Origin of the sequence: Dactylosporangium aurantiacum, from assembly GCF_000716715.1 — a bacterium.
In the GTDB taxonomy this organism is placed as follows: domain Bacteria; phylum Actinomycetota; class Actinomycetes; order Mycobacteriales; family Micromonosporaceae; genus Dactylosporangium; species Dactylosporangium aurantiacum.
Map to the genome: position 1 here is coordinate 1 of NZ_JNYJ01000039.1, position 56,375 is coordinate 56,375.

Annotated in this window: 52 protein-coding genes and 3 pseudogenes; 29 read left to right on the forward strand and 26 right to left on the reverse strand. The window is 74.2% G+C overall.

What is annotated here, in order from left to right; genetic code table 11:
- Window positions 1-120: pseudogene (locus OP18_RS61115) on the forward strand (IS5 family transposase); the annotation flags it as partial.
- Between the two features lie 832 nt (window positions 121-952).
- Here OP18_RS61115 and zwf read toward each other — a convergent pair.
- Window positions 953-2,479 (reverse strand): glucose-6-phosphate dehydrogenase, encoded by a 1,527-nt coding sequence (zwf, locus tag OP18_RS36160; protein WP_052387850.1) that lies wholly within the window; start codon window positions 2,477-2,479, stop codon window positions 953-955.
- A gap of 299 nt (window positions 2,480-2,778) precedes the next feature.
- Here zwf and OP18_RS36165 point away from each other — a divergent pair, with 299 nt between their 5' ends.
- The gene (locus OP18_RS36165; RefSeq protein WP_033363663.1) at window positions 2,779-3,291 is read left to right on the forward strand and encodes a hypothetical protein; all 513 of its coding nucleotides are present in this window, start codon (window positions 2,779-2,781) and stop codon (window positions 3,289-3,291) included.
- Window positions 3,292-3,307: 16 nt separating this feature from the next.
- On the opposite strand, the gene OP18_RS36170 is transcribed toward OP18_RS36165, so the two are convergent.
- Entirely contained in the window at window positions 3,308-4,654 is a 1,347-nt protein-coding gene (locus OP18_RS36170) for an FAD-binding oxidoreductase (protein WP_033363664.1), read from the reverse strand.
- 62 nt (window positions 4,655-4,716) lie between these two features.
- Window positions 4,717-8,487, reverse strand: coding sequence for an ATP-binding protein (locus tag OP18_RS36175; RefSeq protein ID WP_063745686.1), 3,771 nt, complete (start codon window positions 8,485-8,487; stop codon window positions 4,717-4,719).
- A 160-nt stretch (window positions 8,488-8,647) separates the two neighbouring features.
- On the opposite strand from OP18_RS36175, the gene OP18_RS36180 reads away from it, so the two are divergent.
- From OP18_RS36180 to OP18_RS36195, 4 genes are all read left to right on the forward strand, one after another.
- Complete coding sequence (locus tag OP18_RS36180; protein WP_033363665.1) at window positions 8,648-9,016, forward strand: Mth938-like domain-containing protein; 369 nt, start codon at window positions 8,648-8,650, stop codon at window positions 9,014-9,016.
- Between the two features lie 39 nt (window positions 9,017-9,055).
- Window positions 9,056-9,577, forward strand: a complete 522-nt coding sequence (locus OP18_RS36185; protein ID WP_033363666.1) for a cytidylate kinase family protein — start codon at window positions 9,056-9,058, stop codon at window positions 9,575-9,577.
- 73 nt (window positions 9,578-9,650) lie between these two features.
- A complete protein-coding gene (locus OP18_RS36190) occupies window positions 9,651-10,757 on the forward strand; it encodes an LLM class flavin-dependent oxidoreductase (protein WP_033363667.1) in 1,107 nt (368 codons plus the stop codon).
- Window positions 10,754-11,380: an FMN reductase gene (locus OP18_RS36195; RefSeq protein WP_033363668.1), complete on the forward strand. Its 627-nt coding sequence runs from the start codon at window positions 10,754-10,756 to the stop codon at window positions 11,378-11,380. Before OP18_RS36190 ends, OP18_RS36195 begins: the two co-directional genes overlap by 4 nt.
- A 96-nt stretch (window positions 11,381-11,476) precedes the next feature.
- Here OP18_RS36195 and OP18_RS62680 read toward each other — a convergent pair.
- Window positions 11,477-11,653 (reverse strand): annotated as a pseudogene (locus tag OP18_RS62680) (ectoine synthase); the annotation flags it as partial.
- A gap of 79 nt (window positions 11,654-11,732) precedes the next feature.
- Between OP18_RS62680 and OP18_RS57920 the strand changes: the two are divergent.
- The 4 genes from OP18_RS57920 (at window position 11,733) to OP18_RS36210 (ending at window position 14,611) form a co-directional block, all read left to right on the forward strand.
- Window positions 11,733-11,879 (forward strand): hypothetical protein, encoded by a 147-nt coding sequence (locus OP18_RS57920; RefSeq protein WP_156090037.1) that lies wholly within the window; start codon window positions 11,733-11,735, stop codon window positions 11,877-11,879.
- Window positions 11,880-12,035: 156 nt separating this feature from the next.
- Entirely contained in the window at window positions 12,036-13,040 is a 1,005-nt protein-coding gene (locus tag OP18_RS36200; RefSeq protein WP_033363669.1) for an ABC transporter ATP-binding protein, read from the forward strand.
- Entirely contained in the window at window positions 13,037-13,822 is a 786-nt protein-coding gene (locus OP18_RS36205) for an ABC transporter permease (protein ID WP_033363670.1), read from the forward strand. The genes OP18_RS36200 and OP18_RS36205 overlap by 4 nt, the downstream gene beginning before the upstream one ends.
- 3 nt (window positions 13,823-13,825) lie before the next feature.
- On the forward strand, window positions 13,826-14,611 hold the full coding sequence (locus OP18_RS36210; protein ID WP_033363671.1) for an ABC transporter permease: 786 nt from the start codon (window positions 13,826-13,828) through the stop codon (window positions 14,609-14,611).
- Here the strand turns inward: OP18_RS36210 and OP18_RS36215 are convergent.
- Window positions 14,590-15,270, reverse strand: coding sequence for an NUDIX hydrolase (locus OP18_RS36215; RefSeq protein ID WP_033363672.1), 681 nt, complete (start codon window positions 15,268-15,270; stop codon window positions 14,590-14,592). The two genes, OP18_RS36210 and OP18_RS36215, sit on opposite strands and share 22 nt — an antisense overlap.
- A gap of 79 nt (window positions 15,271-15,349) precedes the next feature.
- On the opposite strand from OP18_RS36215, the gene OP18_RS62060 reads away from it, so the two are divergent.
- From OP18_RS62060 to OP18_RS36230, 3 genes are all read left to right on the forward strand, one after another.
- Complete coding sequence (locus OP18_RS62060; RefSeq protein ID WP_033363673.1) at window positions 15,350-16,447, forward strand: SPFH domain-containing protein; 1,098 nt, start codon at window positions 15,350-15,352, stop codon at window positions 16,445-16,447.
- Window positions 16,448-16,614: 167 nt separating this feature from the next.
- Window positions 16,615-17,505, forward strand: a complete 891-nt coding sequence (locus tag OP18_RS36225) for a hypothetical protein (RefSeq protein WP_211273774.1) — start codon at window positions 16,615-16,617, stop codon at window positions 17,503-17,505.
- A 26-nt stretch (window positions 17,506-17,531) separates the two neighbouring features.
- Window positions 17,532-18,578, forward strand: coding sequence for a hypothetical protein (locus OP18_RS36230; RefSeq protein WP_052387851.1), 1,047 nt, complete (start codon window positions 17,532-17,534; stop codon window positions 18,576-18,578).
- Window positions 18,579-19,160: 582 nt separating this feature from the next.
- On the opposite strand, the gene OP18_RS57925 is transcribed toward OP18_RS36230, so the two are convergent.
- The 3 genes from OP18_RS57925 to OP18_RS36245 form a co-directional block, all read right to left on the reverse strand.
- Window positions 19,161-19,346, reverse strand: coding sequence for a hypothetical protein (locus OP18_RS57925; RefSeq protein WP_156090038.1), 186 nt, complete (start codon window positions 19,344-19,346; stop codon window positions 19,161-19,163).
- A gap of 238 nt (window positions 19,347-19,584) precedes the next feature.
- Window positions 19,585-20,142 carry a dihydrofolate reductase family protein gene (locus tag OP18_RS53550; RefSeq protein WP_052387852.1) on the reverse strand — a complete coding sequence of 186 codons (558 nt, stop codon included), beginning with the start codon at window positions 20,140-20,142 and terminating at the stop codon, window positions 19,585-19,587.
- On the reverse strand, window positions 20,139-21,434 hold the full coding sequence (locus tag OP18_RS36245) for an FAD-binding oxidoreductase (protein WP_052387853.1): 1,296 nt from the start codon (window positions 21,432-21,434) through the stop codon (window positions 20,139-20,141). Before OP18_RS36245 ends, OP18_RS53550 begins: the two co-directional genes overlap by 4 nt.
- Window positions 21,435-21,480: 46 nt before the next feature.
- Here OP18_RS36245 and pdxR point away from each other — a divergent pair, with 46 nt between their 5' ends.
- Window positions 21,481-22,875 (forward strand): MocR-like pyridoxine biosynthesis transcription factor PdxR, encoded by a 1,395-nt coding sequence (gene pdxR, locus OP18_RS36250; RefSeq protein ID WP_033363677.1) that lies wholly within the window; start codon window positions 21,481-21,483, stop codon window positions 22,873-22,875.
- Between the two features lie 3 nt (window positions 22,876-22,878).
- Here pdxR and OP18_RS36255 read toward each other — a convergent pair whose 3' ends face one another.
- From OP18_RS36255 to OP18_RS36285, 7 genes are all read right to left on the reverse strand, one after another.
- Entirely contained in the window at window positions 22,879-23,919 is a 1,041-nt protein-coding gene (locus OP18_RS36255; RefSeq protein ID WP_033363678.1) for a LacI family DNA-binding transcriptional regulator, read from the reverse strand.
- A gap of 97 nt (window positions 23,920-24,016) precedes the next feature.
- Window positions 24,017-25,318: a DUF1996 domain-containing protein gene (locus OP18_RS53555; RefSeq protein ID WP_033363679.1), complete on the reverse strand. Its 1,302-nt coding sequence runs from the start codon at window positions 25,316-25,318 to the stop codon at window positions 24,017-24,019.
- Entirely contained in the window at window positions 25,315-27,507 is a 2,193-nt protein-coding gene (locus OP18_RS36265) for a discoidin domain-containing protein (RefSeq protein WP_211273775.1), read from the reverse strand. Before OP18_RS36265 ends, OP18_RS53555 begins: the two co-directional genes overlap by 4 nt.
- A 247-nt stretch (window positions 27,508-27,754) precedes the next feature.
- Window positions 27,755-28,297 (reverse strand): GNAT family N-acetyltransferase, encoded by a 543-nt coding sequence (locus tag OP18_RS36270; protein WP_033363681.1) that lies wholly within the window; start codon window positions 28,295-28,297, stop codon window positions 27,755-27,757.
- Window positions 28,294-29,154 carry a hypothetical protein gene (locus OP18_RS36275; RefSeq protein WP_033363682.1) on the reverse strand — a complete coding sequence of 287 codons (861 nt, stop codon included), beginning with the start codon at window positions 29,152-29,154 and terminating at the stop codon, window positions 28,294-28,296. The genes OP18_RS36270 and OP18_RS36275 overlap by 4 nt, the downstream gene beginning before the upstream one ends.
- The gene (locus tag OP18_RS36280; RefSeq protein WP_245635641.1) at window positions 29,151-29,651 is read right to left on the reverse strand and encodes a SigE family RNA polymerase sigma factor; all 501 of its coding nucleotides are present in this window, start codon (window positions 29,649-29,651) and stop codon (window positions 29,151-29,153) included. Before OP18_RS36280 ends, OP18_RS36275 begins: the two co-directional genes overlap by 4 nt.
- 48 nt (window positions 29,652-29,699) lie before the next feature.
- Window positions 29,700-30,065: a MerR family transcriptional regulator gene (locus OP18_RS36285; protein ID WP_033363684.1), complete on the reverse strand. Its 366-nt coding sequence runs from the start codon at window positions 30,063-30,065 to the stop codon at window positions 29,700-29,702.
- A 51-nt stretch (window positions 30,066-30,116) separates the two neighbouring features.
- On the opposite strand from OP18_RS36285, the gene OP18_RS36290 reads away from it, so the two are divergent.
- Entirely contained in the window at window positions 30,117-31,502 is a 1,386-nt protein-coding gene (locus OP18_RS36290; RefSeq protein WP_063745687.1) for an MFS transporter, read from the forward strand.
- A gap of 368 nt (window positions 31,503-31,870) precedes the next feature.
- Here the strand turns inward: OP18_RS36290 and OP18_RS51550 are convergent.
- From OP18_RS51550 to OP18_RS36320, 6 genes and pseudogenes are all read right to left on the reverse strand, one after another.
- A pseudogene (locus OP18_RS51550) lies at window positions 31,871-32,390 on the reverse strand (IS5 family transposase); the annotation flags it as partial.
- A 103-nt stretch (window positions 32,391-32,493) separates the two neighbouring features.
- Window positions 32,494-33,930 carry an NADP-dependent phosphogluconate dehydrogenase gene (gene gndA, locus OP18_RS36300; protein ID WP_033363685.1) on the reverse strand — a complete coding sequence of 479 codons (1,437 nt, stop codon included), beginning with the start codon at window positions 33,928-33,930 and terminating at the stop codon, window positions 32,494-32,496.
- A gap of 56 nt (window positions 33,931-33,986) precedes the next feature.
- Window positions 33,987-34,235 (reverse strand): PRC-barrel domain-containing protein, encoded by a 249-nt coding sequence (locus OP18_RS36305; RefSeq protein WP_033363686.1) that lies wholly within the window; start codon window positions 34,233-34,235, stop codon window positions 33,987-33,989.
- Window positions 34,222-34,596 carry a hypothetical protein gene (locus OP18_RS36310; protein WP_033363687.1) on the reverse strand — a complete coding sequence of 125 codons (375 nt, stop codon included), beginning with the start codon at window positions 34,594-34,596 and terminating at the stop codon, window positions 34,222-34,224. The genes OP18_RS36305 and OP18_RS36310 overlap by 14 nt, the downstream gene beginning before the upstream one ends.
- 2 nt (window positions 34,597-34,598) lie before the next feature.
- The gene (locus OP18_RS36315) at window positions 34,599-35,828 is read right to left on the reverse strand and encodes an NRAMP family divalent metal transporter (RefSeq protein WP_033363688.1); all 1,230 of its coding nucleotides are present in this window, start codon (window positions 35,826-35,828) and stop codon (window positions 34,599-34,601) included.
- A complete protein-coding gene (locus tag OP18_RS36320; RefSeq protein ID WP_156090040.1) occupies window positions 35,825-36,250 on the reverse strand; it encodes a hypothetical protein in 426 nt (141 codons plus the stop codon). The genes OP18_RS36315 and OP18_RS36320 overlap by 4 nt, the downstream gene beginning before the upstream one ends.
- A gap of 97 nt (window positions 36,251-36,347) precedes the next feature.
- Here OP18_RS36320 and OP18_RS36325 point away from each other — a divergent pair, with 97 nt between their 5' ends.
- From OP18_RS36325 to OP18_RS36335, 3 genes are all read left to right on the forward strand, one after another.
- Window positions 36,348-37,292: a sulfotransferase gene (locus tag OP18_RS36325; RefSeq protein WP_081971410.1), complete on the forward strand. Its 945-nt coding sequence runs from the start codon at window positions 36,348-36,350 to the stop codon at window positions 37,290-37,292.
- Window positions 37,293-37,350: 58 nt separating this feature from the next.
- Window positions 37,351-38,481, forward strand: coding sequence for an LCP family protein (locus OP18_RS36330; protein WP_033363690.1), 1,131 nt, complete (start codon window positions 37,351-37,353; stop codon window positions 38,479-38,481).
- Window positions 38,482-38,589: 108 nt separating this feature from the next.
- Complete coding sequence (locus tag OP18_RS36335) at window positions 38,590-39,903, forward strand: pectate lyase family protein (protein ID WP_033363691.1); 1,314 nt, start codon at window positions 38,590-38,592, stop codon at window positions 39,901-39,903.
- Between the two features lie 35 nt (window positions 39,904-39,938).
- Here OP18_RS36335 and OP18_RS36340 read toward each other — a convergent pair whose 3' ends face one another.
- The gene (locus OP18_RS36340) at window positions 39,939-40,736 is read right to left on the reverse strand and encodes a transglutaminase-like domain-containing protein (RefSeq protein ID WP_033363721.1); all 798 of its coding nucleotides are present in this window, start codon (window positions 40,734-40,736) and stop codon (window positions 39,939-39,941) included.
- Between the two features lie 201 nt (window positions 40,737-40,937).
- On the opposite strand from OP18_RS36340, the gene OP18_RS36345 reads away from it, so the two are divergent.
- From OP18_RS36345 to OP18_RS36360, 4 genes are all read left to right on the forward strand, one after another.
- Window positions 40,938-41,375, forward strand: a complete 438-nt coding sequence (locus OP18_RS36345; RefSeq protein WP_033363692.1) for a DUF3307 domain-containing protein — start codon at window positions 40,938-40,940, stop codon at window positions 41,373-41,375.
- A 90-nt stretch (window positions 41,376-41,465) separates the two neighbouring features.
- Entirely contained in the window at window positions 41,466-42,005 is a 540-nt protein-coding gene (locus tag OP18_RS36350; RefSeq protein ID WP_033363693.1) for a hypothetical protein, read from the forward strand.
- Window positions 42,002-42,424, forward strand: coding sequence for a thiol-disulfide oxidoreductase DCC family protein (locus tag OP18_RS36355; protein ID WP_081971411.1), 423 nt, complete (start codon window positions 42,002-42,004; stop codon window positions 42,422-42,424). Before OP18_RS36350 ends, OP18_RS36355 begins: the two co-directional genes overlap by 4 nt.
- Window positions 42,402-43,106: a TetR/AcrR family transcriptional regulator gene (locus OP18_RS36360; RefSeq protein WP_245635642.1), complete on the forward strand. Its 705-nt coding sequence runs from the start codon at window positions 42,402-42,404 to the stop codon at window positions 43,104-43,106. Before OP18_RS36355 ends, OP18_RS36360 begins: the two co-directional genes overlap by 23 nt.
- Before the next feature lie 83 nt (window positions 43,107-43,189).
- Here OP18_RS36360 and OP18_RS61125 read toward each other — a convergent pair whose 3' ends face one another.
- Window positions 43,190-43,408 (reverse strand): hypothetical protein, encoded by a 219-nt coding sequence (locus tag OP18_RS61125; RefSeq protein ID WP_245635645.1) that lies wholly within the window; start codon window positions 43,406-43,408, stop codon window positions 43,190-43,192.
- Here OP18_RS61125 and egtA point away from each other — a divergent pair.
- From egtA to egtD, 4 genes are read left to right on the forward strand one after another with little or no spacing between them, the layout of a single operon-like run.
- Entirely contained in the window at window positions 43,307-44,473 is a 1,167-nt protein-coding gene (egtA, locus tag OP18_RS36365; RefSeq protein WP_033363724.1) for an ergothioneine biosynthesis glutamate--cysteine ligase EgtA, read from the forward strand. The genes OP18_RS61125 and egtA overlap by 102 nt on opposite strands.
- Entirely contained in the window at window positions 44,454-45,845 is a 1,392-nt protein-coding gene (egtB, locus tag OP18_RS36370; protein ID WP_033363694.1) for an ergothioneine biosynthesis protein EgtB, read from the forward strand. Before egtA ends, egtB begins: the two co-directional genes overlap by 20 nt.
- Window positions 45,845-46,597, forward strand: coding sequence for an ergothioneine biosynthesis protein EgtC (egtC, locus tag OP18_RS36375; RefSeq protein WP_033363695.1), 753 nt, complete (start codon window positions 45,845-45,847; stop codon window positions 46,595-46,597). Before egtB ends, egtC begins: the two co-directional genes overlap by 1 nt.
- A gap of 2 nt (window positions 46,598-46,599) precedes the next feature.
- Window positions 46,600-47,571, forward strand: a complete 972-nt coding sequence (egtD, locus tag OP18_RS36380) for an L-histidine N(alpha)-methyltransferase (protein ID WP_033363725.1) — start codon at window positions 46,600-46,602, stop codon at window positions 47,569-47,571.
- A gap of 198 nt (window positions 47,572-47,769) precedes the next feature.
- On the opposite strand, the gene OP18_RS36385 is transcribed toward egtD, so the two are convergent.
- On the reverse strand, window positions 47,770-48,213 hold the full coding sequence (locus OP18_RS36385; protein WP_156090041.1) for a hypothetical protein: 444 nt from the start codon (window positions 48,211-48,213) through the stop codon (window positions 47,770-47,772).
- A gap of 206 nt (window positions 48,214-48,419) precedes the next feature.
- Between OP18_RS36385 and OP18_RS61135 the strand changes: the two genes are divergently transcribed.
- Both OP18_RS61135 and OP18_RS36395 read left to right on the forward strand, forming a co-directional pair.
- On the forward strand, window positions 48,420-50,885 hold the full coding sequence (locus OP18_RS61135) for a serine/threonine-protein kinase (RefSeq protein WP_052387856.1): 2,466 nt from the start codon (window positions 48,420-48,422) through the stop codon (window positions 50,883-50,885).
- Between the two features lie 15 nt (window positions 50,886-50,900).
- A complete protein-coding gene (locus OP18_RS36395) occupies window positions 50,901-51,329 on the forward strand; it encodes a hypothetical protein (RefSeq protein ID WP_033363697.1) in 429 nt (142 codons plus the stop codon).
- Between the two features lie 19 nt (window positions 51,330-51,348).
- Here OP18_RS36395 and OP18_RS36400 read toward each other — a convergent pair whose 3' ends face one another.
- Window positions 51,349-53,520, reverse strand: a complete 2,172-nt coding sequence (locus OP18_RS36400; RefSeq protein ID WP_033363698.1) for a glycoside hydrolase family 3 C-terminal domain-containing protein — start codon at window positions 53,518-53,520, stop codon at window positions 51,349-51,351.
- Between the two features lie 90 nt (window positions 53,521-53,610).
- Between OP18_RS36400 and OP18_RS36405 the strand changes: the two genes are divergently transcribed.
- Window positions 53,611-54,180 carry a TetR/AcrR family transcriptional regulator gene (locus OP18_RS36405; RefSeq protein WP_052387857.1) on the forward strand — a complete coding sequence of 190 codons (570 nt, stop codon included), beginning with the start codon at window positions 53,611-53,613 and terminating at the stop codon, window positions 54,178-54,180.
- A 45-nt stretch (window positions 54,181-54,225) separates the two neighbouring features.
- On the opposite strand, the gene OP18_RS36410 is transcribed toward OP18_RS36405, so the two are convergent.
- Window positions 54,226-55,935 (reverse strand): bis-aminopropyl spermidine synthase family protein, encoded by a 1,710-nt coding sequence (locus OP18_RS36410; protein WP_156090042.1) that lies wholly within the window; start codon window positions 55,933-55,935, stop codon window positions 54,226-54,228.
- Window positions 55,936-56,375 lie beyond the last annotated feature (440 nt).

The window sequence follows — 56,375 nt, forward strand, 5'->3', positions numbered from 1 at the left end:
GCCGTCGAGTGCGGCATCAACCGACTCAAACGCCACCGCGGCGTCGCCACCCGGTACGACAAACTCGCCGTACGCTTCCAAGCCGTCCTCACCATCGCCGTCATCGGCGAATGGCTCTGACCAGACTTACAAAACGCGCCCTAATGAGGCGGCCCGGCACGCGGACCCATGTGGCGCCCCGGCACGCGGACAGTCAGGCACGCCGGCATGTGGACCAGTCAGGCACACGGACACGCGAATCCTGCACAGGACCCGGGCACGCGGACCTCGCAGAGGCCCTCGTCAGATCGTGACGCGGGCCGGTCACACCTGCGGTCAGGCGAATCGATCCGACCACCCACCGCCGCGACGACCCGCCTGGAGCCGGCAACCTCAACCGCTCACACCACCTCGCCAAAGCCGCGCGGCACCCAGCCGCACCGACAGTCAGGCGAATCCCTCCACCACGATCGCCACCCGAGGCCACCAAGCCAGTGCGGCAGCGCCACGCCACCATCAACCAACCGCGCGAACCGCACCGGCCCAACCCCGGCACGCGCCCCCAGGCGCACCGTCCAGGCGAACACCCAGACCACCGCCACCGCGAAACCCGCCAAACCACCGCCGTGCCGCCACACCAGCATCAAACAACCGCACGGACCGATCCCGGCGCGCAACCCCGGCCAACCAACCAGGCGAACACCTCAAACCACGACCGCGCGACCGCGCCAAGTCACCACCGTCGTGCCGCGCCGACATCAAGCGACCCCCCGGCACACCACCCCCGGCACACCACCCCCGGCCGCACCGTCCAGGCGAACACCCAAACCACCGCCGTGGCGCCACACCGACGTCAGACAACCGCGCGGACCGACCCGGCACGGAGGAACGCCACACCGGCCGGCACGGAGGAACGCCTTCACACCGCCACGCCGCCCGAAGGCCTTGCGGGGCGGCGTGGGGCTCGGTTGGATCAGGCTACGGTGTTGCGCCAGGCGCGGCCGCTGCGTTCGATGAGGCGGTTCGCCTCCGTCGGGCCCCAGGAGGCGGCCTCGTACGTCGGGATGGGGCCGGTGTCCTCCGACCAGCGCTCCAGGATCGGGTCGACGATGCGCCAGCACTGCTCGACCTCGTCGGAGCGGATGAACAGGGTCGTGTCGCCGATGAGGGCGTCGAGCAGGAGGCGCTCGTAGGCCTCGGGGGACTCCTCGCGGAAGGTCTTGTCGTAGGAGAAGTCCATGCTCGCCGAGCGGACCCGGAACGAGTGGCCCGGGACCTTGGCGCCGAAGCGCAGGGCGATGCCCTCGTCGGGCTGGATGCGCAGGATGAGGGCGTCGGGCTGCAGCTCGGTCAGCTGCCGGTTGGGGATCGGCAGGTGCGGCGGGCGCTGGAACTGCAGGGCGACCTCGGTGACCCGGCTCGGCAGGCGCTTGCCGGTGCGCACGTAGAAGGGCACGCCCGCCCAGCGCCAGTTGTCGACGTCCAGGCGCAGCGCCGCGTAGGTCTCCGTGCGGGACAGGGGGTCGACGCCGGGCTCCTCGCGGTAACCGGGCATGAGCTCCTCGCGGGAGCCGCCGCGGGTGTACTGCCCACGCACGGCGATGTCGTCGATGGCGCGGCCGCTCGGCAGGCGGATCGCCTGCAGGAGCTTGACCTTCTCGTTGCGGACCGCCTCGGCGCTGAACGACGCGGGCGGCTCCATCAGGGCCAGGGCGAGGACCTGCAGCACATGGTTCTGCACGATGTCGCGCATCGCGCCGGCGTGCTCGTAGAAGCTGCCGCGGGTGCCGACGCCCAGGGTCTCCGCGACGGTGATCTGGACGTGGTCGACCCAGGTGCGGTCCCAGATCGGCTGGAAGATGGCGTTGGCGAAGCGCAGCGCCAGCACGTTCTGGACGGTGTCCTTGCCCAGGTAGTGGTCGATGCGGAAGACCTGCGACTCGTCGAACGCGGCGTGCACGGTGGCGTCGAGCTGCTTGGCGCTGCGCTCGTCGTGCCCGTACGGCTTCTCGATGACCAGCCGGGCGAAGGAGCCCTCGCGCGCCTGGTGCAGCCCGGCACCGGCCAGGCCGTTGATGACCAGGGGGAACGCCTCGGCGGGCGTGGACAGGTAGAAGATCCGGTTGCCGGAGGTGCCGCGCTGGTGGTCCAGCTCGTCGAGCACCGTCGCCAGGCGCTTGTACGTCTCCGGGTCGTCGTAGCCGCCGGAGATGTACCGCACGGCGCCGGCCAGCTGCGGCATGCCGGACAGCCCGCGGTCGCCGAGCACCGCGTGGATGAACTGGTCGTCGTCCATCTGCGTGCGGGCGACGCCGACGACGGCGAAGTGGTCGGTCAGCCGGTTGTGCCGGGCCAGGCTCTCGATCGCGGGGATCAGCTTGCGCCGGGTCAGGTCGCCCGAGGCGCCGAAGATGACGACGGTCGCCGGTGGGGCGTGCCGGTCGTCGGACTCCTGCGGGATGGTGACGTGCTCGCCGATCGTGCCGTTGTCGCTGGGCATGGATGCGCGCCTCTCCTCGGACTGCCGCCGTGACACTACGAGTCAACCGCCGCGCACAGCAACGATTCCAGAACGTGACCGGCGTCTCGCAGATCCCAATCTACGGCCAGGCAAGCGGTTTCACGGACCTCGCACCGGACGCCGCGTCCCACTGGACGGGACACAGGAAGCTCATCGGTCACACGGGCCACGAGCGGCACCGGGCGGGCGGCCGCGGTGGTGATGACGCGGCACAGTGGGTAACCTGGAGTGGTCAAGAGCATTCGGAGAGTAGTCGGGTCGCAGGACGGGGATACGCGATGACGATCACACCGGTAGCAGCCACCACCACCGGTCTCACCGCCACCCAGGTGGCGCCGCAGCGCCAGACGGACCTGGTGGACCAGCAGCGCCTCGACGACCAGCGGGCCCAGGACCGCCTCGCCGACCAGCGGGCCCAGGACCGGCTGCAGGACCAGCGGCTGCAGGACCAGCGGTCGCTGGACCGGCTCGACGACCAGCGGGCCCTGGACCGGCGCCGGCTCGACGAGCAGGACGCCATCCGCCAGGACGCGATCCGCCAGGACCGGCTGCGGGCCGACGACGCCCAGCGGCTCCGCGACGAGCAGCTGCGCGCCGAGCAGCAGCGGCTGCTGGACCAGCGGCGCCTCGAGGACCAGCAGCGCATCGCCGAGCAGCTGCGCCTGGAGGAGACGCTGCGGCAGCGCGCGGAGGAGAACCGGCTGCAGTTCGACCGCTCACGCGAGGCCGTCACCGCCCGCCTCGAGCAGACCAACGGCATGTTCAGCGGCCGCGTCGACGTCTACCTGTAAAACGCTTCCAACGGCGTCACAGCGGGTGGTTCGCCACGAACAGCCCGCCCGGGTCGACGGCCGCCCGGATCGCCCGCAGCCGCCGCACGGTCGCCGGCGGGAACGCCGCCTCGGCCGCGACGCGTTCCGCCGTGAGGTTGAGGTACCGCGACCCGGTCGCCCACGGCGCGAGCGCCGCGACCACCCGCCCGGCGTCCGCCGCCGCCCCGGCCGCCAGCTCCGGGGTCGCCGCGATCCCGGCCGACGACAGCGCGAACGCCCCGTCCAGCACCGGCAGGGCGCCCCCGCCGGCGGCGGGCCGGGCCAGCGCGCCGCCGAGCTGGCGCAGCTCCACCGGGACCGCCAGGGACGTGCCGGAGTCCGGGCCCGCGGCGGCGAGCAGCGCGTCGGCCGCGGCCGCCGGCAGATCGCCGAGCAGCGCCGAGCGTGACACGACCGGGGTCGGGCCCTCCGGGTCCAGGTGCAGCCGGGGCAGCGCCGCCGGCGGCAGCTCGGCGAACGTGTCGACCTCGGGCCGCAGCGCCCGCAGCGGCGCCACCAGGTCAGGGCCGGCCGGGCCGAGCACGGCGCCGTCGACGACGAGCAGCCGGCGACCCCGCAGCGCCGGCGGCACGTGCCGCAGCGGCGGCACCCGCAGCAGCCGCAGCGCGGTCGTCGCCGCGTCCGGCGCGGTCGCCGCCCACGCCAGCCACGCGGGCAGCACCCGGGGCGCGGCGCGCCAGTCCCAGGCGAGCAGGCCGGCGTACACGGAGACGATCGGGAACAGGTCGAACTCGACGGCGGTCACGACGCCGAAGTTGCCGCCGCCGCCGCGCAACGCCCAGAACAGGTCCGGTTCGCGGGTCGCGTCGGCCCGCAGCAGGGTCCCGCCGGCGGTGACGAGCTCGACCGCGGTGAGGGCGTTGGCCTGCAGGCCGTGGGTGCGGGCGTACCAGCCGACGCCGCCGCCGAGGGAGTACCCGACGACGCCCAGGTCCGGTGACGAGCCGTGCAGCGCGGCGAGCCCGTGCGGCGCGGCCAGCTCGACCACGTCCACCCACAGCGCGCCGGCCTCGGCGCGGGCGGTGCGCCCGGCCACGGTGACGCCGGTCATCGCCGGCGTGCGGAGCAGGACCACGTCGTCGAGCGGGCCGAGCGGCCCCGGGTTGTGGCCGGTGCCCTGGGCGGCGACCCGCAGCCCGGCCCGGGCGGCGGCACGGACCACGGAGGCGACCTCGTCGGCGTCCGCCGGGTACGCCACGGCCGCGGGACGCTGGTCGGCCGTGAGGTTCCACGGGGTCCGCGCGGTGTCGTACCCCGGGTCGCCGGGCAGGTGGACCGCGCCGCCGCACAGGCCGCGCAGTGAGGTCGCAACAGTGGTCATACCGGTACGGTGCCGCCGCGGCCTTGGGACGGACTTGCGGGCGACCTGAGAGGCCGGCCGGGTCAGACGTGCGCGCGCAGCTCGGCGAGGGTGGTGACGCCCAGTTTGCGGCGGATCGCGGCGAGGGTGTCCTGCACGGTGTGCGGGGTGAGGAACAGCGCCTGGGCGATGTCGCGGTCGTCGGCGCCGCCGACGGCCAGGGCCACGATGCGCCGCTCGCCGGTGGTCAGCGACGCCGACGGCTGCGCCGGCACCCGCTCGCCGAGGGCGCCGAGCGCGGCGGCGACCCGGGAGCGCAGCGGCACCGCCCCGCACGCCTCGGCCAGCCGCAGCGCCCCCCGCAGCGGCGCGGGGTCACGGTCGAGCTCGCCGAGCGCGCACAGCGCCCGCGCGTGTTCGAGCCGGGCGTGCGTACCGGCGAGCAGCTCCACCGCGGCGAGCAGCTCGGCGCGGTCCCGGCGCAGCTCCCCCACCTGCCGCAGGGCCCGCCCGACGCCGCGCGGCGCGCCCCACCGCCGCATGTCGGCCAGGTCCGAGCGGGCCAGCGCCACCGCCTCGTCGGTGCGGCCGAGCGCGGCGAGGGCCGCGGCGCGCAGCGAGCGCTCCTCGAACCACATCGGGTTGCCGTCGTGCTGCCGGCCGATCACGGCGAGGGCCTGCCCGGGGTGGCCCTCCGCCATCAGCAGCACGGCTTCGGCCTGGTTGAACAGGCGGGTGCCGTCGCCGACGCGGGGCCGGTCGTGCCGCTCGTCGACGAACGCCCGCGCCTCGGCCAGCTCGCCGCGGTCGACGAGGGCCCGGATGAGGAACGCCTCGCCGTAGGCGATGCCGAGCGTCGGGATGCCGCCCCAGCGCAGGTTCTGCTCGTTGGCCGCGACCAGCGACGTGCACGCCTCGGGCAGGTCGCCGCGCTGCCACTCCCGCCAGCCGCGCCACAGCTGGGCGGCCAGGACGGTGAACAGCGAGCCTCGGGTGTGGCCGAGCTTCAGCGCGTCGTCCCAGAGGGTGCCGGCGTCCTGCTCGGCGTCCTCCAGGATCACCCCGGCGATGGCCCAGAACAGCCCGGGGTCGCCGCGCAGCAGGACGTCGTCCTCGAGGGCGAACCGGGCCAGCCGTGCCGCCTCGTCCAGCTGGATGCCCTTGGCGAGCAGCTCCCAGCCGCGGCACACGGCGAGCATCCGGGCGCCGAGCCCGGCACCGGTGATCCGCGGCTCCTCGGCCGGGAACGACCACGGGTCGCCGCTGTACATGTACCCGGCGATGCGCTCGAGGGCCTGCAGCCCCTGCCGCTCGTCGACGAACTCGGCGGCGAGCCGCGCCGAGGCCCGCCGCGCGAACTCCGGCGCGTTGCCCTCCGGCCCGGTGAAGATCAGCGTGTGGGTGAGCATCCGGGACACCGCGGCGAAGGTGGCCGGGTCGGTGATCGGGTCGTCGTACGCGGCCCGCAGGTGCGCGATCGCCGCCGGGCCGTCGTTGAGCGTCTCCACCTGCCCCAGCTGCAGCAGCACCCCGGGGCGCCGCGCCGCCGCCGGCGGCTCGGCCACGGCCCGCCGCAGGTAGACCGCGGCCCCCTCGGGCGCGCCGCGGTGCAGCGCCCGGTCGGCCGCGGCCAGCAGCACGTCGACGACCCACTGGTCGGCGCGTTCGGGGATCTGCAGCAGGTGCGCGGCGATCTGCTCCGGCGCCGCCGACAGCCCGCCGAGGACCTTCGCCGCCCGCTCGTGCAGCAGCTGCCGCTCCCCCGGCGGCAGGTCCTGGTACACGGCGTCGCGCACGAGCGGGTGCACGAAGCCGATCGGGTACTCGTGCCGGACCACCTCGGCCCGGGCAAGCGCGGCGACGGCGGCCGCGGCGGCCGGCTCGTCGACCCCGGCGAGCGCGGCGATCGTGGGCAGGCCCGCGCCGTCGCCGAGGACCGCGATCGCCCGCGCGACGGCGGTGCTCGCCGCCGGCATCCGCCGCAGCCGGATGAGCACCATGCTGGACACGGCCCGGGACCCGATCGCGGTGACGGTGCCGGCGTGCGCGTCGGTGGGGCGCACGCCGTTGGCTTCCAGGGCGCGCAGCAGCTGCCGCACCAGCAGCGGGTTGCCCGACGTGGTCTGGTGGCAGGCGGCGACGAACCGCGGCTCGGCCCCGGCACCGAGCCGCTGCCGCACCAGGTCGACGACGCCCTCCGCGCTCAGCGGGCCGGGCCGCACCGGCGCCGCCGCCGGGTCCAGCTGCAGCTCCGCGAGCAGCGCGTCGTCCTCGTACTGCTCCCCGGTGCGCAGCGTCGCCGCCAGCAGCACCGGCAGCCCGTCGAGGCGGCGCACCAGGTACGCCAGGAACCGCAGCGACCCGGTGTCGCACCACTGCAGGTCGTCCACGACGATCGCGACGGGCCGGGTGGCGGCGACGTTGGCGGTGAGCCAGTAGAGCCCGTGCAGGGCCGCGAACGTGTGGTCGCCGCGCTCGCCGGTGTCGGTGCCGAGGTCGAACACGGACGCGGCCGACGCGGCGGCGCCGGCGAGCAGCCGCTCCCGCTCCGCCGGGTCGGTCAGCAGCGCCTCGAACAGCTGCCGCACCACCCCGAAGCCGAACTCCTTCTCCAGCTGGCTGCCCCGCGCGGTGAGCGTGAGCGCGCCGTGCCCGTCGGCGATGCGGCGCGCCTCGGTCAGCAGCCGGCTCTTGCCGATCCCGGCCGGCCCTTCGATCATCACCAGCCGCGGCACCCCGCCGAACGCGTCCGCCGCCGCGAGGCGCAGCTCCGCGACCTCCCGGTCCCGGTCGACGAGGTGCTCTTCGGGCGTTTTCCGCGTCGTCGGTACCGGCACCGGCGCGACCGGCGCCTGCGGCGCGGTGCCGGCCGGACCGGCGGCCGCCACCGGCGAGGGGTTCCCGCCGGACGTGCGGTCCGCTGCCTCCTGTCCACCGGCAGGGACACCGGCAGGGACACCGCCGGGGACACCGCCGGGGACACCGCCGGCGGGGTCCCGCGCCGCCTCCCGCGTCACGGCGACCGTCATGGGCCGCTCCACCGGCGGCCCCGTCTCCGCCGGCCGCTGCGGCGCGTCGAGGGTCGCCGACTGGGCCAGGACCTCCGCCTCCAGGGCCCGCAGCGCCGGCCCGGGGTCGACACCGAGCTGCTCCGACAGCGTCTGCCGGGCCCGGCGCAGCGCCGCGAGGGCGTCGCCCTGCCGGTGCGCCCGGTACAGCGCGAGCACCAGCAGCCGCCAGCGCCGCTCGCGCAGCGGCTCGGCCGCGACGAGCTGCTCCAGCTCCGGCACCAGCAGCGCGCTGTCGCCGAGCGCGAGCCGCGCCGCGAGCAGCTGCTCCCGGGCCACCTCGCGCAGCTCCGCCAGGCGCGCCACCTCGGCCTGCGCCCACGGCTCGTCGGCGTACTCCGCGTAGGCGGGGCCCTGCCAGAGCCGCAGCGCCGCGCCGAGCAGGTCGCGCTGCGCGCCGTGGTCGCCGGTGCCGAGCGCCGCGGTGACGGCCCGGTCGAAGCGCCACGCGTCGACCGCCTCCGGGTCCAGCGTCAGCGCGTACCCCGGCGGCCGCGACACGATCACGTTGCCGCGGGCCCGGGCCGTCGCGCCGGGCTCCAGCCGGCGGCGCAGGTGCGACACGTACGCCTGCAGCGCGCCGGCCGCGTTCGCCGGCGGGTGGCCGCCCCACACGCAGTCGATGAGCCGGTCGGTGGGCACGATGTCGCCCCGGTGCAGCACGAGCACCGCGAGCACGGCGCGCTGGCGCCGCCCGCCGAGGTCGACGAGCGCGCCGTCGACCGTGGCGGTCATGTCCCCGAGCACGCTGACCCACAGCCTGCCGGACGGCGGCGTGACCTGCACCGGCCCTCCCTGCGCGACGATCCGAGCGATCAAGGTACCGCGCCGGCGGGGCGCGGCTCCTCAGCCGTTCACCCGGAACCCGCACCGTCCGTGCGGACCGGCGGCACCGGCGGTACCGTGCGAGCGGGACCGGCTGGCAGCGGATCGGGAGGTTCAGGTCATGGGGGCACGATCGCCGCGGATCGTCGCGGTCAGCTGGGGCCGCATCGAGGTCGAGGACCTCGGCGTGGTGAAGGACCTGAAGGTGTGGCCGGGCGGCGGGCGGGCGTGGGACTGGGGCGAGACCGGCACCGGGCACACCCCCGGCATCCAGCTCGCCGACGCCGAGGAGCTGCTCGAGCACGGCGCGACGGTGGTCGTGCTGTCGCGCGGCATGGAGGAGCGGCTCGGCGTGCCGGACGCGACCGTCGAGGCCCTCGAGGCCCGGGGGGTCGAGGTGCACGTCGCCGAGACCCGCGAAGCCATCGACGTGTATAACAGTCTCGTGGGTTCGGTGGCGGTCGGCGGGTTGTTCCACAGCACCTGCTGACCGGGAGCGGCCCGACCTGAAGCGAGCGAGGACGGCAGCGTGCGCCGGGTGTCGGTGGTGGGCAACTCGGGGTCGGGCAAGACGACCCTGGGCCGGGCCCTGGCCGCCCGCCTCGGGGTGCCGTTCGTGGAGCTCGACGCCATCCACCACCTGGCCGGCTGGACGCCGATCGACGTCGACGAGTTCCGCAAGATCGTCGAGGAGCTGGCCGCCGGCGACGGCTGGGTGATCGACGGCGGTTACAGCGCCGTGCTGGATCTGGTGTGGGCGCGGGCGGACACCGTCGTCTGGTTCGACCTGCCGCGGCGCACCGTCGTGCGCCAGGTCCTGTGGCGCACGATCCGCCGCGGCGTGACCCGCCAGGTGCTGTGGAACGGCAACCGCGAGCGGCTGACCAGCCTGCTGCGGCTTGACCCGGAGCGGTCGCTGCTGCGCTGGGCGTGGACCCGGCACGAGGTCTACCGCGACCGGTACACGAAAGCCGCCGCCGACCGCCAGGACCTGGACTTCATCCGGATCCGCTCGCACCGGGACACGGCCCGGCTGCTGGCCGTGCGATAGTTCACTCGCGGAATGTTTGACTCAGCAGCTATGTTCTCCTGTGCGTCAGACCCAGGAGCTTGGAGCGTGTGCCATGCAGTTCGGAGTGTTCACCGTCGGTGACGTCACCCAGGACCCGACGACCGGACGGGTGCCGACGGACGCGGAGCGGGTCAAGGCGATGGTGACGATCGCGCTCAAGGCCGAGGAGGTCGGCCTGGACGTGTTCGCGCTGGGCGAGCACCACAACCCGCCGTTCGTGCCGTCGTCGCCGACCACCATGCTCGGCTGGATCGCGGCGCGGACCAGCCGGCTGCAGCTGTCGACCGCGACCACCCTCATCACCACCAACGACCCGGTGAAGATCGCCGAGGACTACGCGATGCTGCAGCACCTGGCCGACGGCCGGGTGGACCTCATGATGGGCCGCGGCAACACCGGTCCGGTGTACCCGTGGTTCGGCCAGGACATCCGCAACGGCATCGCGCTCGCGGTGGAGAACTACGCGCTGCTGCGCCGCCTGTGGCGCGAGGACGTGGTGGACTGGGAGGGCAACTTCCGCACCCCGCTGCAGGGCTTCACCGCCACCCCGCGCCCGCTGGACGGCGTGCCGCCGTTCGTGTGGCACGGCTCGATCCGCAGCCCCGAGATCGCCGAGCAGGCCGCGTACTACGGCGACGGCTTCTTCGCCAACCACATCTTCTGGCCCAAGGAGCACACTGCCCGCATGGTCGGGCTGTACCGGCAGCGCTTCGAGCACTACGGCCACGGCACCGCCGACCAGGCGATCGTCGGCCTCGGCGGGCAGGTGTTCATGCGCAGGAACTCGCAGGACGCCAAGCGGGAGTTCCGGCCGTACTTCGACAACGCCCCCGTCTACGGGCACGGCCCGTCGCTGGAGGACTTCACCGCGCAGACCCCGCTGACCGTGGGCAGCCCGCAGGAGGTCATCGACCGGACGCTGTCCTTCCGCGAGTACGTCGGTGACTACCAGCGCCAGCTGTTCCTGCTGGACCACGCGGGCCTGCCGCTGAAGACCGTCCTGGAGCAGCTGGACATCCTCGGCGAGGAGGTCGTGCCGGTGCTGCGCAAGGAGTTCGCGGTCGGCCGCCCCGCGCACGTGCCGGACGCCCCGACGCACGCTTCCCTGAAGGCCGCCGCCGCTTCCGCCGCCGCCGAGTCACCGAAGGTGGACGCATGAAACGCCTCGTCGTGATCGCCGCCGGGCTCAGCCAGCCCTCGTCGACCCGCCTGCTCGCCGACCGCCTCGCCGCGGCCGCGGCCCGCGAGATCGGCCCCGACACCGCGGTGCGGGTGGTGGAGCTGCGCGACCACGCGCACGAGATCACCGACCACCTGCTCACCGGCTTCCCCGCCCCGCCGCTCAAGGACGTCCTCGACGCGGTCGCGGCCGCCGACGGGCTGATCGCCGTGTCGCCGATCTTCAACGCCTCGTACAGCGGCCTGTTCAAGTCGTTCTTCGACGTCCTCGGCGACGACGTGCTCACCGACAAGCCGGTCCTGCTCGGCGCGACCGGCGGCACCGCCCGGCACTCCCTCGCCCTCGAGCACGCCCTGCGGCCGATGTTCACGTACCTGCACGCCGTGGTCGCCCCGACCGCCGTGTTCGCCGCCACCGAGGACTGGGCCACCGGCGGCGACGCCACCCTGCACCGGCGCATCGACCGCGCCGGCCGCGAACTGGCCGACCTCGTCGGCCGCCGGGCGGCGCCGGTCGTCGCCGACCCCTTCGCCCTGACCACCACGTTCGACGCCCTGCTGTCCGGCCAGGGCCGCGCGGTGACGAACGACCTGCGCCTCTGACCGCACCACCCGCCGCCGCGCAGCCCCACGCCGCCCCCGGCCCAGGGCCGCGCGGCGGCGGTCGTGACTGGACAGCGGCCGTGGCTGGGCGGTGCCGCCGATGCACGGGCACGCCTCCAGGTGCCGGCGGTACCGCGGCCGGGACCTCGTGCCGGGGCGCACCGTGGTGTGGCGGACGGTGAAGCCCATCCTGTCGGCCTCCAGCAGGTACCGGCGGCTCAGGCCGTTGCCCCAGTCGACCGTCTCGGCCCGGCTCGGGTCCCGGACGATCATGGTGTCACTCCCTCCGCGCCGCGGGCGGCGACGCTGGCCTGGGTGGTGCGGGCGATGAAGCGGTCGCGGCTACCGGCACATGCAGTGGTGGGGCCGGCCGACCAACGCGCCGACCGACGCGTACTACCGCTCGGTCGGCGCCGGGATCCCCTCCGTGCTCGGCGAGGACATCGCCGTCTACCGGCTCACCGGCGCACCCCTCGCGGATCTGGCCGCCCGGGCCTGAGCCGCTGGCCGCCCGGGCCTGAGCTGCTGGCCGCCCGGGCTTGAGCTGCTGGCCGCCCGGGCTTGAGCTGCTGGCCGCCAGGAACCGAGCTGCCGGCCGCCCGGCCCGCGGAAAACCGGTTAATACGGATCGCGAAGAAATACTAGGCTCGCGCCGATGGCACTTGTGGAGGCTCGAGAACTGACCAAGGTCTTCCGCAGGCCGGACAAGGATCCGGGGCTGCGGGGGGCCGTCAAACATCTCTTCACGCGGCGGTTCGTGGACAAGACCGCCGTCGACCACGTCGACCTGACGATCGAGGCCGGCGAGGCGGTCGCGTACGTGGGACCCAACGGCGCGGGCAAGTCCACGACGGTGAAGCTGCTCAGCGGCATCCTGGTGCCGACCTCGGGCGAGGTGCGCATCGACGGGCTGTCGCCGCAGCGGGACCGCATGGCCGTGTCGCACCGCATCGGGGTGCTGTTCGGGCAGCGGACCCAGCTGTGGTGGGACCTGCCGGTGTCGGAGTCCCTCGCCGTGCTGCGCGACGTGTACGGCGTCGACCACGGCACGTACCGGCGGCGGATGGCGAGGTTCGAGGACGTCCTGGAGCTCGGCGAGGTGCTGCCGGTCCTCGGCCGGAAGCTGTCGCTCGGGCAGCGCATGCGCGCCGACCTGGCCGCGGCGCTGCTGCACGCCCCGCCGGTGGTGTACCTGGACGAGCCGACGATCGGGCTGGACCTCGCGGTGAAGGACCGGGTGCGGGAGTTCTTCCGCACGGTCCGCGACGAGGGCACCACGGTCATGCTGACCAGCCACGACCTCGGCGACATCGAGGGGTTCTGCCGGCGGCTGGTCATCATCGACGAGGGCCGGATCATCTTCGACGGCGACCTGGAGGCGGTGAAGGACGCGTTCGCCCGGGAGCGGATCCTCAACGTGCAGACGGAGACGGCCGCCGTGCTCGACGACGTCCGCGCGGCGCTGCCGGGGGCGCAGGTCACCGCCGGGGAGACGCCGCTGCAGTTCTCGGTGCGCTTCGACCGGTTCACGATGACGGCCGGGCACGTCGTGACCGCGCTCGCGCCGCTGGCGAACCTCGTGGACTTCGGCGTCGACGAGCCGTCCATCGAGGACGTGATCCGGCGGGTGTACTCCGGTGAGCTGGTGCTCACGCCGTGAAGCCGTACCTCGCGCACGCCCGGGCCGCGGCGCTGAGCGCGCTGGCGTACCGGGCCAACTTCCTGCTGTCGGTGGGCGGGGTCGCGTTCCAGCTCATCGCGCTGCTGGCGGTGTGGAAGGTGCTGCTCGGCGACGGCCGGGTCGGCGGGTTCGACTGGCCGCAGATGCGCGCCTACCTGGTGGTCGGGTTCGCGTCGGCGACGCTGGTCGGCACGTTCGTGGACTTCCGCATGTCGCACCGGATCCGCTCCGGGCTGGTCTCGCTGGACCTGGTGAAGCCGGTGGACTACCAGCGGGCCCGGTTCGCCGAGACGGCCGGCGGGGTGTGGATCGAGGTCGTCGCCGTGGCGGCCGTCGTGGCGGTCACCGTCGCGGTCGGCGGCGCGCTGCGGACCCCGCCCGGGCCGATGCTCGCGCTGTTCGCCGCCAGCATGGTCCTGCTGGTGCCGTTGAAGTTCGCGGTGTCGTACCTGAGCACCATGGCCTGCTTCTGGACGGAGAACTACGTCGGGGTGATGTGGGCCAGGCAGGCGCTGACCAGCCTGCTGTCCGGGGCGCTGGTGCCGCTGGCGTTCTTCCCGGGCTGGCTGGCGACCGCGGCGCAGTGGTCGCCGTTCGCCGGGCTCACCTCGACCCCGGCGCTGATCTTCATCGGGCGGGCGTCCGGTACGCACGCGCTGCTGCTGGTCGCCACCCAGCTCGGCTGGGTGCTCGCCATGTGGTTCGGCGCCCGGCTGCTGTTCCGGCGCGGGCTGCGCCGGCTGACCGTGAACGGGGGTTGAGCGATGCGCACGGTCCGGCTCTACGTGCGGCTGCTCGGGGCGCACGTGCGCTCGCTGCTGGAGTACGAGAGCGACTTCTGGATCATGATGGTCGGCACGGTCATCATGCAGGTCGTCAACGTCGTGTTCCTCGCGGCGATCTTCGCGAAGGTCCCGCACATCAACGGCTGGTCGTTCTGGGCGGTCGTGGCGATGTTCGCGATGGTGGCGATCGCCGAGGGCGTCGGCTCGCTGTTCTTCGAGGGCATGTGGAACCTGGCCTGGCAGATCAACCAGGGCGACCTGGACTACATGATGGTCCGCCCGTACCCGGTGGTCCTGCAGGTCAGCAGCATGCAGATCGGCGTCAACGGGCTGTCCAACATCGTCACCGGCGGGCTCATGCTCGGCTTCGCGCTGGCGAACCTCGCCGTGGACTGGTCCGCCGGCAGGATCGTGGCCGGTGTCGTCGTGCTGCTGTCCGCGATCGCGATCAAGGTGGCGATCAACCTCGCCACGAACTCGGTGTCGTTCTGGATGCAGAGCCCCAGCCCGCTGTTCGCCTTCGCCGTGCACCAGGCCGGCGACCTCGCCCGGTTCCCGCTGTCGATCTACCCCCTGGCGTTGAAGGCGGCGCTGGGCTTCGCGCTGCCGTTCGCGTTCGTCAGCTTCTTCCCGGTCACGTTCCTGCTCGGCGGCGGCAGCGCATGGGTGGGCCTGCTGACCCCGCTCGTCGCCGCGTACTGCCTCACGGTCGCCTGGTTCGTCTTCTCGCGCGGACTGCGCCGTTACGAGAGTGCCGGCAACTGACCCCTGCGCAGCAGCGGCGGGTACAGCACCGGGGCCGCCCCGCGGGTGAACAGCTGCGCGGGGCGGCCCCGCTCGCCGGCGGTGGACCGGCCGGTCGCCTCGACGAAGCCGTCGGTGGAGGTCACCTTGCGGTGGAAGTTGCGCGGGTCGAGCCGGGTGTCCCAGACCGCTTCGTACACGCCGCGCAGCTCGGCGATCGTGAACTCCGGCGGGCAGAACGCCGCGGCGAGGGGCGTGTACTCCAGCTTCGCCCTGGCCCGCTCGATCCCGTCGGCGAGGATGCGGCCGTGGTCGAACGCGAGGTCCGGCAGCCGGGTGACCGGCACCCAGTCCGCGGCGGCGGCGTCGCTGCCGGCGCGCGGTGCCGGGGCGTCCGGCACGAGGGCCAGGTAGGCGATCGTGACGACCCGCCCGCGCGGGTCCCGGCCGGGCGCGCCGTAGCTGCCCAGCTGCTCCAGGTGCCCGGCGCCGCGCAGCCCGGTCTCCTCCACCAGCTCCCGCTCGGCGGCGGCGTCGAGGTCCTCGTCCGCGAGCACGAACCCTCCCGGTAGCGCGCTGTTCCCCTGGTACGGCGGGATCGCCCGGCGGATGAGCAGCGCGCACAGCGCACCGTCGCGGATCGTCAGCATCACCAGGTCGACGGTCACGGCGAATGTCATGTACTTATCACCACATTGACGAGAAAGGACGGGGACGGATATCGTCAGACTGACGATAACGCATCAGGTAGGAGCCACCATGGCCGACGTGACCACCCGTTTGTTCCTGCGCCACCTACGCGGCGCGCCGACCTCCTGGGTCCGCCACCACGTCAAGGGCAAGGTCCGCCACGAGGGCGTCGGCCAGTCGTTCTACTACCGGCCGCTGACCGCCGTGCTGTCCGAGGTGCCCGTCGACGACCGCGAGCTGCCGCTGCTGTTCCACGCCCGGACCGCCGACTTCGCCGACGTCACGGTGCAGGCGACGGTCACGTACCGGATCAGCGCCCCCGACGTCGCCGCGTCGCGCCTGGACTTCTCCGTCGACCCGCGGGCCGGCTCGTGGCGCGGCCAGCCCCTCGACCAGGTCGCCACCCTGCTCGCCGAGCTGGCCCAGCAGCCGGCCCTGGACCTGCTGGCGCGGCTGTCGCTGACCGACGCGCTGACCACCGGGATCGCCCCGGTCCGCGAGGCGGTGTCCCAGGCGCTCAGCGGCGACCCGCGGCTCACCGAGACCGGCGTCAGCGTGGTCAGCGCCCGGGTCGTGGCGATCCGCCCCGAGCCGGACCTGGAGCGGGCCCTGCAGACCCCGACCCGCGAGGCGGTGCAGCAGGACGCGGACCGCGCCACGTACGCGCGCCGCGCCCGCGCCGTCGAGCAGGAGCGCGCCATCGCCGAGAACGAACTGCAGAACAAGATCGAGCTGGCCCGCCGCGAGCAGCAGCTGGTCGAGCAGCACGGCGCCAACGCCCGCCGCAAGGCCGAGGTCGACGCGGCCGCGGCCCTCGTCGCGGCCCAGGCCGTCGCCGAGCGCGAGCAGGTCGCGGCGACCGCCGCCGCCGAACGCTCCAAGGTCACCGCGCTCGCCGACGCCGAGCGGGCCCGCCTCGCCGCGGCCGCCGAGGCCGACGCCGACCGGCTGCGCGCCGAGGCCCGCGCCGAGGGCGTGCGCGCCGTCGGGCTGGCCGAGGCGGAGGCGGAGACGGCGCGCCTGGCCGCGTACCGGGACCTTCCGCCCGGCGTCCTGCAGGCCCTGGCCCTGCGGGAGCTGGCGGGCAACCTGCCCGAGATCGGCCAGCTGACGGTCACCCCGGACGTGCTGACCGGGCTCGTCGACCGCCTCGGCGGCCGGTCGTGACCGGCGTGGCGAGCCGCACGGTGCTGGCCCGGCGGTGGTCGCTGGTGCACCGGGTGCTGCGGGTCCGGCGCCGCCGGGTCGTGCGCCGCCTGCGGTCCGCCGCCTGAGCCGTCCGTCGCCGTCGTCATCAAGGAGCGATCCGTCATGCGTAGATGGGCAGGGCCGTCGTGAGCACCCTGGCACCGCGGGTGGTGCTCGTGTCGCGGCGCAGCGAGCTCGACGAGCTGCTCGCCCGGCACGGCACCATGGCCGCCGCCGCGTACTTCCTCCGCCAGCGGGGCCGCGACCTGGACGAGGTCGCGGCCCGGCACGCCGCCCAGCAGGCCGCCCTCACCACCGCCGGCGCGGCCGTGCCCGCCGACTGGCGCCGCGGCCACCTCGACCGGGCCGACCTGTCGCGGTTCCTGTTCGCCCCGGAGGACGTCGTCGTCGCCGTCGGGCAGGACGGGCTCGTCGCCAACGTCGCCAAGTACCTCGACGGCCAGCCCGTCATCGGCGTCAACCCGGCCCCGGACCGGAACCCGGGGGTGCTCGTCCGCCATCCGCCGGACCGGCTGCGCCGGCTGCTGCGCGACCTGCCCGGCCTGCCCGTGCAGGAGCGCACGATGGTGTCCGCCGCCCTCGACGACGGCCAGGAGCTGCTCGGCCTCAACGAGATCTACTTCGGGCACGTCACCCACCAGTCGGCGCGCTACACACTGTCCACATCGGACGGCTCGCGGGAGCGCCACTCGTCGTCGGGCGTCGTCGTCGGTACGGGCACCGGCGCCACCGGCTGGTGCTCCTCCATCGCCCGGCAGCGCGCGGACGCCCCGTCACCACCGGCCCCGGGCGAGGCGGCCCTCACCTGGTTCGTCCGGGAGGCCTGGCCGTCACCGGCGACCGGGGTCACGCTGACCAGCGGCCGGCTCGACGGCGCGCAGACCCTGGAGCTGGCGAGCGAGGGCGAGGGCCTCGTCGTGTTCGCCGACGGCCTGGAGCCCGACCGCCTCGAACTGTCCTGGGGGCAGCGGGTCACCGTCGGCGTCGCCGCGCGAAAACTGCGTCTCGTCATGTGACCTGCGGTGTGACACCATGTCTGGCCATGATCCGTGAACGGCTCCACGACCACGCGGTGCTGCTGCACCGCCAGGGCAAGGACGACCCGCTGCCCGCAGGTGGCGAGCCGTACCCCGACGACCCGCGCCCCCGCACCGCGATCGGCCGCGACGCGCGGCGGGTCGGCGCGGACGTCGCCGCCATCCTCGACGCGCACTTCGCCTCGCCGGCCGCCGCGCCGCGGGCCCTCGTCGGCGCGTTCGACGAGGTGTACGTCCCGGTCCACGACAACGAGCACGTCGCCGCCGCGGCGCTGCGCGCGGGCCGCAAACGGGTCCGCCGCACGGGCCGGTGGCTGGTGCGTCACGGCGTCGACCGGCGCGAGGTGGCCGTCGGCCTGGCGCTGCTCGGCACCGAGGCGACGGCGTCGGACAAGGACATCGAGCTGATCCGCACGATCGGCCTGCTGTCCGCCGAGTTCGGCGCGCTCGCCGCCGAGTCGCTGCGCCACCGCGGCGACGCCGGCGTCGAGGCCCTGCTGTGGCTCGCCGAACGCACCCGCGGCTGGGGCCGCGTCCCCGTCATCGAGGCCCTCTGCGAGGTCGCCGTCCTGCCCGAGGTCCGGGCCTGGCTGCTGCGGCACGCCTGCGCCGGCGACGACCTCGACGCGGTCACCGCCGGCGCCGTCGCCACCGCCGCCCACCTGCACGCCGCGATCATCGCCGACGACGCCGACGACGAGCTCGTCGACCACACCGCCGCGCTGCTGCGCGCCATGGCCGACGGCACCGGCCAGGGCCTGACCCTCGCCGACTACCCGCCGGCCCGCTACGTGCTCGCCGCCCACGCCCGCCACCTGGCCCGCCAGAAGCCGACCTGGGCCCGGTACGCCGCGGCGGCCGTCATCGCCGACCGGATCGCCCGCCTGGAGCCCGAGCAGCTCGGCTGCACGAAGAAGCAGCGCGAGCGCCTCGTCGAACGCTACGAGAAGGTGCTCCGCCTGCGCCGCTGGCAGGCGACCGTGCCCCGCCGCAAGACCAAACCCAAGCGCAAGCGCGTCACCCGCCGCACCAGCCGCCGCTCGGCCCGCTGACGGTCCGCGAGGGTTTTCTGTCGTACCCCACTGGGATGATGACTGCCGTGGGCATTTGAGGGTGGGGTCCCGGTCCGACCGGCGCTTTCGGTCTCGGCGTCCGACGCGCGGGCCGGAATCCGTGACGACGGACCGCCTGCGCGCCGGCCGCGTGGTCACCGCCGGCCGCGTGGTCACCGCCGGCCGCGTGGTGTCCGGAAGCCAGCCCGGAGCGGTCCCGGGAGCAGCGCGCCGCGGCGGTCATCCGGGCGGACGAAGTTGGGCCGAGCAAGCGCGTCGCCGCGGGTCCACGCCGCCCGGCGACCCATCGGCACCGCGCCGGTGTGACACGGTCGCCGACCGTCTCGGTCGCGCCGGCCGCGCCGAGATCCGCGACGACGTCCGTGCCGAGGTCCGTGACGAGGTCCGTGACGAGGTCCGTGACGAGGTCCGTGCCGAGGTCCGTGCCGAGGTCCGTGCCGAGGTCCGTGGACCACAGCATGCTCGGCACGGCAGCCGGATACACCGGACCCGCTGACCGCGCTGCACGGCCCGGCCCGCCGGTAGATCCAGCCGCCCGGTGGCGGGCGCCTGAGCGGCCGGCTAGCGGCCGCGGGAGTGGCTCGACCGGGCCCGGAGCCAGCTGCGCGACAGTGTCGCCGCGATGCCGAACGCCGGCAGCACGGCGAAGAGCAGATGCGGTGGGGTCTTGTCCAACATGAACATCGCTGCGGCGAAGGCGGACCCGGCGCCGAGGAGCACCCACCACACGAGGTCCGCTCGCCTCATGGCGCGAGTGTAGGCGCGAGCGACCACCACGCCTCCTCGCCGTCACCGTTGCCGGCGCGGGCCGCCGCCGTCGACGCGGACCCCGTCGACACCGCGTCCCGGATGCGCCATACCGCGAACCCGGCCTTGAGACGGTCGAGCCCACCGGTGCGCCGATGCCTGCGCCGGCTACCGCGCGGCACCACGGCCACGTCAGGGTGCCGGGCACCGCCGGCTCGACGGCGGCGGCGGCGCGGGGTCAGGGGTGGTGCACGGCGTACCGGGTGACCTGGATGCCGCTCGGGAACGTGGTCGTCGACAGGTGCGACAGCGACAGCGGCACCGTGAACAGGGCCGGCCCCGAGGCGAGGACGAGCGGGTGGACGGCGAGGAGCAGCTCGTCGACGACCGGCCACAGCGGCGCCAGGGTCGCCGGGCCCGCGGAGAGGACGACGTCGCCGTCCAGGGCCGCCAGTTGCGGGGCGAGGTCGCCGCGCAGGACCGGGGCGGCGGCGAAGGTGGGGTCGTTGGTGAAGACCACTTTCCGCAGGCCGGACAGCAGGGTGCTGAACTCGACGTCGGCGGGGGTCAGGGTGTCCGCGCCGGGCGGGACCCGGCCGGCGGCGACCTCCTCCCACCAGGGGACGATCGCCTCGTAGTGGACGCGGCTCATGGCCCAGGTGCCGACGCCGCGGTAGCAGTCGTTGATGTGTGCCTGTTCCCGCTCGCCCCAGTCGAACGGCTGCCAGAACGTGCCGTCGGCGGTGGCGATGCGGTGGTCGAGGGTGGTCTGCATGTGCGCGACGATCCTGGTCATGACGGGTCCTTCGAGGGCGTGACGTTCTGGTTGAGGTGGAAGACGTTGCCGGGGTCGTAGCGGTCCTTCAGCGCGGTCAGCCGGGCCAGGTGCGCGGGCGGGTACGCGCGGCGCACCCCCGCCGGGCCCTCGTCCTCGAAGGCGCCGAGGGAGTTGACGTAGACGCCGCCGGCGTAGGGCTCCAGCAGGGCCGCCGCGGCCCGGGCCGCCGCACGGCGGGTGTCGTCCGACGCCGGGTCGGTCCACGACGTGCCGGCGCCGAACTCGAACATGGTGTCGCGGTGGCCGAACGCGGTCGCGTCGTGCGGCACGTCGGCGATCGCGCCGCCGTACCCCTGCAGGCCCGCGCCGCAGTGCTCACCGGCGGCGACGAAGGCGTCGACGGCCGCGTCGGGCAGCGACTTGAGGTAGTGCGAGCGGCCGTACCGGCGCAGCGCGTGCCGGCCCGAGCTGTCCTCGCGGCGCTGCAGCCGCAGGTACGACATGGGCCGCCGGGTCACCGAGCCGCCCTGGACGAACGCCGGCGAGTAGGACCCGGGGCCCACCCAGACGTAGCCGAGCGTGAGGGTGCCGGGGCCGCTGGACGCGGTGAAGGTCGCCTGCCGGGGCGCGGTCAGGTGCTCGTCGCGCCAGCGGCGCATCGCCGCGTGCCGGGCGGCGCCGGTGAACGTCGCCTCCACGACGAGCGCCGACGTGCCGGTGTCGTGCAGCGCGAACTCGAACCGGGTGACGACGCCGAAGTTGCCGCCGCCGCCCTTCAGCCCCCAGTAGAGGTCCGGTTGCGACCCGGCGTCGACGTGCAGCAGCTCGCCGTCGGCGATCACCAGGTCGTAGGACAGCACGTTGTCGCAGGCGAGGCCGTACCGGCGGGCGAGCCAGCCCATGCCGCCGCCGAGGGTGAGGCCGCCGACCCCGGTGTGGGAGACGTTGCCGGCGGTGGTGGCCAGGCCGTGCCGCTGGGCGGCGGCGTCGAGGGCGCCCAGCAGCGCGCCGCCCTGGACGGCCGCGCGGCGCCGCACCGGGTCGACGCGCACCCGGCCCATCGGGGTCAGGTCGATCATCAGGCCGCCGTCGGTGACACCGAACCCGGCCGCGCTGTGCCCGCCGCACCGCACCGACACCTCGAGGCCGCGGTCCCGGGCGGTGCGCACCGCGGCGGCCACGTCCCGGGCGGACCGGCACCGCACGATCATCGCCGGGCGGCGGTCGAACATCGCGTTCCACACCTGCCGGGCCTCGTCATAGCCGCGGTCGCCGGGCCGGAGCACCTGCGCGGTCGCTGTCGTCGTCATGCGTCGAGCTTCCCGCCCATTGGTCCTCGCGGTAAGGTCCGTTTTCGTGGCACGCGAGAGGACCAATCCGGAGCTGCTCGTCGCGCTCGACCCGGCCGGCGGGCCGCTGCACCGCCAGCTGGAGGCGGCGATCAGGGCCGGCATCCGCGGCGGCCGGCTCGTCGTGGGCAGCGCGCTGCCGTCCAGCCGGGCCCTCGCGGCGGCGCTGGGCGTCTCGCGTGGCGTGGTCGTCACCGCGTACGAGCAGCTGACCGCCGAGGGCTACCTGACCAGCCGCTCCGGGGGGTACACCACGATCGCCACGGGACCGGCGCCGGCGGTCGTGCCGGGGCCGGCGGCGGTGGCGCCGGCCCGGATCAGCTTCGGCTACGGGCGCACCGACGTGTCGCGGTTCCCCCGCGCGGCGTGGCTGCGCAGCGTCCGGCGGGTGCTGACGACCGCGCCCACCGACCGGCTCGGCTACACCAGCGGGCAGGGCACCCCCGAGCTGCGCGCCGCGCTCGCCGAGTACCTGAACCGGGTCCGCGGCACCGACGCCCGCCCTGACACGATCGTCGTCTGCGCCGGTTACGCCCAGGCGGCGAACCTGCTGATCCAGGTGCTCCACGCGGGCGGCGCGACCCGCCTCGCCGTGGAGGACCCGTCCGGCGAGGACGACGCCCGGCCCCTCGCCGTCGCCGCCGGCATGACCGTCACCGGCGTCCCCGTCGGCCCCGACGGCATCGACGTGACCGCCCTGGCCGCGGTGGACGCCGACGCGCTCGTGCTGACCCCGTCGCACCAGTGGCCGACCGGGGGTGTCCTGCCCGCCGCGGCCCGCGCCGCCGTCGTCCGGTGGGCCGCGGCCCGCGACGCGCTCGTCGTCGAGGACGACTACGACGCCGAGTACCGCTACGACCGGGCCGCCGTCGGCGCCATGCAGGGCCTCGCCCCGGACCGGGTCGCGTACGTCGGCTCGGCCAGCAAGACCCTCGCGCCCGGGCTGCGGCTCGGCTGGATGGTCCTGCCGGCGCACCTCGTCGCGCCCGTCGTCGCGGCGAAGGTCCTCGCCGACCGCGGCTCGCCGGCCCTCGACCAGCTGACCTTCGCCGACTTCCTCGGCAGCGGCGAGTTCGACCGGCACCTGCGGCGGATGCGTCCCCTGTACCGGCGCCGCCGCGACACCCTGCTGGCCGCCCTCGCCCGGCACCTGCCGCAGCTGCGGCCCGTCGGGATCGCGGCCGGCCAGCACCTCGTCGCGTGGCTGCCGCCGGGCCTGGCCGAGGAGGCGGTGGAGGCCGCCGCGCTGGCCGGGGGGCTCGCCGTGCACGGCGTCGGCCGGTTCCGCCTGGCGCCCGGCCCGCCGGGCCTGCTGTTCGGCTACGGCCACCTGTCCGAGGACGCCATCGAGGAGGGCGTCGCCATCCTCGCCGAGGCGCTCGACGGCCTCGATCGGCGGTGAGGCTCAGGCGGAGGCGCGCAGGATCAGCTCCGGGTTGAAGATGACCGAACGCGGCGAGCGGCCGGGCTCGCGGATGCGGGTGAGCAGCAGCTGCGCCATCTCCCCCGCCATCTCCTCGACCGGCTGGCGGACCGTGCTCAGCGGCGGGTGGCACTCCAGGGCGGCGGTGCTGTCGTCGAAACCGATGACCGCCACGTCGTCGGGGACCCGCCGACCCGCCTCCTGGAACACGCGCAGCGCGCCGTCGGCCATCAGGTCGTTGGCGACGAAGACGCCGTCGACCCCGGGGTGCTCGGCGAGCAGGGTGCGGGCGGCGCGCTCGCCGCCGCCGCGGGTGAAGTCGCCCTCGACGTAGGGGGCGTCGGCCTGGCCGTGCGCGGCGACGGCGGCCCGGAAGCCGGCGAGGCGGTCCTGGGCGGCGGGCATGTCGAGAGGGCCGGTGATGGTGGCGATGCGGCGGCGGCCGAGGCCGGCCAGGCGGTCGACGGCCAGGCGCACCCCGGCGCGCTGGTCGACGTCGACGAAGCTGGTGTGCACGGGGCGGCCGGGGCGGCACGACAGCACGCACGGCACGCCGAGGTCGACGAGCTGGCCGGGCAGCGGGTCGTCGACGTGGCTGGAGATGAGCAGGGCGCCGTCGACGTGGCCCTGGCGCAGGTAACGCAGCACGTGCTCGCGGGCGGGCGGGTCGGCCAGGAAGATGACCAGGTGGATGCCGAGCGGGCGGAGCACCTCCTGCGCGCCGGCGGTGACCCGGCCCAGGTACGGGTCCGTGAACGTGCGGGTGAGGAACGGCGTCTCGTACCCGCGGTTCTCCGGCTCCGACACCACCAGGGCGATCGAGTCGGTGCGGCGGGTGACGAGGGACCGGGCGGCGAGGTTCGGCACGTAGCCGGTGGCGGCGATCGCCCGCTCGACGGTGCGCCGCAGCTCCGGGTCGACGGTCTGCACCCCGTTGATCACGCGGGAGACCGTGGCGCGGGACACCCCGGCGTAGTTGGCGACCTGTTCCAGGGTCGGTGGTCGCGTGTCGCTGCCCGTCATGGTTCTCACGGTAGATCGTGCCCCCGCGCGGTGAGAAAAGGGAGCCGTGGATGGACGGCGGTCGAGGCACGTCCATCCACGGCCGGTTCCCAGGTGGTTACGCGCGCCCGTCGGCGCCGCACTTGACCTTCAGCCGGATGCAGTACGCGACCCGGCGGTCCATCTCGGCCTGCGGCCAGGCGTTGAAGAAGTCGCCGTGCATGGTGAACCCGGCACCCGAGCTGAGCCGGATGCGGGACGGGTCACCGTTGACCGGGTACCGCAGGACCTGGCGCAGCTTCGGCACCGGCACCGGGTGCGTCGCCGGGCAGGCCCCGTTGACCGGGTAGGCCATGTGGCTCTTGTGGTCGGCCGAGTCCAGGTCACGCCCGTTCCAGCACTGCGGGAAGTCCAGGTAGGACTCCAGCATCGAGTCGGCCGGGCAGTTGATGAAGTCCTTCCCCGCGCCGGCCTCGTTGTGGTGCAGGCAGGACCAGCGGGAGATGGTGGTCGCGTCGGGCGCGGTCGCCTTGGCGTTGCCGGCGACGATCCGCAGCCCGTACGGCAGCGACTGGGTCTGCTCGCGCACGGCGTCGCTGACCCCTTCACCGAGGTAGTAGAACGTGGTGATCACCGGCTCCTTCGCGACCCCGTCCTGGTACAGGGTCGGCACCCAGTACGAGGACTTGTCGACGGCCGGGTTGCAGTTGCTCGGGCCGTTGGCGAGGTCGTTGACCGTCGTGTTGCCGTTGGTGACGGTGCTGCCGAAGAAGCTGTGCATGTGCGACGCCCCCGGCAGCCCCGGGAAGACGATCGGGTCGTCCGGCAGCCGGTGGCTGAACGGGCAGTCGGCGAGGAACTCCGCGACCCGGACCGCGCCCGGCGGGATGGTGGTCGGGTTGCTGGTGGGGGTCGACCCGCCGGTCCCGAACACCTGGAACTCCCACAGCGACACGCCGTACTGCGTGGCCCGGCGGGTGGTGTTCAGCTTCACGTACCGGCCGGAGCCGGACACGTCGAGCGTCTGGACCCCGCCGGTGCTGTTCACCGTGGTGTTGATCGTCGTCCACGAGGCGCCGTCGGCCGACGTCTGGATGGTGAAGTCGCGGGCGTACGCGGCCTCCCAGTTCAGCACCACCTTGGTGATGGTGGCGGGCGCGCCCAGGTCGACCCGCAGCCACTGCGGGTCGCTGAACGCGCTCGACCACCGGGTGCCCCCGTTGCCGTCGACCGCGTTCGCGGCGGCGGCACCCCCGTTCTCCACCGAGGACGCCGTGACCGGCTTCCCCTGCGAGATCGGAATCTCGGCGGCGTCCGCCGAGAAAGCCCGCGTGGCGGCGTACGTACCGACCAGTGCGGTGAGCGCCAACCCGATCAGGGACTTCCTGACCAGGCCCCTCCCCAGGACCCGGGCGCTCACTTGTAGACCCGCACGTAGTCGACGTACATCCGGGACGGGAACGGCGTGGTCGCGTCGATCGGGCCCGGGAAGTCACCGCCGACCGCGAGGTTGAGGATCAGGTAGAACTGGTGGTCGTACACCCACGGGCCGCGGGTCGTCTCGACGGTGTCCTTGTTGGCGACCAGGATGATCTGGTTGTCGACGCGGAACGTCATGTGCTTGCTGTCCCACTCCGTCGAGTAGACGTGGTAGTCCAGCGACAGGTCGACCGTGGAGATCTTCTGGCCGTAGCCGCCACCGCCGTTGTAGGCCGGCGCGTGCAGGGTCGAGTAGACCTCGTTGGTGTTCTTGCCGAGGATCTCCATGATGTCGATCTCGCCGTTGTACGGCCAGGGGCGGCCGGTCAGGAAGTCGGTGCCCATCATCCAGAAGGCGGGCCACAGGCCGTTGCCCTTCGGGACCTTGATGCGGGCCTCGACGCGGCCGTACTGGGTGGAGAACTTGTTGCTGGTGTTGATCCGGCCCGAGGTGTAGTCGCGGCCGCCGAGGGTCTGCTTGCGGGCCTCGATGACCAGCGAGCCGCCCTGGATGGAGGTGTTCTCCAGGTTCGTGTAGTACTGGATCTCACCGTTCTGGCCGGTGCCCGGGTCGACCGTCCACTTGGACGTGTCGACGTTGGTGCCGGTGTTGAACTCGTCGGCCCAGACCAGGTTCGTGGCGGGGAACACCGGGTCGGCCGGGAACGCCGGCGGCTGGACCGGGTTGCCGCCGGTGCCGTACACCTTGAACTCCCACAGCGAGTAGCCGTAGCCGTTGGAGCGCTGGGTGCCGTACATCCGCACGTAGCGGCCGGTGCCGTTGACCGTCAGGGTCTCCCTGAAGCCCTTGCCGGTCGTGGTGGTGTAGATCGGCGTCCAGTTGACCGCGTCCGCCGACGTCTGGATCTGGTACGACACGGCGTACGCCGGGTCCCACTGCAGCACGACCTGCTTGATCTGCGCGGTCGCGCCGAGGTCGACGTAGATCCAGCCCGGGTCGACCCAGCCGTTCGTCGGGCTGGTCGCCCACCGGCTGGCGGGGTCGTTGTCGAACGCCTTGTCCGGGGTGCACGGGTTGCAGTTGCTGTCGTTCTGCGAGGTCGACGCGACGGCCGGCTTCTTGTACGACAGCAGGACGCTGGTGCCGGGCTGGCTCGGGCTCTGGCTCGGGCTCTGGCTCGGCTGGCTCGGGCTGCTGCTCGGCGTGTCGTTCGTGGTGGGCGGCGCGCCCGTCACGCGGACCTGGAACTCCCACAGCGAGTAGCCCCACTGGGTGGCCCGGGCGGTGCCGTTGAGCCGCACGTACCGGCCGGAGCCGGTGACCGTGAGCTCCTGCACGCCGCCGGTGCCGGTCGTGGTGCTGTAGATGTTCGTCCAGGTGGAGCCGTTGGTGGAGGTCTGGAGCTGGAACGCGGTCGCGTACGCCGTCTCCCAGTTCAGCGTCACGCCGCAGATGCTCTGGGTGGTGCCGAGGTCGACCTGGATCCACTGCGGGTCACCGGCGGCGCTGGACCAGCGGGTGCCGGTGTTGCCGTCGAACGCGGACGCGGCGGGCGTGCCGGCGTTCTCCGTCGAGGAGGCGGTGGCCGCCTTGCCCAGCGCGGCGTTGGTGGTGCCGCAGCCGGTGGGCGTGCTGCCGCCGTACACCTGGAACTCCCACAGCGAGACGCCGTACTGGGTGGCCCGGGCGGTCGTGTTGACCCGCACGTAGCGGCCCGAGCCGGTGACGGTCAGGCTCTGGATGCCGCCGGTGGAGGTCGTGGTGCTGTAGATGGTGGTCCAGGTGGAGCCGTTGCCGGAGGTCTGGATCTGGTACGCGGACGCGTAGGCCGCCTCCCAGTTCAGCGCGACCCGGGTGATGCTCTGCGTGGCGCCCAGGTCGACCTGGATCCACTGCGGGTCGCTGAAGGCGCTGGACCAGCGGGTCCCGGTGTTGCCGTCGGTGGCGTTGGAGGCGGGGGTGCCGGCGTTCTCCGTCGAGGACGCGGTGGTGGGCTTACCCTGCGACAGCAGGGTCTCCGCGGCGTCGGCGCGGGTCACGACCACGACGATGTAGGCGCACAGCATCGCGGCCACCGCGGTGGCGATGGCGCCGGCGCGCAGGGTGCGCCGGCCGGTCGTAAATCGTGAGAGACGTCGATGGCCGGGGGCGGGTGCCGACCAAGGCATAGGGAGCTCCATTCATGTCGCTCGGGTGACCAGTGTGTTGCGGAGGGATGAGAGAGCGCTCTCTCATCCGGTCACTGTGAACCCTTGCTCGAATCGTGTCAATGCTTCCACCCGAATGGGAGAGCGCTCTCCAAACATCGACTACCAGCAGCTCACGGCCGGTTGACGCTCCGTCGCGCAGTGACAAAGCCTGATGCGACCGGCGCGGGAGCGCTCTCCCCAGGTCAGCGCGCCGGGCGCCGCGGTGTTACGGACGGCGCATGATCCAGACCGGCAGCTCGTCACCGACGGTGAGGTGCTCGATCACGTCGAAGCCGACCCGGCGGTACACCTCGACGTTGCCCGGGTTGGAGGTCTCCAGCAGCGCGGGCAGCCCGTCGGCGGCGGCCCGCTCCAGCGCCGGCACCATGGCGGCCCGGGCCAGCCGCCGGCCGCGGTGCGCCGGATGGCACGCGAGCACCCCCAGGTACCAGCGCGGATGGGTCGGCATCACGGCGGCGACGGCGCGCTCGTACACGGCGAACCGGCCGGTCGGCTCGTGGCTGGACGGCGGCGCGTCGGGCCCATCCCACATGGCGACCGCGGCGCCGCCGTCGGCGACCCAGACGGTGCCGTGCCCGACCCTGGCGTCGAACAGCCCGCCGGCGATCGCCTCCGCCTCGCGCTGGAACGTGCTGTCGTCGGGGCAGAAGAACCGGAACGCGGGGTCGGCGGCGAACGCGGCGACGACGGTGGCGACCACCGCGGCACGGTGCGCGGGGGTCGCCACCTCGATGAGAGGTGTGGTCACGACCAGGTCATACCACGGATGATCTCGTCGAACGCCGAGTTTCCGACGCCCGCATCGACGGGCGCCATGGTGAAGCGGACCGTACCGTCGGCGGACCACCACCCGGCCCGCGGGCCGCCGGGGGCGCCGTAGACGTCGACCGTGCGGCCTCCGACGGTGACAGTGTGGTCGGCCGCGGTGAGCCGGGCACCGCCGTCCGGGTCCCAGCGGAAGGCCGACACCCCGAGGTCCGGGCCGCCGGGCCGGGTGAAGCGCAGCACCAGGATCGCGCCGCCGGCCCACACCGCGGGCAGCTCCGTCCAGCCGCCGGCGGCCAGGTCCGGCAGCTGCGTGTCGCGCACGACGACCCGCCGGCCGCCGGGGTCCCGGGCGTCCAGCACCGTCCGGTCGCCGACCGCCTGGGGCAGCACGAACGTGTGCGCGGCGGCCACCTCGTCGTCGCGGCAGCCGGTGTACGCCCCGGCGAGGAACACCGCGATGCCGTGCTCGCCCCAGTCGACCCGGTCGCCGGCCGGTTCCCGCGCGACGCACTTGCCGGGCAGCGGCGCGGCGTACACGGTGACGCGGGTGCCGGTCCGGTCGACGCGGGCGGTGTGCCACGGCACCCCCGTCACGACCGGGCCGGCCGGGCGGGGCGTCGACGCGGCCGGTCGCGGCGGCACCGGCGCCGGGTCCGGGCGGGCGACCGCCGCGCCGGCGAGGACCACCCCGGCCACGACCGCGGCGGCCGCCCATCCGGTGGCGCGGCGGCGGCGCACCCGGCGCCGGATCGCGGCCCGCGGCGGGGTCAGCAGCGGCGGCGGTACGGTGGCGAGCGCCCGCTCGAAGAGCTCGGTGACCCGCGTCTCGTCGCTCATCGCCGGGCCTCCTCGGTCAGCAGGGCCCGCAGCTGCGGGTCGTGGCGCAGGGCGGCGAGGGCCCGCGCGGTGTGCGACTTGACGGTCCCGACCCGCAGGCCGAGGACCCGCGCCGTGTCGGCCTCGGTGCAGTCGCCGTGGAAGCGCAGCATCAGCACCGCCCGCTGCTGGCGCGGCAGCCGGGCGAGGGCACCGGCGAGCAGATGGCGCAGCTCGACGCCCTCCAGCGCACCGTCGGCCGCCGCCCGCTCCGGCAGCCGCTCGGTCGGCAGCTCCCCCCGCCACCGCCGGCGCCACCAGCTCAGGTACGTGGTGGCCAGCATCGCGCGCAGGTACGCGTCGGGCGAGCCGTCACGGATGCGCGGCCAGCGGCCGTACGCGCGGGCCAGGACCGTCTGCACCAGGTCCTCGGCGCGGTGCCAGTCCTGGGTCAGCAGCCACGCCGCGCGCAGCAGCCGCGGCCACGCGGCGTTGACGTACGCCTCGAAGTCCTCCACCGGCACCCCTTCCCGGGCGGTCAACGACGCCGGCCCGGGAAATGGTTGTCACCGGCGGGCGGCCTCCACCTGGCGCAGGTACGCGGCGATCGCGTCACGGTTGCGGGCCAGGCACGCGATCCGGGCGTCCATCCGGTCGCGCTCCGCCTCCAGCAGCGCGACGAGCTCCTCGCTGGCGTCGGAGACGGTGATCGTGCACGGGTTGTCGGTGCACGGCAGGACCTCCCGGATGACCCTGGTCGGCAGGCCCGCGTCGAGCAGGCCACGGATCTGCTGCACCCGGTCGACGAGGTGCTCGGCGTAGTCGCGGTACCCGTTGGCGAGGCGCACCGGCGTGAGCAGCCCCTGCTCCTCGTAGTAGCGCAGCAGGCGGGCCGGGATACCCGTACGGCGCGACAACTCACCTATGCGCATGCTCACTCCCCCTTGACGTTCACACCAGTGTGAACCTCCGATGATCCGGGCATGCCGCTGCTCCTGCTGTCCCTGGCCCAGTTCCTGCTCGCCCTGGACTACTCCATCGTGTACGTGGCGCTGCCCGGCATCGCCGCCGACCTGGACCTGGACCTGGCCGCCGCCCAATGGGTGGTGAGCGCGTACGCGGTGCCGTTCGCCGGGTTCCTGCTGGTCGGCGGCCGGCTCGCGGACCGGGCCGGCGCGGGCCGGCTGTTCGTGGCCGCGGCCGCCGGGTTCGGCGTGGCGAGCGTCGCCGGCGGTCTCGCCGCCTCCGGCGGGGTGCTGCTCGGCGCCCGCTTCGCCCAGGGCGTGGCCGCGGCGCTGCTGCAGCCGGCGATCCTGGGCCTGCTCGGCACCATGTTCCCGGCCCGCTCCCGGGCGCTGTCGGTGTGGGGCGCCGTCGGCGCGTCCGGCCTCGCCGCGGGCGTCGTGCTCGGCGGCGTCCTGACCCGCGTCTCATGGCGGTGGACGTTCCTGGTCAACGTGCCGGTGACCGTGCTGTGCGCCGCCGGCGGCCTGCTGTGGCTGCGGGACCGGGCGGTCCACGGCGCCCGGGTGCCGCTGACCGGGTCGCTGCTCGGCACCGGCGCCGCGCTCGGTGCGGTGCTCGGCCTCACCCTCGGCGGCACCGCCGGCTGGACCGCCCCGGCGACCCTCGCCACGCTGCTGGCCACCGCCGCGTCCGCCACCGGCTTCGTGACCCACGAACGGCGCGCCGCCACCCCCTTGATCGAGCCGGCCCTGCGCGGCATCCGCAGCCTGCGGGTCGGCGTGGCGGCCACGGCGCTGTACATGGCCAGCGTCGGCGCCGAGTTCTACGTGGTGACCCTGCTGCTGCAGTCGGCGCGCGGCTACTCGCCGCTGCGGGCGGGCCTGGCGTTCCTGCCCCTGGCCGCCCTCGTCACCGTGGGCAGCGCCGTCACCGGCCGGGCGGTGCGCCGCTTCGGCAGCCCGGCGGTCCTGTCGGCCGGTTTCGCCCTGGCCGCCGCCGGTCTGGGCTGGCTGGCTCTGGCCGCCGGCGCCCCCTACGCCACCGGCCTGCTGCCGGGCCTGCTGGTCAGCGGCTTCGCCCACGGCATGGTCTACACCGCGATGTTCGTCCTCGGCGGCCGCGACGTCCCTCCACCCCACCAGTCCTCGGCCGGCGCGCTGCTCACCACGTCGCAGTACCTGTCCGGCGCCGTCACCGTCGCCGTGCTCACCCTCGTCCTCGCCGCCGGCTTCGGCTTCGGCGCCCTGTTCGCGGCGACGGCGGCCGCCGCCCTGACCGGCGCCGCCGTCACCGCCGGCCGGGGCCTGCTCGACCAGAAATGTCGTACCCGGCTGGTAGAACGGTTCCAGCACAGTTCAGAGGACCCGCCACCGCACCCCGCCCGGGCGGATGCGCAGGCGTGAGGCCACCGCGCCACGCCGACGCAGCAGTGCGCGCAGGGACGGCCGCCACGGGACCGGCCGCCGCGACGAGCACCCACCGCCCGGCACCCTGACCGCCAACCGCCGACCGACCGACCGCCGACCGACCGCCGACCTACCTGGTTGAGGACACCCAGTCGATCGGCCACGAAACCGGTCGCACCAGCGACGCGCGGAACCCCGCGGAATCCGGGGACCCACGCGACCACAACGAAGGGAGCCGTCTCCGGCGGAACGAAGGACGCCGTCCCGTGCGACTCGCGCGAGAAGGGTGGGGCCCTGTGCCGCCACAACGACACAGGACCCCAAGGAGTCACGACCGACCGGCGGCCACCGGCCGGCCCGGAGGATCGGACGACAGACCTCTCGCGAGGCTCGTCACCGCAACCCCCGGCCCTTTCCGATGCCGCGTGCCCGCGCGTGAGGCTGCCGCGCGCAGCGCAGGCAGTGCGAGCGCCAGCGAGCATGGGGGCTCCGGGGTGGGAACCCCTCCTGCTGCAAGCCGCCGTCACGGCGAGCGCCGGCAGCGTGCTGATGCGCCCGGACACTGGTGGAATCCACGCTGACGTCCCACCGGACCCGACCAGCGGTATCAGCGTGCGCCTGCAACGCGGTCAACACCGCCTGCCACGTCCCGTCCCGCTGCCACCGGCGGAACAACCAGTACAACGTCTGCCACGGCGCATACTCCGCCGGCACATCACGCCACGGCGCACCCACCCGGACCCGCCACCGGATCCCATCGATCAACTGCCGTCTGCTCCACTTCGGCGGCCGCCCACGCACCGACGCAGCAGGCAGCACCGCGGCCAGAACCGCCCACTGCGCGTCGCTGAGGTCATGCCGCCTCGCCACCGCTACGCTGGCCACGAGGTCTCCGGTGTATGAAGGTTTGCTTGGTCGCTAACCCACTTACCGGAGACCTCGCCACATCTCGATCAACGCCACACCGACGAACAGCCAGCCCGACGGCTTAGGCGCTGTACTCCTTCTTGTCGCCGGCCCACTGGGTGTGGAAGGTGCCGTCGCGGTCGGTGCGGCGGTACGTGTGGGCGCCGAAGTTGTCCCGCAGGCCCTGGATGAGCGCGGCCGGGAGGCGCTCGGCGCGCAGGCCGTCGAAGTAGGCCAGGGAGGACGAGAACGCCGGGGTGGGGATGCCGGCCTGGGCGGCGGCGACCACGACGCGGCGCCACGAGGGGACGCCGGCGTTGACGGCCTCGGCGAAGTACGGCGCGACCATGAGGCTCTTCAGCGACGGGTTCTCGTCGTACGCCTCGCGGATGCGGTTGAGGAACCGGGCGCGGATGATGCAGCCGCCGCGCCAGATGGTGGAGACGGCGCCGCGGTCGATGTTCCAGCCGAACTCGGCGCTGCCGGCCTCGATGTGGTCGAAGCCCTGGGCGTACGCGACGATCTTCGAGGCGTACAGGGCGAGCCGCACGTCCTCGATGAACTGGTCGCGGTCCTGCACGGTGAGGCCGCCCGAGGTGGACGGGAAGGCCTCGCGGGCGGCGGCGCGCTGCTCGGCGTGGCCGGACAGGGACCGAGCGAAGGTGGCCTCCGCGATGCCGGTGATCGGCACGCCGAGGTCCAGGGCGCTCTGCACGGTCCAGCGGCCGGTGCCCTTCTGCTCGGCCTGGTCGAGCACGATGTCGACGAACGCCTGACCGGTCTCGGCGTCGACGTGGCCGAGCACGTCGGCGGTGATCTCGATGAGGAACGACTCGAGGTCGCCGGTGTTCCAGGTGCGGAAGATGTCGGCGATCTGCGCCGGGGTGGCGCCGATGCCGGCCCGCAGCAGGTCGTACGCCTCGGCGATGAGCTGCATGTCGGCGTACTCGATGCCGTTGTGGACCATCTTCACGAAGTGCCCGGCGCCGTCGGGGCCGATGTGCACGCAGCAGGGCGTGCCGTCCACGACCGCGGCGATCTTCTCGAACATGGGGCCGAGCGTGCGGTACGACTCCGGCGAACCGCCCGGCATGATGGACGGGCCGAGCAGGGCGCCCTCCTCGCCGCCGGACACGCCGGTGCCGACGAAGTGCAGGTTGTGCGCGCGCAGCGCCTGCTCGCGGCGGCGGGTGTCGGCGAAGTGGGCGTTGCCGGCGTCGACGATCATGTCGCCGGGCTCCAGCAACGGGACCAGCTCGTCGATGACGGCGTCGGTGGGGCCGCCGGCCTTCACCATGATGATGACGGCGCGGGGGCGGGCCAGGGACGCGACGAAGTCGGCCATCGACTCGCTCGGCACGAACGTGCCCTCGTGCCCGAACTCGTCCACGAGCCGGCGGGTGCGCTCGTAGGAACGGTTGTGCACGGCGACGGCGTAACCGTTACGGGCCAGGTTGCGGGCCAGGTTACGTCCCATCACCGCAAGACCGGTCACGCCGATCTGAGCAAGGTCGGACATCTGAACCTCTCCAGTCAAAGACGATCTCGCCCCGACCGGCGATCACTACCCCGGGATCACGGTTCGAAGCGCACGTCGGACCAGGCTACCCGCCGACTGTCACGCCTCAGCACGGCACGGGCGAAGGTTTCCAGGATCCAGGGGCCGCGGACGCTGGCGCGCTCGTACCCGAGCAGCCGCCCCCACGCGCCGCGCACCACGATCACCGCGACGACCTCGGTGCCGTCGACCTCGAGGTCGGCGACCTTGCCGGTGAAGCCGTCGGCGAGGCGGACCCGGCGGCCGATGAGCTCACTCGCCCGCATCGGAGGATCCCGGAATGCGTCCCACCACGTGGTCGCGCAGCCACTGCTCGAGCAGCGGCTCGGCGAGCAGCTCGCGGCGCACGGTGAGGGTGACGGCGCTGTCGTGGGAGGCGACGAGGTCCCACGGGATGCGCAGCGGGTCGGGGTGCTCGCGGGGGTGGACCCGGCCGGCGACGCCGCTGATCCAGTCGCCGAGCCGCCCGCCGAGGCGGCGGCCGAGCGCCTGCGGCCCGGACAGCAGCGCCGCGACGTGCGGCACCCCGTCGACCTCCGTCAGCTCGACGTCGTCGACCTTGCCGACGGGTTCGCCGGCCAGGTCGACGATCTGGCGGTCGAGCAGCTCGAACCCGATGAGGAGCATGCTCAGCCTCCCATCCCGGTCATGATCGTCAAGGGGATCGCCGCGGCCGCGACGACGAGGATGACGCCCAGGTAGAGCACCCCGAGGGTGTTGCCGAGCCGGCCGTTGACGTGCTCGCCGAGGTACTGCCGGTCGTTGGCGACGACCAGGATCGGCAGGTACGTCAGCGGCAGGACGACCGCGCTGAGCACCAGGGTCGTCTCGGTCAGCAGGACCGGGTCGATCGTGGTGGCCAGGGCCGCGGTGCCGAGCAGGACGCTGACGAGGACCACGACGTGGAAGCGGGCGGCGTCGCGGGGCCGCAGCCGCTTGCCCCAGGACCAGCCGAAGTACTGCGCGACGGTGTACCCGGCGGACAGCCCGGTCTCCAGGGCGGCGCCGAACGTGGCGGCGAAGAAGCCGAGGATCGCCACGGCCAGGCCGAGCTTGCCCAGCGCCATGGCGACCGGCAGCGCGGTCTGCCCGAGGTCCTCGAGGCGCATGTCGAGGGGGTGGTAGACGACGGCGGCGGTGGCCATGAGCGCCAGGGACAGCAGGCCCCCGAGGGGGAACCCGACGAAGACGTTGGCCCGCGAGACGTTGAGGTCGCGGGTCGTCCAGCGTTCCTCGACGCCGCCGGAGGAGAAGAAGAACACCTCGTACGGGGTCATCGCGGCGGCGAACAGGGCGACGCCGGCGAACGCGTACGTGCCCCAGTTCTCCTGCCCCGCGGGGGCCGGGGTGCGGGCCTGGTCCCACAGCTGCGCCCAGTCGGTCGGCAGTTTCAGCAGCGCCACGACGAAGACGACGAGCGTGAGCCCGAGCAGGCCGAACACCCGTTCCATCGTCTCGAACCTCACCCGCCACAGCACGACCCAGCACACGAACGCGGCGACGGGCACGACGAGCAGGTAGTGCACGCTGGTGGCGAGCTGCACGGCGAGGGCGACGCCGCCGATCTCGGCGCCGAGGGTGAGGACGGTGACCAGGTACGACCCGGCGAGGTTCAGCAGCCCGACGCGGGGGCCGAGCCGCTCCCGGACCAGGTCGAACACGGGCCGCCCGCTGACCGCGGCGACCCGCCCGGCCATCTCGGCGTACACGCAGATGCCGAGCACGCCGACGAGCACGACCCAGGCCAGGGACATGCCGAAGCGGGAGCCGGCCTCGGAGTTGGCGACCATGTCGCCGATGTCGACGAAGCCGCCGATGGCGGTGAGGATGCCCAGGGTGATGGCGAGGAACTTCTTCACGCGTACCGGTCCAGGACGTCCGAGAGCCGGTCGGCCAGCGGTGGCAGCGCGTCCACGTCGACGGGGTGCGCGGCGGTGTCGCCGAGCCGTTGCAGTGCCTCGGTGAGCAGCGGCGCCAGCTCGTCGCGCAGCGCCCGCATGTCGTCGTCGGGCGGCGGCAGCTCGGCGAGCTTCGCGGCGGTCTTCGTGGTGCGCCGGGTGCCGTCGTCGAGCACGACGGTGACGTAGGGCTCGGTGGCCCGGCCGTCGCGCAGCGCGACCCCGGCGAGGTAGGCGGTGCGCAGCGCGTCGTGCGCGGACTGGGCGGCCTGCACCGCGGTGGTGCGGAACTCGTGCCGGTCCGGCGGCCGGGTCGATGCGTACGCACCGTAGCCGAGGACCGCGAGGACGAGCCCCGCGGCGATGAGGACGCTGCGTCGCATGCGGCGGTGGTACCCCCGGTGCGGGGCCACCCAAACGCGGTGGCAAAACGGGTGAAGCCGGTCGTAACCCTCCCTGCCGGCGGGGCGTTGAGCGAAGGTGCACACCGACTCGCCGCCGCCCACCCGCGTGCTGTACCTCGCCGGGTGGGGGCGCAGCGGCAGCACGCTCGCCGAGGGGATGCTCGACCAGGTGCCGGGGCTCGTCGGCGTCGGTGAGATCAAGTTCCTGTGGGAGCGGGGGCTGCTGCAGAACCGCCGGTGCAGCTGCGGCACGCCGCTGCGCTCGTGCGGGTTCTGGGTCGAGGTGCTGCACGAGGCGTTCGGGCGGGTCCCCGACGACGACGAGCTGCGCGAGCTGGACGAGGCGTCGCGCCGGTTCCGCACCCGGCACCTGCCGGGGATGCTGCTGCGCCCCACGCACCCGCCGGACGCCGGCGAGCTCGGCTGGTACTACGCGGCCCTGGCGCGGCTGTACCGGGCGGTGGCCAAGGTCGGCGGCGCCGACGTCGTGGTGGACTCCTCGAAGTTCCCGTCGTACCTGACGGCGCTGCTGCAGGCGCCCGGGCTGGACGTTCGGGTGGCGCACATCGTGCGGGACCCGCGGGCCGTGGCGTACTCGTGGCAGCGGCACAAGGAGGACCCGGACGCCCCGAACGGCGAGCTGATGCCGCGCATGCACCCGGCGTGCACGGCGCTGTACTGGTCGGCGTGGAACCTCGCGACGGAGCGGATCACCCGCCGTGCCGGCCTGCCCTACCTGCGGTTCCGCTACGAGGACCTGGTCACCGAACCGGACGCGACGCTGCTGGCGGTGACCCGGCTCAGCGGCGTGCCGGCCGCGCCGGTGCGCGTCGGCGACCGGGGTGAGCTGTTCGTGCGCCGGACCCATCAGGTGTCGGGCAACCCGGTGCGGTTCCGCTCCGGGGCGGTCCCGCTGCGCCTGGACGACGAGTGGACGCTGTCGATGGCGCCCCGGCACCGGCGGCTGACCGGGGCCGTCACCGCGCCGCTGCGGCACCGGTACGGGTACCGCGACTCCTAAGCTGCGCCCTCCCCCGGCCGATCAGGCGGGTGGAGACCGGAGGCGGGGAGGTGGCGGGATGTGGCGCGGGCTGCTCGCCGCGATCGCCGCGGCCGCCGTCCTGGCCGGCGGCGGGACCGTGGCGTGGCGGCACTACGAGGGCTCGGTCGAGCGGATGGACCTGCTCGGCGAGGCGGCGCGGGACAGCCCGCCGCGGGAGATCACCATCGAGTCGGCGCCGCGGCCGACGGGTGGGCCGGCGATCGGGTTGCCGCGGGACACCGCGCCGGCGGCGGCCCAGCCGGGGCGCAACATCCTGCTCGTGGGCATCGACGCGCGGCCCGGCGAGGACCAGGCCGGCGCCCGGGCCGACTCGGTGATCGTGGTGCACGTGTCCGCCGGCGGCGACCGGGCCTGGCTGGTGTCGCTGCCGCGGGACACGAAGGTGGACATCCCGGGGTACGGCACCGACAAGCTCAACGCCGCGTTCGCCGACGGCTCCAAGGAGGGCGGGCGGGCCGGCGGGTTCGCGCTGCTGGCCGCGACCGTGCGGCGGGTCACCGGCCTGGCCTTCGACGCGGGCGCGATCATCGACTTCACCGGGCTCAGACGCGTGGTGGACGCGGTCGGCGGGGTCGACCTGTGCGTGGACGTGGAGACGGTCTCGGTGCACATCGGGTGGGACGCCGCCGGCCGGCAGACGCCGCCGTTCCGGCTGATCCCGCCGACGTTCCGGCCGGAGCCGGTCGCGGGGGTCCGGCCGCAGGTGTACCCGGTCGGCTGCCGGCACTTCGCCGGCTGGGAGGCCCTGGACTACGTGCGGCAGCGGGAGCTGCTGCCGGACGGCGACTACGGCCGGCAGCGGCACCAGCAGCAGCTCATCACCGCGCTCGGGCAGCGGTTGCACTCCGCCGGCGTGCTGGGCAACCCGCTGGCCCTGCACCGGGCGCTGACCGCGGTCGGTGAGTCGCTGACGTTCGACGGCAACGGCCGGTCGGTCACCGACTGGGTGCTGCTGCTGCGCGGGCTGCGCCCGGCCGCGGTGACGATGCTGCGCACCAACGGCGGGAAGTTCACCGCGGCGCCGCGCGGCGGCACGGCGTTCGAGCAGCTCGACCCGACGACGCTGGAGCTGTTCGGCGCGGCCCGAGAGGACCGCCTGGACGCCTTCGCCGAGCAGCACCCGGACTGGGTCGTGCCGCACGCCTGACTGCAACATTCCTGCAAACGCCGCGGCATTGACTCCATTGAGCGCCGGTGGCACGTTGACCTGAGGAATGCGCTTTCCTGACACCCCTGTTGCACGCTTGGAGTCTGCATGCGCAAGACCACCATCGCGGCCGCGGCCCTCGCCGGCGCGGCCCTGCTCGCCGGCGCCGCCGTCAGCGCCGACGCGGCCGGCACGCCGGCGGCCGCCCTCGCGTTAGCCCGCCAGGGCCTGCCCGCCGGCGACGGCTGGGCGTCGGACACGACCGGCACCACCGGCGGGTCCGCCGCCGACGCCGAGCACGTCTTCACCGTCCGTACCCGTGACGAGCTGGCCGCCGCCGTGGCCGGCGACACCCCGAAGATCGTGTTCGTGTCCGGCGGCATCGACGCGAACGCCGGCTACAGCTGCGCCGACTACGCCGACCCGGCCTACAGCCTGGAGGCGTTCCTCGCCGCGTACGACCCGGCGGTCTGGGGCCGCGCCACGAAGCCGACCGGTCCCCTCGAGGACGCGCGCGCCCGCTCGGCGAAGAACCAGGGCGCCCGGGTCAACATCAAGGTCGGCGGCAACACCACGATCATCGGCCTCGGCGGCTCGAAGATCAGCGGCGCGAACCTGCTCATCGACAAGGTCGACAACGTCATCCTGCGCAACCTGCGCCTGGAGGACGCCCACGACTGCTTCCCGTCGTGGGACCCGACCGACGGCGCGGCCGGCAACTGGAACTCCCTGTACGACACGGTGACCGTCACCGGCGCCACGCACGTGTGGGTCGACCACAACAACTTCAGCGACGGCAACAACACCGACGACACGCAGCCGCTGTACTTCGGCCGGCCGTACCAGGTGCACGACGGCGCCCTCGACGTGATCCGCGCCGCGGACCTCGTCACCGTCTCCTGGAACACCTTCTTCGACCACGACAAGACGATGCTCATCGGCTCGTCGAACACCGTCGGCGCCGACGTCGGCAAGCTGCGGGTCACCATCCACCACAACCGCTTCGCCAACGTCGGCCAGCGGGTGCCGCGGGTCCGCTTCGGCCAGGTCGACGTGTACGACAACTACTTCTACGCCACCGACGAGGACACCTACAGCTACTCCTGGGGCGTCGGCGTCTACGCCCAGGTGTACGCGGAGAACAACTTCCTGCTCCGCAGCGCCGACATCGCCCTGGACGACGTGGTGTACGACTGGCGCGGCACCGCGCCGGGCGGCATCACCGAGCTCGGCACGGCCACCCGGGTCGGCACGGGTCCGGTGTCCGAGGTGAACCTGGTCGCGCAGTACAACGCCACGCACGACCCGGACCTGCCACCCGCCACCTGGGTGCCGGCCCTGCGGGTCGCCGCGCCCGACCCGGCCACGGCGGTGCCCACCCTGGTCACCGCGCAGGCGGGCGCCGGCAAGCTCGGCTTCTGAGGTCCCGCGGCAGCCGGCAGGCCGGCTGCCGCGGATCAGGGCAGGTGCACGACGCCGTGGCCGTCGTCGACCGGGAGGTCGCCGGCGGTCACGGCGCGCACCTGCATCGAGGTGAGCTCCGCGGTCCCGCTCAGGACGCCGGCGAACGCGGTCTCCGCGGCGTCGGCGCCGGTCGCGATGCGGACCATGCTCTGCCGCGGCGCCAGGCCCGTCGCGTCGACGACCCGCCACTCGCCGTCCACGGCCACCTCGGCGACGGCGTGGAAGTCCATCGGTGACAGGCCCGGCGCGTAGACCGCGACGGTGCGCGCCGGGATGTTCACGGCCCTGGCGAGGGCCACGACGAGGTGGGCGAAGTCGCGGCAGACCCCGGCGCCGGACAGCAGCGTCTCGGCCGCGTCGGTGGTGCCGGTGGAGGCGCCGGCCTCGTACCGGATGTGCCGGTGCACGTAGTCCACGATCCCCGCGACGGTGTCGGCGCGCGACGGCGCGAACCGCTCGAACTCCCGCGCGGCGAACCCGGCGAGCCGGTCGGACGGGCAGTACCGGCTGGGCCTGGTCGCGGTGATGCGCTCGGCCAGCTCCAGCCGCGGCGGCGGCCCGCGGCGCACGGTGACCTCGGCGGTGTACTCGACCCGCAGCAGGCCGGTGCCCACGCGCAGCCAGTGCCCGCCGGCGACCGGCGTCACCGCGACCGGCTCGCCGTCGAGCCGCGCGTCGAGGGTCTCCTGCGCGGTCACCCCGGGGCCCGGGCTGACGGCGATCATCAGTTGCAGCTCGGCCGGCTCCCGTACCTGGAACTCCAGGGTGCTGCCCACGCGCGCGTCCACCATGCCACCGTTCATACCCAACCGGGAACCCGCGCACGACCCGCCGGCACGCGACCCACGACACATGTGTTCTGCAACGTTCGACGTAGAACTCCACGCCGAACCGTGCGCATGATGGCGGCTCCATCAATGTCGATGCGGCGGGACGGCCCCATCCTCCAAGACCGAACCGTCCCGCTGCTCCCCGTGAGGAGCCCCTCCATCATGTCCTATGACACGCTGACCCGGTCCGTCGTTTTCGTGGTGACCCTCACGGTCCTGCTCGTCGGGCACTCCCTCGGCGACCACGTGGCGCAGACGGACCGGCAGGCCAGCCACAAGGCGGGCCCGGGCGGGGCCGGCTGGCGCGCGCTCGCCGGGCACCTGCTGACCTACCACCTGACGATCACCGCGGCGCTGCTGCTGACCTGCGCGGCGCTGCGGCTGCCGCTGTCCCCGGCCGGGGTGGCCGCCGGGGTCGCGTTCTCCGCGGTGACCCACGGCCTGCTCGACCGCCGCTGGCCGGTGCGGGCGGTGCTGCGCGCGACCGGCTCCCCGCAGTTCGCCGACACGACCAGCCCGGTCTGCGGCATGTACGTCGCCGACCAGGCCCTGCACCAGGCGTCGCTGCTGGTGGCGGCGCTGCTCGTGGCCGGCCTGTAGCACCCGCTGAGACCCGGCGCACAATTGAACATGTTCAAGAACGGGGCTAGCGTGGTCCATAGTTGAACACGTTCAAGAAGGGCGCCGGTCATGGACCTCAAGCTCGGCACGTACCTGATCTACCTGGCGGTGAGCATCCTGCTGACCGTCTGGGTGGCCCGGACACTGCTCAAGAACGGCCAGGTGTTCCTCGACGACGCGTTCGCCGACGAGCGCCTGGCCAAGTCGGTCAACCACCTGCTGGTCGTCGGCTTCTACCTGCTCAACCTCGGCTACGTCGCGGTGGCGCTGAAGATCGGCCAGTCGCTGCCGGACGGCAGCTCCGCGATGGAGGCCCTGGCGTGGAAGCTCGGCCTGGTGCTGCTGGTGCTCGGCGGGCTGCACTTCTTCAACCTGTACGTGCTGAGCCGGTTCCGCCGCCGCCGGATGCTGGACCAGCTGCCGCCGCCGGTGCCGCCGGCCCGGATGATCCCCGCCGGCTACCCGTCGCCGCTGCCGTACCCGGTGCCGCCGGCGCCCCGCCCCGCCGCGCCACCGCCGGCCGCCGCGCCGCACGGGTACCCGAAACCGCCGGCGCAGCCGCCCGCCGCCCCGCGGGACCACGACGACGAGCCCCGGCCGCCGCTGTGATCACCCGGCTCACCGTGCTCTACGACGCGGGCTGCGGGCTGTGCCGCACGGCACGGGCGTGGCTCGCGTCGCGGGCGCAGCTGGTGCCGCTGGAGTTCGTGGCGGCGGGGTCGGACGAGGCGCGCCGGCGGTACCCGTCGCTCGACCCGGCGCAGACCCTCGCCGACATCACCGTGGTCGCCGACGACGGCGGCGTCTACACCGGCGACAGCGCGTGGATCATCTGCCTGTGGGCCCTCGACGGGTACCGCGGGCTGGCCGCGCGGCTGGCCGCGCCGGACCTGCGGCCCACGGCGCGGCGGGTGGTCGCGGCGGCCGCGGCGCTGCGCCGGGCCGGGCGCGACGGGCAGGACCAGCGGACCGGCCCGGGCCTCACCCAGGGATATGGTTCGGACTGTGGTGGAACCTGCGATCTCTGACGCCCCGCCCGCCACCGCGGGCGCCGAGTCGACCGCGAAGGGTGAGCAGACCCGGCGGCTGATCGTCGACACGGCGGTGCGGCTCTTCGGCGAGCAGGGCTACGACAAGACCACGATGCGGGCGATCGCCGCCGCCGCCGGCGTGTCGGTCGGCAACGCGTACTACTACTTCCCGTCCAAGGGTCACCTGGTGCAGGCGTTCTACACCACCGTGCAGGACGCCCACGCCGACGCGTGCCGGCAGGCCCTGGCCACCCCGGGGCCGTTCGTGGACCGGCTGCGCGCCGCGATGCTCACCGGGGTGGAGACGATGGCGCCGTACCACGGCTTCGCCGGGTCGTTCTTCAAGACCGCCGCCGAGCCGGGGTCGCCGCTGAGCCCGTTCAGCGCCGACTCCGCCCCGGCGCGGGAGCGCTCGCTGCGCATGTTCGCCGACGTCGTCGAGGGCGCCACCACGAAGATCGACCCCGAGCTGCGGGCCGAGCTGCCGGAGCTGCTGTGGCTCGCCCAGATGGGTGTCACCCTGTACTGGGTGCACGACACCTCCCCCGGCCAGGAGAAGACCCGGCTGCTGGTCGAGCGGTCCGCGCCGCTCATCGACCGGCTGGTCGGCATGTCCCGGTTCCGGGTGTTCAAGCCCGTGGTGCGCGAGATGCTCACCCTGTACCGGATGCTGCGCTGAGCCGGCAGGTGTGAGCGTCACCCGGCCGGGTATTTCGCCAGCTCCTGACCGGGTAGCGTTCGCCCAGTTCGAACGGGTGTTCGTCATTGATCGGTAATCGTTTGTTCACTGTGAACATTCGCCGGCCGCTGGATCCTCGGGTAGCGTCGGCTCGCATGGCGACCTTGCGCATCGACCGCACGGCCGCCGATCCCGATGCGGTGATCTGTGCGATTGAGCAGGCCGAGGGCTACATTGCATCGATCTGCTTCAAAACCGGTCCACCGGAGACGGTCGGCGTCGAGCTTGAGTACACCGTCCATGCCAGCGCGAATCCGACGACATACATCGATCCCGATCGGATGTGTCAGGCGCTCGGCGACCACGCACCCCCGACCCTGCGCCCCGGCGCGGCGAGCCTGCCGCTGCGGCACGGGTCGGCCGTCACCCTCGAGCCGGGTGGCCAGGTGGAGCTTTCCACCCTCCCCCAACGGTCCTTGACCGCCCTCCACGAGGCGGTCGGCGCGGACCTGGCGGAGCTCAGCGAGCGGCTCGGCCGCGCCGGGCTGGAGCTCGGCGGCACCGGCATCGACCCGCACCGCCCGCCGCGGCGGATGCTCCGCACCCCCCGCTACGACGCGATGGCGGCCACCTTCGCCCGGCGCAACGACGCCGGCCGGACCATGATGTGCAGCACCGCCGGTCTGCAGGTGTGCCTCGACGCGGGCCCGCCGTCCCGGTGGGCCGCGCTGCACGACCTGGGCCCGCCGCTCATCGCCCTGTTCGCCAACTCCCGCCACCACGCCGGGCACGACACCGGCTGGGCGTCGGCGCGGATGCGCACCTGGCTGGCGATGGACCCGTCCCGGACCCGGCCCGTGCCGGACGGCGACGACCCGGCGCTGCGATGGGCCCGGTACGCGATGGACGCGCAGCTGCTGTGCGTGCGGCGCGACGACGGCCCGTGGACCGCGCCGGCCGGGGTGACGTTCGCGGACTGGGTCGACGGGGCCCTCGGGCACCCGCCGACGTACGCGGACCTCGACTACCACCTCAGCACCCTGTTCCCGCCGGTGCGCCCGCGCGGCTACCTCGAGGTGCGCTACCTCGACACGCTGCGCGGCGCCGACTGGTTCGCCCCGGCGGCGATCCTCACGGCGCTGCTCGCCGACGAGCCGACCATCGACCGGGTGCGTGAGCTGTGCGCGCCCGTCGCCGGGCAGTGGGCCCTCGCGGCCCGCCTCGGCACCGCCGACCCGGCCCTCGCCAGGGCCGCGGCCGCGGTGCGTGACCTCGCCCTGGACCGGCTCACCGGGCAGCACCTGCCCGCCGCACTCCTGCAGGACGTCATCGAAGGGAGCACCCGCAATGAGCCAACCGGAGCGTAGCGGCACGAGCCTCGGCGAGCGCGTCGCCGCCGAGCTGGAGCGGACCCGCCGCCGTTCGGCGCTGCTCACCGACGCCGTCGACGACGCCGACCTGGTCCGGCAGCACTCGCCGCTGATGTCGCCGCTGGTGTGGGACCTCGCGCACATCGGCAACCAGGAGGAGCTGTGGCTGGTGCGCGACGTCGGCGGCCGCGAGCCGGTCCGCCAGGACATCGACCACCTCTACGACGCGTTCAAGCACGCCCGCCGGGACCGGCCGCAGCTGCCGCTGCTCGGCCCGGCGGAGGCACGCGCGTACGTGGCGACGGTCCGCGACAAGGTCCTCGACGTGCTGGACCGGCTGCCCGCCGACGCGGCCCTGCCGGACGCCCCACCGGACGCCCTGCCGCACACCCTGCCGCACGAGGTGCCGGACGCGGGCCGGCGGCTGGTCCGCGACGGGTTCGCGTTCGGGATGATCGTGCAGCACGAGCAGCAGCACGACGAGACCATGCTCGCCACCCACCAGCTGCGCTCCGGGCCGCCGGTGCTGTCCGCCGGCCCGCCGCCCGCGGCGAAGGTCACCGTCGGCGGTGAGGTCCTCGTCCCGGCCGGCGCGTTCGACATGGGCACCTCCACCGAGGCGTGGGCGCTGGACAACGAGCGGCCCGCGCACCGCGTCGACGTCGCCGCGTACTGGATCGACGCGGCCCCCGTCACCAACGCCCAGTACGCCGCGTTCATCGACGACGGCGGCTACGACGACCCACGCTGGTGGACCACCGAGGGCTGGCGGCACCGCACCGAGGCGTCCCTCGTCGCGCCGCTGCACTGGACCCGCGACGGCGGCGGCTGGTACGCCACCACCTTCGGCCGCACCGCGCCGGTCGTGCCCGACGCGCCGGTCGTGCACGTCTGCTTCCACGAGGCGAAGGCCTACGCCACCTGGGCCGGCCGGCGGCTGCCGACCGAGGCCGAGTGGGAGAAGGCGGCCCGGCACGACCCGGCGACCGGCCGCTCCCGGCGGTACCCGTGGGGCGACAACGACCCGACGGACCGCCACGCCAACCTCGGGCAGCGGCACCTGACGCCGGCGCCCGTCGGCGCCTACCCGGACGGCGCGTCGCCGCTGGGCGTGCACCAGCTCATCGGCGACGTGTGGGAATGGGTCGACAGCGGTTTCCTGCCGTACCCGGGGTTCAGCGCCTTCCCGTACCGGGAGTACTCCGAGGTGTTCTTCGGCGGCGACTACAGGATGCTGCGCGGCGGGTCGTTCGGCACCGACCGGGCCGCGTGCCGGGGCACGTTCCGCAACTGGGACCACCCGGTCCGCCGGCAGATCTTCAGCGGGTTCCGCACCGCCCGGGACGCCTCCCCCGCGGAGCTCGCCTAGTGTGCCGGCACCTGGTGTACCTGGGGCCGCCGGCGCCGCTGTCGCGGCTGCTGTTCGACCCGCCGCACGGCCTGGAGCACCAGTCGTGGGCGCCGCGGGACATGCGCGGCGGCGGCACCATCAACGCCGACGGCTTCGGGCTGGGCTGGTTCCCGTCGGCCGACCTCCCGCAGCCGGTGGTGTACCGCTCCGCCCGTCCACTGTGGAGCGACCTGGCGCTGCCCGCGCTGGCGGCGGCGACGACCTCCGGCGCGGTGCTCGCCGCGGTCCGCTCCGCCACCGCCGGCATGCCGGTCACCGAGTCCGCGGCCGCGCCGTTCCACGACGGGCCGTGGCTGTTCAGCCACAACGGCCGGGTCACCGGCTGGCCCGACAGCGTCACCGGGGTCGCGGCCGGGCTGCCGGTCCGCGACCTCATCACCCTGGACGCGCCGACGGACAGCGCGCTGCTGTGGGCCCTCGTGCGGGCGCGGCTGCGCGCCGGCGGACCCCTCGGCGACACGCTGTCGCAGGTCGTCGGGCTCGTCGCCGCGGCCGCGCCCGGGTCGCGGCTCAACCTGCTGCTCACCGACGGCAGGTCCGTCGCCGCCGTCACCTACGGCCATGCCCTGTCCGTGCGCGCCGGCGACGGCACCGTCCTCGTCGCGTCCGAGCCGCTCGACGACGGCCCGGCCTGGCGGCCCGTCCCCGAACACTCCCTGCTCGTCGCGGACCCGTCCGCGGTACACATATCGGAAGGAATCTTCTCGTGACCATCCAGGATCCCGACCTCGACGTGTACCTGCTCGACAGCGACCTCACGGCCGCGCTGCGGGCCGACGCCCGGGCCGGTCTCACCGCCACCCCGAAGACGCTGCCGCCGAAGTACTTCTACGACGCCCGCGGCAGCGAGCTGTTCGAGGAGATCACCCGCCTGCCGGAGTACTACCCGACCCGCGCCGAACGGCAGATCCTCACCGACCGGGCCGCGTCGATCGCCCGGGTCACCGGCGCGAAGACCCTGGTGGAGCTCGGCTCCGGCTCCTCGGAGAAGACCCGGCTGCTGCTGGACGCGCTGCGCGACGCCGGGACGCTCGGCTCGTTCGTGCCGCTGGACGTGTCGGCGTCCGCGCTGCGCGACGCGGTCGGCACGCTGCGCGCCGACTACCCGGACCTGCACGTGCGCGGCATCGTCGCCGACTTCGTCAACCACCTGGAGGTGCTGCCGGACACCGGCGACCGGCTCGTCGCGTTCCTCGGCGGCACGATCGGCAACTTCACCCCCGCGGAGCGGGCACCGTTCCTCGCCGCGCTGCGCGCCCGCCTGCAGCACGGCGAGTGGTTCCTGCTCGGCGCCGACCTGGTGAAGTCGCCGGCGGTGCTGGTCCCCGCGTACGACGACGCCGCCGGCGTCACCGCCGAGTTCAACCGCAACGTCCTGCACGTGCTCAACCGCACCCTCGACGCCGACTTCAACGTGCCCGCGTTCCGGCACGTCGCCGTGTGGGACGCCGGGCACGAGTGGATCGAGATGCGGCTGCGGGCGACCGGGGCGCAGCGGGTCCACGTCGGCGCGCTCGGCCTCACGGTCGACTTCGCCGACGGCGAGGAGCTGCGCACCGAGGTGTCGGCGAAGTTCCGCCAGGACGGGCTGACCGCGGAGCTGACCGCGGCCGGGTTCGCGGTGCGGCACTGGTGGACGGACGCGGAGGGCAGGTTCGCCCTGGCCCTGGCGGCGGCCGTGTAGGTGGTTCCGCGGGCCGGGACGCCGCCCCGGCGGTTGTCCCGGCCCGGCACGGCCTTCCGGCAACTGACGGCTTCCCGACAGCCGCCGCCACGGCAGGTCTGGTCGGGTCAGACGGTCGGGTCGGGCGGTCGGGTCGGGCGGTCGGGTCGGGCGGTCGGGTCGGGCGGTCGGGTCGGGCGGTCGGGTCGGGCGGTCGGGTCAGACGGTCGGGTCGGGCGCGCGGTGCCGGGCGGGCGCCGGCGGGCGCGGCGCGAGGCCTGTCGACGGCACGTTGTGCAGCGGCTGGGGCGCGAACCGCGGCGGCTCCGGGAACGCGGCCGGCGGCGCGATCGCGTGGCCGTGGAACCGCCGCCTTCCCCCGGCCGGCGCGCCGGGCATCGGCGCCGCGGGCATCGGCGCCGCGGGCATCGGCGCCGTCCCGGCGGGTGCGGCGTGCGTGCCGGTGCGGGCGGTGCCGGCGTACGGCATGGTGGGCGGGACCGGCTCCGTGTACGGCCTCGCCGCCGGGTGCGGGCGCAGCGGGGCGGGGCGCCGCGCGGCCCGGTGGGACCGGTGCATCCGCAGCGTGCCGATCACGCTCACCAGCAGGACGGCGAGGACGATCAGCGGGGTCACCACGTCGTCGCCGTGCGGGATGTTCACGTGCACCATTCCTCCGAGCCGTACCGGTTGCGCTGCTTTTACGGTAGGTGACCGGGTGCGGGCCGGTTGTCAGCAGTTCAGGCGGGGCAAACCACCACGGGGGCGACAGTTGCCCGCGCGGGCCGGTGGTGATCCTCGCGACGGTCCGGCGGCGGGGCGGTGTGCCGATTGCGTGCTTGGGTGATCGATCGGGTACACCTTTGTGCATGACCGCCGCGCCCGCCCTCGTCGCCGACCGATACCGTCTCCTCGAGCCACTCGGCGCCGGCGGCATGGGCAGGGTGTGGCGCGCCCGCGACGAGACGCTCGGGCGTGACGTCGCCGTCAAGCAGATCATCCTGCCGCCGGAGCTGCTCGACAACGCGCGCGACGTCGCGATGGAGCGCACGCTGCGGGAGGCCCGGGCCGCCGCGCGGCTCACCCATCCGAACGTGGTGCGGGTGTATGACGTGCTCGCGTTCGAGGGCCAGCCGTGGCTCGTCATGGAGTACGTGCCGTCCCGGTCCCTCGACCAGACGCTGCGCGCCGACGGTCCGCTGCCGCCGCGGCGGGTCGCCGAGATCGGCCTCGCCGTGCTCGGCGCCCTGCAGGCGGCGCACCGCGCCGGCGTCCACCACCGCGACATCAAGCCCGGCAACGTCCTGCTCGGCGACGACGGCCGGGTCGTGCTCACCGACTTCGGCATCGCCCGCATCGAGGGCGACGGCCACGTCACCCGCACCGGCCTCGTCCTCGGCTCACCGGAGTACATCGCCCCCGAACGCGCCCGCGACGGCACCGCCGGCGCCGCCGGTGACCTGTGGTCGCTGGGCGCCACCCTGTACGCCGCCGTGGAGGGCCGCTCCCCGTACGGCCGCGGCTCCGCCATGGAGACCCTGATGGCCCTCGCCTCCGACGAGCTGGACCCGCCGCAGCGCGCGGGACCGCTCGCGCCGGCGCTGCGCGGGCTGCTGCGCAAGGACCCGCGGGCCCGGGCCGGGTTCGCCGAGACCGAGGAGCGCCTCCGCGCCGCCCTCGCCGCGCCCCAGGAACGCCGCCGCCGTTCGTGGCTGAGCGGCTGGGGCCGCACCGCCCCGGCGGCGGCACCACCACCCGCCCCCGCGCCGGCGGCCCCGAAGGCCGCGGGTGCGGCGGCCCCCAAGGCTGCGGGTGTTGCTGGTGCGGCGGCCGCTGCGGGTGCCGCGGCCGGTGCGGCCGCTTCGGTCGCTCCGGTGCAGGGCAGGCCGCCGGCCGTGCCCGCCCAGCGCGCCGTGCCGGCGGACAGTGCCGTGCCGGCGGAGCTCGCGGCGGAACGTGCCGCGTCGGTGGAGCCGCCGACGGTGGTCCAGCCGCGCACCCGCCGGGAGCCGCCGACGGTGGTCCAGCCGCCGACGGTGGTCCAGCCGGCGCCGGCGGCCGAGACGCCGGCGGTGGAGTCCGCTGCGGTGGAGTCGCCGGTGGCGGAGTCGCCGGCAGTGGAGTCGCCGGCGGTGGAGGAGCCCGCCGCCGACGTGGAGGAGTCGCCCACGGCCGTCGACGCACCGGCAGCCACCGAGCCGGAGCCCGAACCGGAACCTGAGCCGGAGCCGGAACCCGAGCCGGAACCCGAGCCCGAGCCGGAACCCGAGCCCGAGCCCGAGCCCGAGCCCGAGCCGGAACCTGAGCCCGAGCCCGAGCCCGAGCCCGAGCCGGAACCCGAGCCGGAACCTGAGCCCGAGCCGGAACCTGAGCCCGAGCCGGAACCTGAGCCCGAGCCGGAACCCGAGCCCGAGCCGGAACCCGAGCCTGAGCCGGAACCCGAGCCTGAGCCGGAGCCCGAGTTGGTGCCCGCGACGGCCGCGGCGGCCTTCGCGCACGCCGGACCGCCCGCGACCGCCGCGCCCGAGACCAAGGTCGACGGTGTGCCGGTCGCCGCGGCCGACCCCGTGCCGCCGGTCGTGACGTCGACGCCGGTGCCGGTGCCGGAGCCCGTGCCCGGCGCCCGCCGCGACCGGCAGCTACCTCCCGCCAAGCTCCTCGCGGCGGCGGCCGCGGTGCTGGTCGTGGTCGCCATCGTCGCGGCCGTGGCGCTGTGGCCCGACGGCGGCGGGGACGACAGGACGGCCACCCCGGCCGCCTCGGCGCAGCCCTCGACGGCGGCGGCCACCGCCCCGGCGTCGAGCGCGCCGGCGGTGTCGCCGAGCGCGGCGCCGTCCAGCGAGCCGGCGGCCGCGGACCCGTCGCCGACGGCGCAGCCGGGCGGGACCAGCACGCTGCCGCCGCTGCCCCCAGGCTGGATCGACTACCAGGATCCGACCGGGTTCTCGGTGTACGTGCCGGCCGGCTGGCGGCGCTCCAAGGAGGGCACGATCGTGTACTTCCGCGGCGACGGGCGGGTCCTGGGCATCGACCAGACCGACAAGCCGAAGTCGGACCCGGTCAAGGACTGGCAGACGCAGCGGGACGCGCGGCTGGCCGGCGGCGACTTCCCCAACTACGCGGAGATCCACATCCAGCCGGTGCAGTACTTCGTGACGGCGGCGGACTGGGAGTTCACGTTCGGGCGGGGCACCCGCCAGCACGTCAACAACCGTGGCGTGGTCACGTCGCCGAAGCAGGCGTACGGCTTCTACTGGCAGACCTCCGACGCCGACTGGGCCGCCGCCCGGCCCTCGCTGGACCTGGTGTTCGCCAGCTTCCGGCCGAGGGTCTGACCCGGAAGGAGCGTCATGTCCGAGCTGTGGCCGGCGGGCACGCCGGGGCTGCTGCGCCTGCCGTCGGGGCGGACGGTCCGCGGCCGGCCGCTGTCCAAGCCGGTGCCGGACGGGCCGGTGCCGACGCTCGGCGTGTACCTGCTCGGCCGGGAGCCGGCGGCGACGCCGTGGCCGGCGCACTGGGTGCGCTGGCCGGACTTCGGCCTGCCGCGGGACCGGGCGGCGCTGCGGGCCGCCCTCGAGGCCGCGCTGGTGGAGGCGGAGGCGGGGCGGGTCGAGTTCGGCTGCGGCGGCGGTCGCGGCCGGACCGGGACGGCCCTGGCGTGCCTGGCGGTCCTCGACGGGGTGCCGGCCGGTGAGGCCGTCGCGTACGTCCGGCAGCACTACTCCCGGCACGCCGTCGAGACGCCGTGGCAGCGCGGGTTCGTCAAGCGGTACACCTGACGAACCCGGCGGCGGACGGTCAGTTGACCGACGCGGACAGTTGCTCGATGGCGGCGGCGCTGAACGCCTCGCCGGCGAACACCGCCAGCCGCGACAGCGGCAGGCTGCCCATGAGGGTCAGCATCTCGGGGTTGCCGGCGGTGCGGGCCATCGTGCCGGCCTCGCCGTCGGCGGCGAGCGACGCGAACAGCGCCCCGAGCGCCTCGGCGCCCTTCGGGTCGCTGAGCCACTCCGCGATCGTCGACTCGCCGGTCAGCGGCGCCCGCGCCGGGTCGCCGTCGACGTCGGCGGTGGCGGTGACCCGCAGGTCGCGGGAGGAGGCGCCGACCTCGACCCGGTACGTGCCGCCCTCGACGATCCAGCGGGACAGGCGGGTGTCCCAGTAGGCGAGGTCGTCGCGGGCGATCGGCAGCTCCACCTCGACGGTCGCGCCGGCCGCGACGGCGACGTTCGCGAACGCCTTCAGCTCGCGCGGCGGGCGGCGGACCGCGGAGCCGGGCAGCGAGACGTACGCCTGGACGACCTCCCGCCCGTCGCGCCCGCCGGTGTTGGTGACGCGGAGCCGCACCAGCAGCCCGTCGGGGGTGGCGGTCACCGTCGCCGGGCCGTAGTCGAACGTGGTGTACGACAGGCCGTGGCCGAACGGGTACGCGACCTGCTGCTGCCGGGCGTCGAAGCCGCGGTAGCCGACGTGGACGCCCTCGCCGTAGCGCACGTGCCCGGCCTCGCCGGGGAAGTCCAGGTAGGACGGGTGGTCGGCGAGGTGCAGCGGGATGGTCTCGGTGAGCCGGCCCGACGGGTTGACCCGGCCGAACAGCACGTCGGCGATCGCGCCGCCGCCGGCCTGGCCGAGCAGCCAGCCCTCGACGACCGCGGGCACGGCCGCGTCCCACGGGGTGGTGCGCACGACCGCGCCGTTGGACAGCACGACGACGGTGCGCGGGTTGACGGCCGCGACCCGCTCGATCAGTTCGACGTGCGCGGCCGGCAGGTCGAGGGCGTCCCGGTCGGCGCCCTCCGTCTCCCGCTCGGTGCCGGCGAAGACGAGCGCGACGGCGGCGTCGCGGGCCAGCGCGACCGCGGCGTCGATGTCGTCGTACCCGGGTGCGAACGTGACGGGCCCGCCGGCGAGCGCGGTGATCTCGTCGAGGGCGTTGTCGAGCCGGGTCGGGGTGACCTGTGAGCTGCCGCCGCCCTGGAAGCGCGGGGTGCGGGCGTGCTCGCCGAGGACCGCGACGGTGCCCTGCCCGGGGCGCAGCGGCAGGACCCCGCCGTCGTTCTTGAGCAGCACGATGCCGCGCCCGGCCACCTCGCGGGCCAGCGCGTGGTGGGCGTCGGCGTCGTACGTGGCGCTGGTGCGGGCGGCGAGCGCCGCACGTACCAGAGCGGAGACCCGGGACACGGCGGTGTCCAGGACCGACTCGTCCAGGGTGCCGGCCCGGACCGCCTCGACGAGGCGCCGGTCACCCTCGGGGTCGGGGCCCGGCATGGTGAGGTCGAGCCCGGCCCGGACCGCCTCGACCCGGTCGGCGACGGCGCCCCAGTCGGAGACGACCAGGCCCTCGTAGCCCCACTCGCCGCGCAGCACCTCGGTGAGCAGCCAGTGGTGCTGGGAGGCCAGGACACCGTTGACGCGGTTGTACGCGCACATGACGGTCCACGGCTTCGCCCGCGTCACCACCCGCTGGAAGGCGCGCAGGTAGAGCTCGCGCAGGGTGCGCTCGTCGAGGTCGGCGGAGACCCGCATCCGGTCGGTCTCCTGGCTGTTGACCGCGTAGTGCTTCAGCGACGCGCCGACGCCGCGGCTCTGCAGGCCCTTGACCCATTCGACCGCGAGGACACCGGTGAGCAGCGGGTCCTCGGCGAAGTACTCGAAGTTGCGGCCGCCGAGCGGGCTGCGTTTGAGGTTGATGCCCGGGCCGAGCAGGACCTGGACGTCCATCGCCAGGGCCTCGTCGCCGAGCGCCTCGCCGACCCGGCGGGCGATCGCCGGGTCCCACGTCGAGCCGAGCGCGACAGCGGGCGGGAAGCACGTGGCGGGTTCGCTGGCGAGCAGCTCCGTGGTGTCCGGCAGCGCCTTGCGCACGCCGTGCGGGCCGTCGGTGAGCGTGATCTGCGGTACCCCGGTGACGGCGGTGCTGCGCCAGAAGCTGCTGCCGCTCGTGACGGCGGCCTTCTCCTCAAGGTCCATGGCGGGTGTCCCTTACTGAGTACTTGTAAAGTATTAAGTATTGGTACGGTAGTCCCGCGGCGACCGCACCGACAAGAGGGAGCGCACCGGATGGCACGGCACGACCGGACCCGCCTGCCGGCCGCCGAACGACGCCGGCAGATCATCACCGCGGCGACCCGGCTCGTCGCCGAACGCGGCTTCTGGGGCCTGTCCATGCAGGACGTCGCCGCCGACTGCGGCCTCACCGTGCCCGGCCTGCTGCACCACGTCGGCTCGAAGGACGGCCTGCTCATCGCGATCCTCGAACACCGCGACGCCGAGGACGCCCGGGCCCTGACCGCCCTGCTGGACGGTCCCGCCCCGACGACCCTGCCGCAGCTGTGCGCGGCGGTGGTGCGCCGCAACGCCGGGCAGCCGGAGATCGTGCGGCTGTTCGCGGTGCTGCAGGCGGAGTCGCTGACCCCGGACCACCCGGCGCACGACTACTTCGTCGCCCGGCAGCAGCGGATCCTGCGGGAGCTCACCGACCTGGCGAAGGACGTCACCGACGCGCCGGAGACCCTCGCCCGGCGGATCATCGCCCTGATGGACGGGGTGCAGCTGCAGTGGCTACGCTCCCCCGGCACCGACCTGACGGCGTTGTGGGCGGCCACGGCCGGGGATCTGCTGCGCTGGTAGTCCTTACCTTTTCAGCGCTCCTTGCCCTTCAGCGTTCCTTGCCCTTCAGCGTTCCTTATCCTTCAGCGCTTCGACCAGCCGGGTGATGGCGTGGCGGGGCAGATCGAGCAGCCGCGCGTCCAGCCACGACGCCGGGACCAGCTCCGCGATCCGGCCCCTGGCCTGGTTCTTCGTCAGGCCGTGCTCCCTGACCAGCCCTTCACGCAGCACGTTGCCGAGCTTGCCGTGCGCGTGCGACAACAGCCACCCCACCGCCGACCGCTCCGCACCGGGCACCGCCGTAGCCTCCACGATCGCCAGCTTCGGCGAGGGCGTACTGCGGCGGTATCGTAAGGTGTACTTCGCCGCGATGACGGAGCGTAGTGCTTCCTGACGCTTCGCATCGATGAGGTCCGGGGATTTGTTGGGGACCTGTAAGCTCAGGGTAGGAGCATTGAGCGCGAGCAGCACCCGCAGGAGCCATGGCCCGGGGTCCCCGGCGAGATCGATCTGGTCCGGCACCGACCGCACCGGCGCCGCCAGCAACGCCGCAGGCCCGCGCCCGACGGCCTCGCCCTCCAGCGAGTGCTCACCGTGGGTGTACATGTTGACCGCCGCCCCGCTCAGCCGCTTCTCCAGCACCTGCCAGGTCCGCGCCGTCGGCCGGCACACGTAGAGGTCACTGGCCGACCCGACCGCCTGCGCGCCGTGGTACCGGTTGAAGGCCGGCAGGATCGCCTCGACGGCCAGGTCGAGGTCGAGCACCGCCCGCTGCACCTTCACCCCGAGCGCCGGCGTCAACGGGCTGAAGCCGTAGGCCATGATGAGCCGCCCGTTGCCCCGGTCCCGCAGCGCCTGCGCGCCGCGCCCGAGGAAGAGCTGCACCCCTTCGGGCGTGTACGGCGGATCGGTGAACACCAGGTCCGCGGACTCGGCGACCACCGGCGGCACCCCGAACCGCAGGTCCGCGAACCAGCAGTCGACGGCGTGCCCCCGCCGCGCGGCCCGTTCGGCGATGAACTCGAGCAGCCGCTCGTCGACGTCGACGACCGTGACCCGCAGGTCGGGCCGGACCTCGAGGACCGCGAGCGAGGTCAGGTCGTGGTCGCCGACGCAGACCAGGTGCGCCCCGGCCAGGTCGAACGTCTCGTCCAGCCAGCGCGCCCGCCGCGCCGCGGTCTCGGCGGTCGCCGACACGTGGTCGAGGGACCGGTCGGTCGGCACCTCCGCGATCAGCCGCGCCATGTGGGCGATGAGATCGCCGTCCGAGAGGGCTCGGTTGTCGGCGTCGCCGTCCGAGAGAGCTCGGTTGTCGGCGTCGCCGTCCGAGAGGGCTCGGTTGCCGGCGGAGACGCCGCTGTCGCTGGAGAGGGCGAGATCAGCGTCCGGGTCGGCGGCCGGCGGGCGGGGAGGCGCGGCCGACGACGCAGAGGAGCCCGACGGCACGGGATGAGTGAGGGCTTCGTCCACATTGGTCGCGGCGTAGGAGACATCGCCGGCATGGGAGGAAGGCCCGTTGCCCGGGCGGGGGTGTTGCTGGGTGCGGAAGCGGGTCCGGTACGCGCCCGGCAGGCGCAGTGCGCCGTTGCGGGCGGTGTGCAGGTCGGGGCCGGCGGCGCGGAGCAGCTGTTCGGCGGTCCGGCGGGGCAGGGCGTGGTCGCGGATGAGGTCGTCGAGGGTCGCCGGGGTCGTCGCCAGGTGGACCAGCGCCTCGCGCAGACGGCGGGCACCGATGCCGGCCTCGGTCACCAGTGCCGCCACCGCGTCGATCGGCACCGCCGCAGCCGCGGCCGCCACCTCAGCGCCGGCGGCACCGCCGTCCGCCGAACCGCCACCGTCCGCCGAACCGCCACCGTCCGCCGAGGCCGCCGCAGGATCAGGGACCGCTGCGGCGGGGTGGGGCGTCGAGGCGGCCGCGGTGGCAGGAGCGGCCGTCGTGGTGGGTCCGGATGGCGGAACGGATGATGCCGCGCGCCCGGTGTCCGTGATCATCTTGTCCGGTTGTCCTGCGGGCGGCGGCAGTTCGGCCGCGGGGTCGGTGTCCGGTGGCGGCGTCATCATCGTCCACCTTACGGGGCGGGGCGGAGCGGACGAGACCGGTAAAGGTCATCGATGAGTTAAAAGTTAACGACCTGCAGTTATTCAGCGACGGGGGTGTGAAATCAGTTAAACCGTTTCGGCGGTGTTTCGCGGCCCGGCAGCCATCGAAGTACAGG

Coding starts and splice junctions, on each gene's coding strand:
- zwf (WP_052387850.1), bottom strand. CDS start 2,479: ATGCCCAGCGACAACGGCACGATCGGCGAGCACGTCACCATCCCGCAG.
- OP18_RS36165 (WP_033363663.1), top strand. CDS start 2,779: ATGACGATCACACCGGTAGCAGCCACCACCACCGGTCTCACCGCCACC.
- OP18_RS36170 (WP_033363664.1), bottom strand. CDS start 4,654: ATGACCACTGTTGCGACCTCACTGCGCGGCCTGTGCGGCGGCGCGGTC.
- OP18_RS36180 (WP_033363665.1), top strand. CDS start 8,648: ATGGGGGCACGATCGCCGCGGATCGTCGCGGTCAGCTGGGGCCGCATC.
- OP18_RS36190 (WP_033363667.1), top strand. CDS start 9,651: ATGCAGTTCGGAGTGTTCACCGTCGGTGACGTCACCCAGGACCCGACG.
- OP18_RS36195 (WP_033363668.1), top strand. CDS start 10,754: ATGAAACGCCTCGTCGTGATCGCCGCCGGGCTCAGCCAGCCCTCGTCG.
- OP18_RS57920 (WP_156090037.1), top strand. CDS start 11,733: ATGCAGTGGTGGGGCCGGCCGACCAACGCGCCGACCGACGCGTACTAC.
- OP18_RS36200 (WP_033363669.1), top strand. CDS start 12,036: ATGGCACTTGTGGAGGCTCGAGAACTGACCAAGGTCTTCCGCAGGCCG.
- OP18_RS36210 (WP_033363671.1), top strand. CDS start 13,826: ATGCGCACGGTCCGGCTCTACGTGCGGCTGCTCGGGGCGCACGTGCGC.
- OP18_RS36215 (WP_033363672.1), bottom strand. CDS start 15,270: ATGACATTCGCCGTGACCGTCGACCTGGTGATGCTGACGATCCGCGAC.
- OP18_RS62060 (WP_033363673.1), top strand. CDS start 15,350: ATGGCCGACGTGACCACCCGTTTGTTCCTGCGCCACCTACGCGGCGCG.
- OP18_RS36230 (WP_052387851.1), top strand. CDS start 17,532: ATGATCCGTGAACGGCTCCACGACCACGCGGTGCTGCTGCACCGCCAG.
- OP18_RS57925 (WP_156090038.1), bottom strand. CDS start 19,346: ATGAGGCGAGCGGACCTCGTGTGGTGGGTGCTCCTCGGCGCCGGGTCC.
- OP18_RS53550 (WP_052387852.1), bottom strand. CDS start 20,142: ATGACCAGGATCGTCGCGCACATGCAGACCACCCTCGACCACCGCATC.
- OP18_RS36245 (WP_052387853.1), bottom strand. CDS start 21,434: ATGACGACGACAGCGACCGCGCAGGTGCTCCGGCCCGGCGACCGCGGC.
- OP18_RS36255 (WP_033363678.1), bottom strand. CDS start 23,919: ATGACGGGCAGCGACACGCGACCACCGACCCTGGAACAGGTCGCCAAC.
- OP18_RS36265 (WP_211273775.1), bottom strand. CDS start 27,507: ATGCCTTGGTCGGCACCCGCCCCCGGCCATCGACGTCTCTCACGATTT.
- OP18_RS36275 (WP_033363682.1), bottom strand. CDS start 29,154: ATGAGCGACGAGACGCGGGTCACCGAGCTCTTCGAGCGGGCGCTCGCC.
- OP18_RS36285 (WP_033363684.1), bottom strand. CDS start 30,065: ATGCGCATAGGTGAGTTGTCGCGCCGTACGGGTATCCCGGCCCGCCTG.
- OP18_RS36290 (WP_063745687.1), top strand. CDS start 30,117: ATGCCGCTGCTCCTGCTGTCCCTGGCCCAGTTCCTGCTCGCCCTGGAC.
- gndA (WP_033363685.1), bottom strand. CDS start 33,930: ATGTCCGACCTTGCTCAGATCGGCGTGACCGGTCTTGCGGTGATGGGA.
- OP18_RS36305 (WP_033363686.1), bottom strand. CDS start 34,235: ATGCGGGCGAGTGAGCTCATCGGCCGCCGGGTCCGCCTCGCCGACGGC.
- OP18_RS36310 (WP_033363687.1), bottom strand. CDS start 34,596: ATGCTCCTCATCGGGTTCGAGCTGCTCGACCGCCAGATCGTCGACCTG.
- OP18_RS36320 (WP_156090040.1), bottom strand. CDS start 36,250: ATGCGACGCAGCGTCCTCATCGCCGCGGGGCTCGTCCTCGCGGTCCTC.
- OP18_RS36330 (WP_033363690.1), top strand. CDS start 37,351: ATGTGGCGCGGGCTGCTCGCCGCGATCGCCGCGGCCGCCGTCCTGGCC.
- OP18_RS36335 (WP_033363691.1), top strand. CDS start 38,590: ATGCGCAAGACCACCATCGCGGCCGCGGCCCTCGCCGGCGCGGCCCTG.
- OP18_RS36340 (WP_033363721.1), bottom strand. CDS start 40,736: ATGGTGGACGCGCGCGTGGGCAGCACCCTGGAGTTCCAGGTACGGGAG.
- OP18_RS36345 (WP_033363692.1), top strand. CDS start 40,938: ATGTCCTATGACACGCTGACCCGGTCCGTCGTTTTCGTGGTGACCCTC.
- OP18_RS36350 (WP_033363693.1), top strand. CDS start 41,466: ATGGACCTCAAGCTCGGCACGTACCTGATCTACCTGGCGGTGAGCATC.
- OP18_RS61125 (WP_245635645.1), bottom strand. CDS start 43,408: ATGGACGGTGTACTCAAGCTCGACGCCGACCGTCTCCGGTGGACCGGT.
- egtB (WP_033363694.1), top strand. CDS start 44,454: ATGAGCCAACCGGAGCGTAGCGGCACGAGCCTCGGCGAGCGCGTCGCC.
- OP18_RS61135 (WP_052387856.1), top strand. CDS start 48,420: ATGACCGCCGCGCCCGCCCTCGTCGCCGACCGATACCGTCTCCTCGAG.
- OP18_RS36395 (WP_033363697.1), top strand. CDS start 50,901: ATGTCCGAGCTGTGGCCGGCGGGCACGCCGGGGCTGCTGCGCCTGCCG.
- OP18_RS36400 (WP_033363698.1), bottom strand. CDS start 53,520: ATGGACCTTGAGGAGAAGGCCGCCGTCACGAGCGGCAGCAGCTTCTGG.
- OP18_RS36405 (WP_052387857.1), top strand. CDS start 53,611: ATGGCACGGCACGACCGGACCCGCCTGCCGGCCGCCGAACGACGCCGG.